The sequence below is a fragment of the Bradyrhizobium sp. WYCCWR 13022 genome (genome assembly GCF_030435535.1).
Classification (GTDB): domain Bacteria; phylum Pseudomonadota; class Alphaproteobacteria; order Rhizobiales; family Xanthobacteraceae; genus Bradyrhizobium.
This window is the reverse complement of record NZ_JAUIZJ010000023.1, coordinates 561,929-602,820: the sequence shown is the minus strand read 5'-3', so window position 1 is coordinate 602,820 and position 40,892 is coordinate 561,929. Positions and strand designations below refer to the sequence as shown.

General features: G+C 64.0%; 34 protein-coding genes and 1 pseudogene (1 of these 35 cut by a window edge). 17 read left to right on the top strand and 18 right to left on the bottom strand.

Translation table 11 applies throughout. The annotated features are described in order from the left end of the window. Positions 1-185: 185 nt before the first annotated feature. Positions 186-1,289, bottom strand: coding sequence for a citrate synthase/methylcitrate synthase (locus tag QY049_RS29875; RefSeq protein WP_258764717.1), 1,104 nt, complete (start codon positions 1,287-1,289; stop codon positions 186-188). 82 nt (positions 1,290-1,371) lie between these two features. Here QY049_RS29875 and QY049_RS29870 point away from each other — a divergent pair, with 82 nt between their 5' ends. Beyond that, on the top strand, positions 1,372-2,586 hold the full coding sequence (locus tag QY049_RS29870) for a citrate synthase family protein (RefSeq protein ID WP_194479131.1): 1,215 nt from the start codon (positions 1,372-1,374) through the stop codon (positions 2,584-2,586). 6 nt (positions 2,587-2,592) lie between these two features. Here QY049_RS29870 and QY049_RS29865 read toward each other — a convergent pair whose 3' ends face one another. Beyond that, positions 2,593-3,252 carry a DedA family protein gene (locus tag QY049_RS29865; protein ID WP_194479132.1) on the bottom strand — a complete coding sequence of 220 codons (660 nt, stop codon included), beginning with the start codon at positions 3,250-3,252 and terminating at the stop codon, positions 2,593-2,595. A 296-nt stretch (positions 3,253-3,548) separates the two neighbouring features. Here QY049_RS29865 and cobS point away from each other — a divergent pair, with 296 nt between their 5' ends. The 5 genes from cobS (at position 3,549) to QY049_RS29840 (ending at position 9,463) form a co-directional block, all read left to right on the top strand. Then, complete coding sequence (gene cobS, locus QY049_RS29860; RefSeq protein WP_028141859.1) at positions 3,549-4,547, top strand: cobaltochelatase subunit CobS; 999 nt, start codon at positions 3,549-3,551, stop codon at positions 4,545-4,547. A 54-nt stretch (positions 4,548-4,601) separates the two neighbouring features. Beyond that, on the top strand, positions 4,602-6,503 hold the full coding sequence (gene cobT / locus QY049_RS29855) for a cobaltochelatase subunit CobT (RefSeq protein WP_258764719.1): 1,902 nt from the start codon (positions 4,602-4,604) through the stop codon (positions 6,501-6,503). Beyond that, positions 6,500-7,570, top strand: coding sequence for an esterase-like activity of phytase family protein (locus QY049_RS29850; RefSeq protein ID WP_258764720.1), 1,071 nt, complete (start codon positions 6,500-6,502; stop codon positions 7,568-7,570). Before cobT ends, QY049_RS29850 begins: the two co-directional genes overlap by 4 nt. A gap of 208 nt (positions 7,571-7,778) precedes the next feature. Next, entirely contained in the window at positions 7,779-8,891 is a 1,113-nt protein-coding gene (locus QY049_RS29845; RefSeq protein WP_258764721.1) for an NADH:flavin oxidoreductase/NADH oxidase, read from the top strand. A 161-nt stretch (positions 8,892-9,052) separates the two neighbouring features. Next, positions 9,053-9,463 carry a hypothetical protein gene (locus QY049_RS29840; protein ID WP_194479136.1) on the top strand — a complete coding sequence of 137 codons (411 nt, stop codon included), beginning with the start codon at positions 9,053-9,055 and terminating at the stop codon, positions 9,461-9,463. Positions 9,464-9,721: 258 nt separating this feature from the next. Here QY049_RS29840 and QY049_RS29835 read toward each other — a convergent pair whose 3' ends face one another. The 5 genes from QY049_RS29835 to rpmB all read right to left on the bottom strand — a co-directional run bounded on the left by QY049_RS29835 (position 9,722) and on the right by rpmB (position 15,619). Beyond that, on the bottom strand, positions 9,722-9,973 hold the full coding sequence (locus QY049_RS29835; RefSeq protein WP_258764722.1) for a PilZ domain-containing protein: 252 nt from the start codon (positions 9,971-9,973) through the stop codon (positions 9,722-9,724). Positions 9,974-10,162: 189 nt separating this feature from the next. Next, a complete protein-coding gene (locus QY049_RS29830; protein WP_258764723.1) occupies positions 10,163-11,512 on the bottom strand; it encodes a DUF2235 domain-containing protein in 1,350 nt (449 codons plus the stop codon). Positions 11,513-11,587: 75 nt separating this feature from the next. Beyond that, entirely contained in the window at positions 11,588-13,876 is a 2,289-nt protein-coding gene (locus QY049_RS29825; protein ID WP_258764724.1) for a S8 family peptidase, read from the bottom strand. A 145-nt stretch (positions 13,877-14,021) separates the two neighbouring features. After that, positions 14,022-15,092: an AAA family ATPase gene (locus tag QY049_RS29820; protein ID WP_258764725.1), complete on the bottom strand. Its 1,071-nt coding sequence runs from the start codon at positions 15,090-15,092 to the stop codon at positions 14,022-14,024. Between the two features lie 221 nt (positions 15,093-15,313). Next, a complete protein-coding gene (rpmB, locus tag QY049_RS29815) occupies positions 15,314-15,619 on the bottom strand; it encodes a 50S ribosomal protein L28 (protein WP_258764727.1) in 306 nt (101 codons plus the stop codon). Between the two features lie 529 nt (positions 15,620-16,148). On the opposite strand from rpmB, the gene QY049_RS29810 reads away from it, so the two are divergent. The 5 genes and pseudogenes from QY049_RS29810 (at position 16,149) to QY049_RS29790 (ending at position 22,738) form a co-directional block, all read left to right on the top strand. Continuing rightward, a complete protein-coding gene (locus QY049_RS29810) occupies positions 16,149-16,958 on the top strand; it encodes a DUF3108 domain-containing protein (RefSeq protein WP_258767107.1) in 810 nt (269 codons plus the stop codon). 457 nt (positions 16,959-17,415) lie between these two features. Continuing rightward, positions 17,416-20,799, top strand: a complete 3,384-nt coding sequence (locus QY049_RS29805; protein WP_258764728.1) for a helicase-related protein — start codon at positions 17,416-17,418, stop codon at positions 20,797-20,799. Between the two features lie 13 nt (positions 20,800-20,812). Further along, positions 20,813-21,085: pseudogene (locus QY049_RS29800) on the top strand (RNA-binding S4 domain-containing protein); the annotation flags it as partial. A gap of 143 nt (positions 21,086-21,228) precedes the next feature. Beyond that, entirely contained in the window at positions 21,229-21,567 is a 339-nt protein-coding gene (gene fdxA / locus QY049_RS29795; protein WP_194479143.1) for a ferredoxin FdxA, read from the top strand. A gap of 349 nt (positions 21,568-21,916) precedes the next feature. Next, a complete protein-coding gene (locus tag QY049_RS29790; protein ID WP_194479144.1) occupies positions 21,917-22,738 on the top strand; it encodes a CarD family transcriptional regulator in 822 nt (273 codons plus the stop codon). Positions 22,739-22,821: 83 nt separating this feature from the next. Here QY049_RS29790 and QY049_RS29785 read toward each other — a convergent pair whose 3' ends face one another. From QY049_RS29785 to cyoA, 8 genes are all read right to left on the bottom strand, one after another. Then, entirely contained in the window at positions 22,822-24,213 is a 1,392-nt protein-coding gene (locus QY049_RS29785) for an adenylate/guanylate cyclase domain-containing protein (RefSeq protein ID WP_258767108.1), read from the bottom strand. Positions 24,214-24,350: 137 nt separating this feature from the next. Then, complete coding sequence (locus QY049_RS29780; protein WP_258764729.1) at positions 24,351-24,884, bottom strand: response regulator transcription factor; 534 nt, start codon at positions 24,882-24,884, stop codon at positions 24,351-24,353. Beyond that, on the bottom strand, positions 24,874-26,259 hold the full coding sequence (locus QY049_RS29775) for an ATP-binding protein (protein WP_194479146.1): 1,386 nt from the start codon (positions 26,257-26,259) through the stop codon (positions 24,874-24,876). The genes QY049_RS29780 and QY049_RS29775 overlap by 11 nt, the downstream gene beginning before the upstream one ends. Continuing rightward, positions 26,231-27,079 carry an SURF1 family protein gene (locus QY049_RS29770; protein ID WP_258764730.1) on the bottom strand — a complete coding sequence of 283 codons (849 nt, stop codon included), beginning with the start codon at positions 27,077-27,079 and terminating at the stop codon, positions 26,231-26,233. The genes QY049_RS29775 and QY049_RS29770 overlap by 29 nt, the downstream gene beginning before the upstream one ends. After that, on the bottom strand, positions 27,076-27,456 hold the full coding sequence (gene cyoD, locus QY049_RS29765) for a cytochrome o ubiquinol oxidase subunit IV (RefSeq protein ID WP_194479148.1): 381 nt from the start codon (positions 27,454-27,456) through the stop codon (positions 27,076-27,078). Before cyoD ends, QY049_RS29770 begins: the two co-directional genes overlap by 4 nt. Next, a complete protein-coding gene (cyoC, locus tag QY049_RS29760) occupies positions 27,453-28,082 on the bottom strand; it encodes a cytochrome o ubiquinol oxidase subunit III (protein ID WP_258764731.1) in 630 nt (209 codons plus the stop codon). The genes cyoD and cyoC overlap by 4 nt, the downstream gene beginning before the upstream one ends. Next, positions 28,083-30,080, bottom strand: a complete 1,998-nt coding sequence (cyoB, locus tag QY049_RS29755; RefSeq protein WP_194479150.1) for a cytochrome o ubiquinol oxidase subunit I — start codon at positions 30,078-30,080, stop codon at positions 28,083-28,085. A gap of 11 nt (positions 30,081-30,091) precedes the next feature. Continuing rightward, complete coding sequence (gene cyoA, locus QY049_RS29750) at positions 30,092-31,270, bottom strand: ubiquinol oxidase subunit II (protein ID WP_194479151.1); 1,179 nt, start codon at positions 31,268-31,270, stop codon at positions 30,092-30,094. Between the two features lie 182 nt (positions 31,271-31,452). Between cyoA and QY049_RS29745 the strand changes: the two genes are divergently transcribed. After that, the gene (locus tag QY049_RS29745) at positions 31,453-32,790 is read left to right on the top strand and encodes an MFS transporter (RefSeq protein WP_258764732.1); all 1,338 of its coding nucleotides are present in this window, start codon (positions 31,453-31,455) and stop codon (positions 32,788-32,790) included. A 32-nt stretch (positions 32,791-32,822) separates the two neighbouring features. On the opposite strand, the gene QY049_RS29740 is transcribed toward QY049_RS29745, so the two are convergent. Continuing rightward, positions 32,823-33,716, bottom strand: a complete 894-nt coding sequence (locus tag QY049_RS29740; RefSeq protein ID WP_301270360.1) for a LysR family transcriptional regulator — start codon at positions 33,714-33,716, stop codon at positions 32,823-32,825. A 262-nt stretch (positions 33,717-33,978) separates the two neighbouring features. Between QY049_RS29740 and QY049_RS29735 the strand changes: the two genes are divergently transcribed. The 3 genes from QY049_RS29735 to QY049_RS29725 all read left to right on the top strand — a co-directional run bounded on the left by QY049_RS29735 (position 33,979) and on the right by QY049_RS29725 (position 36,541). Then, positions 33,979-34,389 carry a TadE/TadG family type IV pilus assembly protein gene (locus tag QY049_RS29735; RefSeq protein WP_194479154.1) on the top strand — a complete coding sequence of 137 codons (411 nt, stop codon included), beginning with the start codon at positions 33,979-33,981 and terminating at the stop codon, positions 34,387-34,389. A gap of 1 nt (position 34,390) precedes the next feature. Next, a complete protein-coding gene (locus QY049_RS29730; RefSeq protein WP_258764736.1) occupies positions 34,391-36,052 on the top strand; it encodes a pilus assembly protein TadG-related protein in 1,662 nt (553 codons plus the stop codon). Between the two features lie 87 nt (positions 36,053-36,139). Further along, positions 36,140-36,541 (top strand): cytochrome c family protein, encoded by a 402-nt coding sequence (locus QY049_RS29725; RefSeq protein WP_258764737.1) that lies wholly within the window; start codon positions 36,140-36,142, stop codon positions 36,539-36,541. Between the two features lie 10 nt (positions 36,542-36,551). Here QY049_RS29725 and QY049_RS29720 read toward each other — a convergent pair whose 3' ends face one another. Both QY049_RS29720 and QY049_RS29715 read right to left on the bottom strand, forming a co-directional pair. Continuing rightward, on the bottom strand, positions 36,552-37,943 hold the full coding sequence (locus tag QY049_RS29720) for a M48 family metalloprotease (protein ID WP_246755918.1): 1,392 nt from the start codon (positions 37,941-37,943) through the stop codon (positions 36,552-36,554). Between the two features lie 134 nt (positions 37,944-38,077). After that, a complete protein-coding gene (locus QY049_RS29715; protein ID WP_258767110.1) occupies positions 38,078-38,929 on the bottom strand; it encodes a thermonuclease family protein in 852 nt (283 codons plus the stop codon). 253 nt (positions 38,930-39,182) lie between these two features. On the opposite strand from QY049_RS29715, the gene QY049_RS29710 reads away from it, so the two are divergent. Next, the gene (locus QY049_RS29710; RefSeq protein ID WP_258764738.1) at positions 39,183-40,388 is read left to right on the top strand and encodes an ABC transporter substrate-binding protein; all 1,206 of its coding nucleotides are present in this window, start codon (positions 39,183-39,185) and stop codon (positions 40,386-40,388) included. 125 nt (positions 40,389-40,513) lie between these two features. Next, positions 40,514-40,892, top strand: partial view of an enoyl-CoA hydratase gene (locus QY049_RS29705; protein WP_194479158.1) — the 5' portion only. It continues 410 nt past the right edge of the window; only the first 379 of its 789 coding nucleotides appear in the window; its start codon is at positions 40,514-40,516; its stop codon lies beyond the right edge, outside the window.

The window sequence follows — 40,892 nt, the reverse complement described above, 5'->3', positions numbered from 1 at the left end:
TGAACGAAACGAGAATTGTGTTACCCATGTCGTCGGTTTGATCTGTTACCTATGTCGCCGGTTGCTCACGCTAGCGCCGGATGAGGGGTTGCATCCGCGAATTCAGATGCGCGAGGTTCGCGCGGAGAGAACCCCTCTCCCACAAGGGGAGAGGGAAAGCGCTTCGTTCCACCCGCGCTACCTCATCACGCAACGTATGGCTTCGGCATCGCGCCCACATAGGACGAACTCGGCCGGATCAACCGGCCCGTCCGCTGCTGTTCGCGCGCGTGCGCGGTCCATCCTGCACTACGCGCCACCGCGAAGATCGGCGTGAAGGCCTGCCTTGGAATCGTCAGCGCATCGAGCAGGATCGCGGTGAAGAACTCGACATTGGTCTCCAGCGGCCGCTCTGGATTCTTTTTGCGGAGTGCTGCGCGGATATAGGCTTCGACCTCGCCGGCAAACGGCAGATCGGCGCCGTTGGACGCGAGCGCCTCGACCGCGGTCTTCAGCACATCGGCGCGCGGATCGCGCACGCGATAGACGCGGTGGCCAAAGCCCATCATCCGTTCGCCGCGCGCCAGCGCCGCATCGACCCAGGGCTGGATCCGCTCGCGCGATCCGATCGCGTCGAGCATTTCCAGCACCGGCTCCGGCGCGCCGCCATGCAGCGGACCGGTGAGCGCGCAATAGCCGGCGGTGACGGCCGCGAACAGATCGGCCTGTGTCGAGGCCACCACGCGTGCGGTGAAGGTCGAGGCGTTCATGCCGTGATCACTGGCGGTGACGAGATAGGCATCGAGCGCAGTGACCTCGCGTGCGGCCGGCGCGTGCCCATGCAGCATGCGCAGCGTATCGGCGGCGTGGCTGAGGTTCGGATCGGGTGCGACCGGATCGAGCCCTTTTGCGCGCCGGACCAGCGCGCCCGCGATAACCGGAAACGCGCCGACGATGGTCGCTTCATGCGCGAGGCCGTCCTCGGCGCGCAAGCCCGCGACCGCCGCACGAAACCCGTCGACGATCCCCATGCCTTGCGTCGTCGGCAGCAGGCCGGAAAGCCGAGCAAAGGCGCGCTCGCGCGCCGCCCCCAGGCTCGCCCGCACATTGGCTTCGCTCAGCGTGGTCTGGCTGGCGCCATTCCAGAGCCGAGCGGTGACGCCCTCGAAACTCGAGGCGGAGGCGAGCGTGCCGACATGCTCGCCGGCAATGATCAACTCGCCGCGCTCGCCATCGACATGGCTCAGCACGGTTTCGGCTGCGGGAACGCCGTCCAGCCCGATCTGGCTTTTGGTGAGGTGGATGTTCATGGCCCAAATCTCCCTTTTGCACTGCACCGTGGGAAAATCGGGCCTCTCGACAGATTGATCAATCTTGATTACATCAATCAATATGAAAAATTCTGAAGGTCTGTATCTCTCCGCCCGGGAAGCCGCGGCCGAGCTCGCGATCTCGCCGGCCACGCTCTACGCCTATGTCAGCCGCGGCCTGATCCGCTCGGAGCCGACGCCCGACTCGCGCAAGAACCGCTACCGCGCCGAGGATGTCCGCGCACTGAAGGAGCGTCGGGTGCCGTCGCCGGAGCCGCGGGGCTTGCGCAGTTTCGATGCCGATCTGCCTGTCATGGATACGGAGATCTCGACCATCACCGAGGAAGGCGCCATCTATCGCGGCGTGAACTGCGTCGATCTCGCCGAGAACGACACGCTGGAGCACACCGCAACGCTGCTCTGGGACGTCGCCGACGTCGATCCCTTCGCGCCCGACAATCAGCCGAAAATCTCCGATGAGATGCGTGCGATTGCGGAAGCTGCACGACGCGCGGCGCCGATCGATCGTGCGATCGCCGTGCTCGCGCTCGCGACGAGCGCCGATTCCCGCGCCTTCACCCGCGCGCCGGATGGCCGCGCGATGGTCGGCGCGCGCATCGTCCGGCTCCTCGTTGCCACGATGCTGAATTCCGAGCCGTCATCCGACGCCTTGCATCAGCAGATTGCGCGCGCCTGGGCTGCCGACAACAAGCATGCGGGCGATCTCATCCGCCGTGCACTGGTGCTGCTCGCCGATCACGAGCTGAACGCCTCGACCTTCACGGCGCGCTGCGCGGCTTCGACCGGGCTCAGTCTCTACGATTCCGTCATCGCCGGCCTCGCTGCGCTGAAAGGACCAAAGCATGGCGGCGCCGGCGTGCTGGCCTCGCAACTGGTCAAGACATTGGTCGATCGCGACGTCGAGCCGATGGTGCGCGAGCGCGTTGCGCTCGGCGAGCGTTTTCCGGGCTTCGGCCACGGCGTCTACAAGCGCGGCGATCCCCGTGCGCAATCGTTGCTGAATGCGCTGGCGCGCGCCGGCGCACCGCGCAAATTCACGAAAGAGGTGCCGGATCGGATTGCGGAGGCGACCGGCGAGTTCGTCAACATCGACTACGTGCTCGCCGTGCTCGTGCACGCGCTGCGCCTGCCTGCAGGCAGCGAGCTCGCGCTCTTCGCGATGGCCCGCAGCGTCGGCTGGATCGCGCATGCCAGCGAGCAATTGCAGTTCGGCAAGCTGATCCGGCCGCGGGCACGGTATGTGGGGCCGGCGCCGGGGCGGAGGGCCGGAGCCTAGCTAAATTCAGCCTCGGGGCTTGGCCGCCGCGACAACGCTGCCGTGCCTCCGGCGGATGGTCCAGATCGCCAGCCCCAGCACGATCGCGATGCCGACGACGCTGAAAATCCAGATGTGCTTGCCGATATGCTCATGGTGCGGCAGGCCGGCATATTGGTGCAGAGCCGAAACCGCCAGGACGCCCGGCAGCACATGGGCCGGCGCCCAGACCAGGATCGCCGGGATGTTCACCGCGTAGAATTTGGCCGGCGCCATGTCGAGCGCGCCGGCGGTAATCGGCACGAAGGCGCGGATCGGCGGCACGAAGCGGGCGAAGAACACGGCCCAGGTGCCGAAGCGATGGAAGAAGGCCTCGCTCTCCTCGACCACGCGCGGGTAATTCGCGAGCGGCCAGGTGTCGAGGATTTCGCGCTGCTGCCGATGCCCGACCCAGTAAGCCGATCCGTCGCCGAGCACGGCGCCGGTGACGGCCGCCAGCAGCACCCATTGCAGCTTCAACTCTCCGCCGGGAACCAGCGCGCTCAGCGCCAGGATGATGGTCGAGCCCGGGATCACCGATCCCACCACCGGCACAGCTTCGAGCAGCGCTGCCAGGAACAGGGTCAGATAAGCCAGCCACGCATGGACTGAGACGAAGGAGATCAGGGGATCAAGGAAGGACGTCACGTCGTCTCTGTCACGGGCTGGGGCATTCGGGTTCAGACCCTTACATAAGTAAGACGGGGCGAAGAAAGTGCCATTTGCTTGGGCAGGCGGCTGTCCGGCGCGAAATTTGGGCGAGATTTGCAGGGCAGCCTTCCCAAAATCGCGTTCCTTGCCTATCTAAATGAAAAGACAACGGAACTTTGATTGGCGCGCGGGCTTCTGCCGGCACGTTGTCTCTGATAGGTTCGCAGCCGCACCCAGCCGCAGCCAACGTGCAAATAACTGGTCTCGGGACCGCCCGGGGCCTCGGAGGATTGATGACGACCGCCGCCCTGTCCAAAGTTGAGGAAGTTTCCGGTTTGCCCGACATGAAGGTGTCGGTGCGCCAGGTGTTCGGGATCGACAGCGATCTCGAAGTGCCGGCCTATTCCGAAGTCGATCCTCACGTCCCTGAAGTCGATTCCGACTACCGTTTCGACCGCGCCACCACGCTTGCCATTCTCGCCGGCTTCGCCCGCAACCGCCGCGTGATGGTCACCGGCTATCACGGCACCGGCAAATCCACCCATATCGAGCAGGTCGCCGCTCGCCTGAACTGGCCCTGCGTGCGTGTCAACCTCGACAGCCACATCAGCCGTATCGACCTCGTCGGCAAGGACTCCATCGTGGTCCGCGACGGCAAGCAGGTCACCGAATTCCGTGACGGCATCCTGCCCTGGGCGCTGCAGAACAACGTCGCGCTGGTGTTCGACGAATACGACGCCGGCCGTCCGGACGTGATGTTCGTGATCCAGCGCGTGCTGGAAGTCTCCGGCCGCCTGACGCTGCTCGACCAGAACAAGGTGATCAAGCCGCATCCGGCGTTCCGCCTGTTCGCGACCGCCAACACGGTCGGCCTCGGCGATACCTCGGGCCTCTACCACGGCACCCAGCAGATCAACCAGGGCCAGATGGACCGCTGGTCGATCGTCACCACGCTGAACTATCTCAGCCACGACGAGGAAGTGGAGATCGTGCTGGCCAAGGCCAAGCACTATCGCACCCAGGAAGGCCGCGACATCGTCAACAAGATGGTGCGCCTTGCCGATCTGACCCGTAACGCCTTCGCCAATGGCGATCTGTCCACGGTGATGAGCCCGCGCACGGTGATCACCTGGGCGGAAAACGCCGACATCTTCGGCGATATCGGCTTCGCCTTCCGCGTCACCTTCCTCAACAAGTGCGACGAGCTCGAGCGTCCCCTGGTCGCCGAGTTCTACCAGCGCTGCTTCAACGCGGAGCTGCCGGAATCGGCAGTCAACGTGGCGCTGTCCTGATTTCCCTCTCGGTGTGTCGTCCCGGCCTTCGCCGGGGCGACGGATCAAGGTGACATGACCACCTCCAACTCCAAATTCCGCAACAGCAAGGAAGCCCCGACCGAGCCGTTCAAGCGCTCGGTGGCGTCCTGCCTGAAGGCGATCGCGAAGTCGCCCGAGCTCGACGTCTCCTTCGCGGCCGAGCGCCCGGGCCTCGCGCCCGGCAAGGCGCGGCTGCCCGAGCCCGCGCGCAAGATGACAAAACGCGACGCGGCGATCGTGCGCGGCCACGCGGACTCGATCGCGCTCAAGATCGCCTGTCACGACGCAAAACTGCATCGCAAGCTGATGCCCGGCAATCCGCAGGCGCGCGGCGTGTTCGAGGCGGTGGAGCAGGCGAGGGTCGAGGCGATCGGCGCGCGCCGCATGGCGGGCGTTGCGAAAAACCTCACCGCGATGCTCGACGATCACTTCCATCGCGGCAAGTTCGACGAGATCACCGACCGCGCCGACGCGCCGCTCGCCGATGCGCTGGCGATGCTGGTGCGCGAGCGCCTCACGGGCCTCGCGCCGCCCGCGGCCGCCAGGAAGATGGTCGATCTCTGGCGTCCCATTCTCGAAGACAAGATCGGCAAGCGGCTCGACCGGCTCGACGGCGTGGTCGAGGACCAGACCAGGTTCGGCGATGCCGTGCATGACCTGCTGACCGCGCTCGAGCTCGGCGACGAGCGCAACGCCGACAGCGAGGACAACGACGACAACGACGAGAACCAGGACGGCGACAACGATCAGTCCGGTGCGGAAGGCTCGCCGGATTCCGACGCCGCGCAGGAGATGAGCGCCGACCAGGCGCAGGCCTCCAGCGAGGAGATGAGCGAGAGCGCGATGGAAAGCGCGCAGGCCTCGACCTCGGACACCTTCGACGACGGCGAGCTCGGCGACGACGAGACGCCGGGCGAGGCGACGCGTCCGAACGCGCACGGCAAGAACGAGCCGCGCGGGCCGGAATATCACGCCTTCGCGCCCAAGTTCGACGAGGTCATCGCCGCCGAGGATCTCTGCGACCATGACGAGCTGGAGCGCCTGCGCGCCTATCTCGACAAGCAGCTCGCGCATCTTCAGGGCATCGTCGCGCGCCTCGCCAACCGCCTGCAGCGCCGCCTGATGGCGCAGCAGAACCGCGCCTGGGAGTTCGATCTCGAAGAGGGCATTTTGGACCCCGCGCGCCTGTCGCGCGTCGTCACCGATCCCTATCACCCGCTGTCCTTCATGCACGAGAAGGAGGCGACGTTCCGCGACACGGTGGTCACGCTGCTGCTCGACAATTCCGGCTCGATGCGCGGCCGCCCGATCACGGTCGCGGCGACCTGCGCCGACATTCTCGCCCGCACGCTGGAGCGTTGCGGCGTCAAGGTCGAGATCCTGGGCTTCACCACGCGCGCCTGGAAGGGCGGGCAATCGCGCGAGGCGTGGCTCGCCGCCGGCAAGCCGGCCAATCCCGGCCGCCTCAACGATCTCCGCCACATCATCTACAAGTCCGCCGACGCGCCCTGGCGCCGTGCGCGGAAGAACCTCGGCCTGATGATGCGCGAGGGCCTGCTGAAGGAGAACATCGACGGCGAGGCGCTCGACTGGGCGCACAAGCGCCTGCTCGGCCGGCCCGAGCAGCGCAAGATCCTGATGATGATCTCGGACGGTGCGCCGGTCGACGATTCCACGCTGTCGGTCAACCCCGGCAATTACCTCGAGCGGCATTTGCGCCACATCATCGAGGAGATCGAGACCCGTTCGCCGGTCGAACTGATCGCGATCGGCATCGGCCATGACGTGACGCGCTACTACCGCCGCGCGGTGACGATCGTGGATGCCGAGGAGCTCGGCGGCGCCATCACCGAGAAGCTCGCCGAACTCTTCAGCGAGACCAACACGGCGCCGACACAACCGGCCAATCGCCCGCGACGCAAACTGCATTCGTGAGCACGCTTCAATCCCGCCGCAGCTTCATTGGCCACGCGGCGGCGGGATTTTCCACTCTCGCTCTGCCTCGGCTCGCGCAAGCGCAGGCCGTTGCCAGGCCCGCGCAGCCCGAGCATGCCGTCACCGCGCCCGCCAGCATCGAGGTCAACGCGCGGCCAATCCCGTCCTTCGAGCCGCGCGACCGTTCGCGCGTGCGCTTCGGCTCCCTGCAATATCGCAGCGGCCTCGTCCTGACTTCGCCGCATCGCGGCTTCGGCGGCCTGTCAGGCCTGCGCTTTCTCGACGACAAGGGCGAGCGCTTCCTCGCGCTGTCCGATCAGGGCGCCTGGTTCACCGGCGCCATCCGCTATGCCGGCAGCAGGATGGTCGGGCTCGACGACGTCGAGGTCGCGCCGATGCTGAACGCCGAGGGCCGGCCGATCACCGAGAAGCGGCTCTGGTACGATACCGAGTCGCTCGCGCGCGACGGCTCGACCGTTTATGTCGGGCTCGAGCGCGTCAACCAGATCATGCGCTTCGATTTCGCCAGCGGCGGCACGCGCGCCCGCGGCGAGGTGCTGCCGACGCCATCAGGCTTGCGCAAGCTGCCCACCAACAAGGGGCTCGAGGCGCTGGTGTTCGTGCCGAAGGACATGAAGGGTCAGCCGCTCGCGGGCACGCTGATCGCGATGTCGGAAGGCGGCATCGATGCCGACGGCAACCTGATCGGCTTTTTGATCGGCGGTCCGTCGCCCGGCCAGTTCAGCGTCAGGCGCACCGACAAGCAGTTCATCAGCGATGCGGTGCTGCTGCCGTCCGGAGAGCTGCTGATCCTCGAGCGCAAATTCTCCTGGTTCACCGGCATCAACATCCGCATCCGCTCGCTGCCGTTGAAGGCGATCGCGCCGGGCGCAGTGGTCGACGGCCCCGTGCTGTTCGAGGCCGATCTCGGCCACGAGGTCGACAACATGGAAGGCATCGACGCCCATGTCACGGCGGAGGGCGAGACCGTGCTGACCATGGTGTCGGACGATAATTTCTCGCTGCTCCAGCGCACCCTGCTGTTGCAGTTCACGCTGGTGGAATAGCCTCGCTGTACCCCGCCTGATAGCGCTCTCGTGTCCCCGGCGAGCAGCACCGCTGCGCGCTGCGCTGCGTCCGGGACACGAAACCGTTGTCCAGCGGCAATGCATGGCCCCGCGCGCTGCCATGCCCGCTGCGCAACTCGCAATCCGCCATCCGCCCACTACACTCCATGCAATTGCTTCCATCCCTCCATCCCCGGATCCCCCTCGCATGAGCGCCCTGTTTTCCCCGATCAAGCTGCGCGGCCTGACGCTGAAGAACCGTCTCGTGGTGTCGCCGATGTGCCAGTATTCGGCCGAAGACGGCGTTCCCACCGACTGGCATTTCACCCACATCAACAATCTGGCGCTGTCTGGCGCGGCGATGTTCTGCATCGAGGCGACCCATGTGGAAGCGATCGGCCGCATCACGCCGGGCTGCCTCGGGCTCTACAACGACGCCTCCGAAGCCGCGCTGAAGCAGATCCTCGGCTCGGTGCGGAAACACTCGCACACGGCGATCGCGATGCAGCTCGCCCATGCGGGCCGCAAGGCGTCCAGCGCGAAGCCCTGGGACGGCGGCCAGCTCATTCCGCTGAGCGAGGGCGGCTGGCAGACGGTGGCGCCGTCGGCCGTGCCGCACAAGGAGGGCGAGGCGGCGCCGGTCGCGCTCGATGCTGCCGGCTTGAAGCGCATCCGCGAGGCCTTCGTCGACAGCGCAAAGCGCGCGGAGCGCATCGGCATCGATGCGATCGAGCTGCACGGCGCGCACGGCTATCTCATGCATCAATTCCTGTCGCCGATCTCGAACCGGCGCACCGACGAATATGGCGGCTCGCTCGAAAACCGCATGCGCTTCCCGCTCGAGATCTATGATGCGGTGCGCAGCGTGTTTCCGCACGACAAGCCGGTCGGCATGCGGGTGTCGTCGACCGATTGGGTCGAGGGCGGCTGGGATCTCGCGCAGACCATCGAGTTCGCCAGGGCGCTGAAGGCGCGCGGCGTCGACTGGATCGACGCTTCCTCCGGCGGCGTCTCGCCGCTGCAGAAGATCACGCTCGGCCCCGGCTACCAGGTCCAGTTCGCAGATGCGATCAGGCGCGAGACCGGCCTGCCGACCATCGCCGTCGGCCTGATCACGGAAGCAAGGCACGCCGAGGAGATCGTCGCCAGCGGCAAGGCCGACATGGTCGCGCTCGCCCGCGGCATGCTCTACGACCCCCGCTGGGGCTGGCACGCCGCCGCCGAACTCGGTGGCGAAGTCGAGGCGCCCCCGCAATACTGGCGCTCGCAGCCGTCCACGCAGAAGGCGCTGTTCGGCAAGACCACGTTCGGGGCGCGGTGAGCTGTCTTCGCCTCCCCGCGCGAGCGAAGCGCGTCGCGCCCCCGCGGGGAACGGGGAGAGGGAGCAACACAGAACCCGCGCATCCGTAACTCTCCTAACCTTCCACCCAGGCCAAAATGGGCCTAACCTCTGACCCATCCGCGGCATCACGGAGGTCCGCCATGCGGTTTCGTGTTCGCAAGACTGCTCACGTGTTCGAGCGATTGGGCCTCGCGATGGCGGGCGCCGCGTGCGGGCTGTTCGTCGGCGCCTATGTCGGATCGGCGATACCCGCGCTCACCACGCAGGGCTTTCTGCTGCTGATGATGCTGCTCGGCATCGTCGGCTTCTATCTCGGCATCGACACGCCGCAACTTCCCTTCGATGACGCGCACAGTCATATCGACGCCGCCGAGCTCCTGAGCTCCGCCGGCACCCTCTGCGCCACGCTCACGGCGCTCGCCTCCGTCGCCGTCATCGTGCTCCGCCTCGAGCCGCACGACGCGCTGACCTGGCTGGTGTTCCTCGGCTGGATCGGCGGCGTGGCCATGCAGATCGTCGCGGGCGCGAAGGCCAGGATGCGAAAGGCGTGAGGTTGTTATTGTTGCGAGGGATCGTGCGACACGCACGCTGCGTTCCCTCCCCCCTTGTGGGGGAGGGCTAGGGAGAGGGGTGGTCACACGGCGCGCCCTATCGACTCCAGCGCGATTCCGTTGCCGCCAATCAGCACCGTTTGCTGAGCCACCGCTCTCCCCAACCCTCCCCCACAAGGGGGGAGGGAGCCGAGCGGGGTGCTTGGCGACGTCTTCGGCTCACATCGATGCGTTTGAAAAGCAGCCTGTTCAGCGCGCCTAAAACACCACGCCCACCCGCGTGCCGCGCTTCCACGCGATGCGGCAGCGCTTCTTGGTGTTGACGTGCAGCAGCTCGAAGCGGTCGGGGATGTTCACCTGCCCGCCGAGATCGACGCAGGCGCCGCCAGGCGAATAGTCGATCAGCGTGCACGGGATCACAGGCGCGCGCGGGTCGGTGATGATCTTGGCCTGGCGGGACACCAGGCCCGCCGGCTTCACACGGGCGTACTTTCGCGGATGCTGTGGCACGTGTCCTCCTGCTCCGCTGTTCTTGCGGAGGTCTCGCCTGACATGATGCCGGCGGAGGTGATGCGATCAGGCTAAGGCCGGGCGGAGAATTTTAATGAAAAGTGGCGCCGATCGGAGAATGCGGAGGTAGCGGGGTGCTCCACCCGCTATTTCCTCCGCAACGGGATAATCCCCAAGAGGAAAGAGCCCTCACCCGCCGCGCTCTTCGAGCGCGTCGGCCTCTCCCGCAACCGGGAGAGGCGAAGCCGGATCCACCCCCGGTGCCACCGGCATCGGCACCGTCACGAACTCCTTCGGCATGTTCACCGGATGATAGTCCGGCTCCACCGCCATGCGCTTCAGCACGCTCTCATGCACGTGCGCGCCGCCGGGAATGACGCGCGGCTCGCAATCGGGGATGTAGAACCCCAGCACCACCTTCCTGTCCGGCCATTCCTTGTACTTTGCGCTCTTCGGAATGAATTCCAGCACGCGCCAGGCCGCGCTCATCGAATCGTGCAAGCTCCCCGACTTGCCGGTGTAGGCGGGCGGGACGTACTGGAACGGCGAGTTCTTGCGCTGGATGCCCCAGGCGAGCTGGTTCACGGTGCGCGGGTTGAAGTTCAGCCCGGCCTTCGCGGCCTCGTCGATCATCCAGATCAGCGGATATTTCGATTCCCCGCTCTCCGCCTCCGGATAGCCGCCGCCGACGTCGCTGTGCACGCCGGCGAACCACACCTGCATGATGTCCTGCGGCACCTTCTTCTCGTCCGGCACGTAGCGGTTGCTCCAGTACTCCTGCGGCTCCTCGTACACCTTCAGGCGGAACATGCAGCGCCGCTCGTCGATCGCGATCGCCTGGCGGAAGATGGCGACGCTGGGGTTGCGCAGCGTGAAGGCGAGCTCCTCCAGGCTTGGCAAGAACAGGCGGTCGGCGCGCGGCACGATCACGCTCGCCACCGTGTCCCACACGCCGATGAAGTGGATGGTCGGCCAGCGCGTCGAGGTGATGCGCGCGAACTGCGCGGCGAGGTCGAAGGTGCCCTGCGGTAGCGGCCCCTGGTCGTCGACATCGACATTCTGGAGGTCGGAGATATCGTTGCCGCGCCCGGTGCCGGAATATTGCTTGTAGGCGACGAGGCCCGAGCCTGCGAGGTTCGCCTGCTCCGGCGAGATCAGCCCGATCTTGTGGATGAGCCCCGCCAGCACGCGCACGGTGTAGGCGCCGCGCGAAAACCCGAACAGATAGATCTTGTCGCCGGGCGCGTAATGCTCGACCAGGAAGCAATAGGCCGAGAGCACGTTGTCATCGAGCCCGTAGCCGGTGGCGAGCCCCAGCACCAGGTTGACGTCGGCCTTGATCCGGTGCCACGTCGACGGCTTCGTCACCGTGCCGACGCCCGGATCGTAGAACACCATCTGCCGCGGCTGCGTCCTGTCGGTCTTGCGCAGGCAGCGATAGAGCTTCAGGACGTTGGAGATGTTCTCCGAGATCTCGTTGCCGGTGCCGTCGCAGCAGATGACGAGGTTCTTCGGGTCGCGGTTGGGTGCGTGGTCCACGGCGTGCGCCTCCGGGTGATGCTACCGGGGCGAGTATAGCGGATTTTAAAGTCCGTTCGGTGAAAATCGCTTTAGTTACACTTGTGCGCGAATCGGTACTCTCGGTCGCACTTGGATGCTTGTGAGAATTTCTTCATATATTTGAGCTTCTCCGGGCATCTCAATGGTGATCACCAAGCCAAATGGAATTGGTTCATCTATTGGTGTCGCTTGATCTCGCTCTCTTTGAATTTGGATCGGAATTGTCGCCCCGTTCTCCGCTTCGCCGATTTGTGAGCTAGTCCATCTTCGATGAACGACAGTTCCACTTTCAGACTGGCTATTGGACGGCTGATCTGACGTAGTGGTCACGCCGGTCAATTGCAGAGAACTTCGTTCGAGTGAATCGATCTTGAGCTTCACCGCTCGATAAGCCAAGTGTCCTGGACGGGTAGGGGTAAACCAGGCCAGTGTGGCGCGTATTTCTCTCGCAGCAGCTGAGATAGAAAGTGACTGGGGTACGCGCAGATCAAAGATTATAGACTCTTCCGGACCCAGTGTTCCTGTTGCCCACAGGGTCGCACGGTCATTCATGCATGCAACGACATTATCAGGGTCAACAAATCCGAAGCCCAAGTAGCGACTAACCTCGCGCCGCCAATGTTCATGATGAAGCGTCGATGTTGGGTCGACGACGGCACGAACAAACACTTCACTTCCGCGCCAGGAAGCAGAATGGACCAGAAACGACTTTAGAAGAACGGCGCGCTCGATTAGCGACATCGCTTGGATGAGTTGCGGGTAGGCCTCTTCGAGAGCATCGAATATCCGGTGTCCAGAGTGGGTAGCCAGAGCAGCGGCAGCGCTTGTACCGATCGTGAAGTGCGTTCCTAACGTCCCATTTTGCGACGGAGCCGCAACTCTTAACCCCCAGAAACGGCTAGGATTGGGATGTGGCGCTAGGTTCACGGGCGAAGACGCGGGCTCAATCCTAACCCTTTCTCGGCCTCCAGCAAATAAAGCCTCGGGCTTAATTGCTCGTCGTAGCCCGGGTCCAAGTCTAGAGGAGAAGTTTGGCATCTCCATACCGGCGAAAGGTATGAAGGGTGTCGCACCCCTAAAAGTCTCCCGCGAGGAGTCATAGTGCCAAGCCCCGATCGTCAGTGAATTAATGCTGTCGGCAGGAGCGAGGATTCGGCGATCGGCCTTCACAGCGTCGATGCCTGCGAGAGTAGTTTGGGTCCTTGTCTCGAGCGGAGCCGCGCTGAAGCTCGCCTCATCGGGAAAGTCCTCTAGAACAACCGCGCGGCCGCAATTTCCTGCGCTTATGATGAAGAGTATGCCGTACGCGTAGGATAGGTAATCGAGTGCACGAGCCCACGTAGATATTTTTCCAGAGAAGGGCTTGGTCGTGTCACCAAGAGATAGGTTCACGATGATCACTTCTTCCCCGCCAGCGCTTCGCATGCGTATGACAGCTTCGAAGATTACGTCGACTACAAGTCTGTTTTCGTCAAATCTCTCTACGCCAAACGCAGGCGCATACATTACGGGCCTAAAGTAGATCTGACGACTTAAGGGTGAAGGTGCATCGTTCAGGTCGCCGTGAACAACCAATGAAGCAATCGCCGTTCCGTGTACACGCTGGCCAACCGCACGAGCCTCAAGATCGTCAGGGTCATCGATTCTTAGCCGATCGGCAAGCAATGGGTGGGCTTGAACGGGAATCGCATCGAAGACGGCGGCGATCGGCCGCTCTCTAATGGGGGCAGGTCGCGCAATACCTTCTGAGATCACCTCATCAGCGACATCAATAGCAGTTCCGATGCTCTGGGGAGTGATTGCGACAATAGGATCTGCGCCGGCGAGCGATGTCGGGTCGAGCGCAGCGATACGGCGCACTTCTGTCGCAGGAACTTCAACTAGGACGGCGTGGTACGCGAATTCAGGTCGATAGGTTTGATGAACGACCGTTCCTCCGATGGTCGCAATGGATTGGCGAGCATCGCGTTCAGTCGATCGCGACGCCTCGATTGAATTTCTGAAGACTAGTTCAATCTCTAGTCTGAACAGTTCGGCATCTGGTGCCCCGTCCGCGAGATCATGGAAGTATTCTTGATTTTCACGGGAAACCCGATCGGAGGGCCCCCAAGGGCGAACAGTGCGAAGCTGTAAGAATAGGTCTCTCCAAGGCGTGAAATTTCTTGGGACGGTACCCTCGCGTACCCAAAGCTCCCAAAGTGAAACGATTTGCTGCAGTGCGCCCAATTGAGGGACAAGCAAATAGAACTCGGGGCTCGTATCGAAGTCGTCGGCCTCAAGCTCTTCTTCACCGGCAAACTCCAATCCTTCGATGCGCTGGATTGCTTTGGCGAAGTTCTGCACCGAGCCAGTGACTTCAAATACAAGAAGCCGTTCTGGGGCTAAGGAGTTCGGATCTGATCGGAGCTGAAGGATCGCGTCAGGGCGGCTAAGAATATTCTGTAGTCGAGAAAATACGGGCCCGTGGTTCTGCGCTTGTGCTTGCCGATCAAAGCGTCTTGCTTGTCCTCCTCCGCCGCCCGATCGCCGTCTTGGGACGTCTCTTGGACTGTTTAGACGCAGAAGCGGCTTCTGAGGGTCGTAAGGCATCTGGCGTAGCAATAACCCTTGATGTCCATAATTCAACTTGCTCGCGTAGAATATCCTTCAGCTCGCGATTTGCGAGTGAAAGTATGTGCCGTCGTCGAACCGTTTGGCAGAAATCCAAAGCTTCCGCGAAGCTAATGACCCCCAATTTGCTGGCTAAGGTGTTCGCCGATAGGCCGGCACTCTCTGGCCAAGTCTCAAATTGGCGGTCTAAGAAAGCTGCTAGCGCATCATGGGATGGCAAAGGCATTGCGAGGCGAAGTTCGAAGCGACGCCATACTGCTCGATCTAGCAATTCAGCGTGGTTTGTAGCGGCGACCGTTACAACGTAGCTCGGTAAACGATCAATTTGCATCAGCAAGAAGGAAACTACTCGCTTGATCTCACCGGTTTCGTGGCTATCCCCGCGCTCTTTCCCGATCGAGTCAAATTCGTCGAAGAACAGGACGCAAGGAACAGTGCGAGCGTAGTCGAATAGTCGCGCCAAACGCGTGTTAGTTTCGCCAAGGAACGAGCCAACGAGCGCATCGTATCGAACAGTGAAAAAGGGGACCGCCAAAGCCTCTGCGACAGCTTCTGCAATTGAGGTCTTGCCATTGCCCGGAGGACCAGACAGCAGCAACCGATGTCGCGGCTGCATCCCGTGAGCTCGAAGTAAGTCCGCTCGATGTTGTTCTTCGATGAGTTGCTTTACTTGTTGGGAAACGGGAAGAGGCAGGATCAATTCTTCCAGTCGCCGACGCGGGACAGTTTCGATAATGCTGTCTTTGCCGGACTGAGAATTCGCTGATGCTACGTTGGCGGGCGGTGTGATCGTGACGGCTGAAAGCGCTCTTTGCAGGCGATCGGCCAGCACATGGTGGTTCTTGCTCCGCTCTTCTGCAACGGCAGCTTCTACAGATGAACGCAAGGCTGCCCGATCGCCGGTAGCACCAGCGCGAACTATTGAAAGAAGGAGGTCACTTCGTGCCACCGATGAGCTCACAGTGAAGCTATTTGCGCAAGGCTAACACGAGCTCAGGCCAATACATAGAAGGGCTGAGCTGTGGCTCACAACTTGAAACGCAAATGGTCAAAAGTCTTCGTACAAACAAAAACGGCCGGATCTTTCGATCCGGCCGCAACGCAAAATTCTACTCGGCTAAGCCTACGCCACGCGACGCAACTTAGCCCCCGCCCAACTCTGGAATTGGATCAGCTGGCCTTCTTGACCGGCGCGTCGCCGACCTTCTTCTGGATGGCGCGCTTGAGCTCGAGGGCGCGCGGCGACAGGGCGTCGGCGTTGGCCTTGAGCAGAAAGGTGTCGAGGCCGCCATTGTGGTCGACGCTCTTCACCGCGTTGGTGGAGACGCGCAGGCGCACGTTGCGGCCCAGCGCTTCCGAGATGAAGGTCACGTTGACCAGGTTCGGCAGGAAGCGGCGCTTGGTCTTGATGTTGGAGTGGCTGACCTTGTGGCCGACGAGGGGGCCCTTGGCCGTCAGTTCGCAGCGGCGAGACATGGCAAAAATCCTTGTTTCGAACCCCCAACGATTGCGGCCGCCATTCGGGGCGCCACGGGGGCTAATTCTGTGTCCTTGCAGGGAGCGGGCGGACGTATAGGGGGTGAGGGCCGGGTAGTCAAGGATTTGGGGCGGGGTTTCATGCCACGCAACAGGTGTCATCGCCCGGCTGGACCGGGCGATCCAGTATTCCAGAGGCCGGCGTTTGAGAGCTCGGCCTCACCAGATCCGTCTCGGCGTACTGGATACCCCGCTTTCGCGGGGTATGACAGCGGAATGGGCGGACAGAGGTATCGCAGCCCGCGGGTTCGGCCAATCACCAAAACGGCAGTGTTTGAAGCGTCTTACCATCACAAAAGCGGCGCAATCGCCGATGAATAGTCCGGTGAGTTCCCTGGCTTTGGCGCCTGGATGCATTGCTTAGCGCCGCAACTGGCTTAAGTAACAACCACTCGCTTCCCGATTGGATCGTCTCGTGCACACGCTCACCCTCTTTCCGCCCCGGCTGCGCGCGGCCGGCAGGCTGGCTTTGGCCGCTATCAGCGGGCTGATGCTGGCGTGGGGGGCCGCGCCGGCCGCGGCGCAGGGCAAGCTCGAGGCGCAATACGAGGCCTCGCTATCAGGCATTCCGGTCGGCCGCGGCGCCTGGAACATCGATATCCAGGACGATGTGTTCTCGGCGGCGGCCTCCGGCGGCACCACCGGCATCCTGAAATCCTTCGCGGGCGGGTCCGGCACCGGCGCCTCGCAGGGGCGCATCGTCAACGGCGCGCTGGTCGCCTCCGCCTACCAGGCCTCCACCACCACTTCGAAGAAGACCGAAGAGATCCACATCACCCTCGACAAGGGCAATGTGAAGGAGTTCGGCATCATTCCGGAGCCGCCGGTCGACCCCGATCGCATCGTCGTCACCGATGCGCATCGCCGTGGCGTGTTCGATCCGATGACCGCCTCGCTGGTCCGCGTCCCCGGCACCGGCGATCCGCTGTCGCCGGAGGCCTGCCACGGCAGCGCGCCGGTGTTCGACGGCCGCATGCGCTACGAGCTCAGGCTCGATTTCAAGCGCATGGCGACCGTGAAGGCGGAGAAGGGCTATCATGGCCCGGTCGTGGTCTGCGCGCTCTATTTCGTGCCTGTGGCCGGCTACATCCCCGACCGCCCCGTGATCAAGTACCTCGCCGCCCAGCGCAACATCGAGATCGCGCTCGCCCCGGTCGCGGGCACCAGGATTTTGGTGCCGTTCTGGCTGAAGGTTCCGACCCCGCTCGGACCGGCGATGCTGGAAGCGACCAGCTTCATCACGACGGCGCAGCCGCCACGGGTAGCGAAGACGCAGTAGCGCTGCGCTGCGATTCCCCGTTACATCAACGGCTTACCCGCCGCCACCGCGCCATCGGCCGCAAGGCCCTTTCTACTGTGCATGGGGTTGTTTTCGCGCGATTGCGTTGGGGCGCCGCTTTGCCGTGAATCCATTTGACTCCGTCCCGATTCTGATTCGACTCCGCGCCATCCCCAACTTAAGGAATTCCGCCCCCAAATCGTCGCTTGTGCGACGGCCCAAAACTCCATCTAGTGCGCAGGAAACAAGGGCCCCGCGAGATGTTGCGTGAACGTAACGGGACTCCGGGGGGAGTCAGCGATTCGGCCGCGATTCGTTCTAGAGTCGTTCCGAAGCTTAAAGCGCGAGGGAAAAGCGTCGCAAAGTGAGACAGTTGCGCGAGTGTCGCGCGCCCGCACCCCGCCGCCCCAGATAGCACTGACATTCGCCAAAATCGCGATTACCTAATAAGCTGGACATGGCCTTTCCTCCTTCCCCCTTCGCTTCCGAGCGCGCGCCTGGCTCCGGCGTCACCGCGGTGCTCGGTCCGACCAACACCGGCAAGACCCATCTCGCCATCGAACGGATGCTCGCGCATTCCTCGGGGCTGATCGGCCTGCCGCTGCGCCTGCTCGCGCGCGAGGTCTACAACAAGATCGTCGCCCGCGTCGGGCCGGAGGCCGTCGCGCTCGTGACGGGCGAAGAGAAGATCAAGCCGAAGAACCCGCGTTACTGGGTCTCGACCGTCGAGGCGATGCCGCGCGATCTCGATGTCTCCTTCCTCGCCGTCGACGAGATCCAGATCGCCTCCGACCTCGAACGCGGCCACGTCTTCACCGACCGCATCCTCAACCGCCGCGGCCGCGACGAGACGCTGCTGCTGGGCGCGGCGACGATGCGCCCGATCATCGAGCGGCTGCTGCCGGGCGTGTCCATGATCACGCGGCCCCGCCTGTCGCAGCTCGAATTCGCCGGCGACCGCAAGATCACGCGCCAGCCGCGCCGCACCGCCATCGTCGCCTTCTCCGCCGACGAGGTCTACGCCATCGCCGAGCTGATCAAGCGCCAGCATGGCGGCGCGGCCGTGGTGCTCGGCTCGCTCTCGCCCCGCACGCGCAATGCGCAGGTCGAGATGTTCCAGAACGGCGACGTCGACTATCTCGTCGCCACCGACGCCGTCGGCATGGGCCTCAATCTCGACGTCGACCACGTCGCCTTCGCCTCCGACCGCAAGTTCGACGGCTACCAGTTCCGTCGCCTGACGCCGGCCGAGTTCGCGCAAGTCGCCGGCCGTGCCGGCCGCGCCACCCGCAACGGCACCTTCGGCACCACGGGCCGCTGCGGCCCGTTCGAGCCCGAGCTGGTGAACGCGCTCCAGAACCACGTCTTCGATCCCGTGAAGATGCTGCAATGGCGCAACTCGAAGCTGGATTTCTCCTCCCTCGGCGCGCTCCAGGTCTCGCTCAACCTCGCCCCCGGCCACGACACGCTGACGCGGGCGCCGATCGCCGAAGACATGCGCGTGCTCGACCACGCCGCCCGCGACGGCGAGGTGCGCGATATCGCGCATGGCAAGGCCGCCGTGGAGCGCCTGTGGGAAGCCTGCCAGGTCCCCGATTACCGCAAGCTCTCGCCCGCCGCCCATGCCGAGCTGGTGACGACGCTCTACGGCTTCCTGATGCAGAAGGGCTGCATCCCCGATTCCTGGTTCGCCGCCCAGGTCGACCAGGCCGACCGCGTCGACGGCGACATCGACACGCTGTCGGCCCGGATCGCGCAAATCCGCACCTGGACCTTCGTCGCCAACCGCCCGGACTGGCTGAAAGACCCCGAACGCTGGCAGGGGACCGCGCGGGAGGTCGAAAATAAATTATCGGATGCGCTCCACGAACGCTTGACTGAGCGTTTCGTTGATCGCCGGACCAGTGTATTGATGCGCCGCCTGCGGGAGAACACGAGCTTGAATACGGAAATCGGCAAGACCGGCGAAGTCATCGTCGAAGGCCATGTCATCGGCCGCCTCGATGGCTTCACCTTTGCACCGGATGCGGCGGAAGCCGGCTCCGATGCGAAAGCCTTGCAGGCTGCCGCGCAAGCGGTGCTCGCCGGCGAGATCAATGCGCGCGCCGAAAAGCTCGGCAACGCGCCGGACGACCAGTTCGTGCTGACGTCGGACGGCACCATCCGCTGGACCGGCGACGCCGTGGCGCGCCTCGTCGCCGCGGAGGAGGCGCTGCATCCGCGCATCCGCATCATCTCGGACGAGCGGCTGACCGGCGGTCCCCGCGACAAAGTGCAGGCGCGGCTCGACCTCTGGCTCAAGACCCATATCGAAAAGCTGCTCGGCCCGATGTTCGAGCTGTCGAAGGCCGAGGACGTCACGGGCATCGCCCGCGGCATCGCCTATCAGCTGGTCGAGGCGCTCGGCGTGCTCGAGCGCCCGAAGATCGCGAACGAGCTGAAGGATCTCGACCAGCCCTCGCGCGCGACGCTGCGCAAATACGGCGTCCGCTTCGGCGCTTACCACATCTATTTCCCCGGCATCCTCAAGCCCGCCGCGCGTGCGCTGGCCGCGCTCTTGTGGGCGTTGAAGCAGGACAATGTCGATCTCTCGGCATTGTCGGGTGCGCAGCATCTGGCCTCGTCCGGCCGCACCTCGTTCCCGGTCGACAAGAGCTTGCCGCGCGATGCCTATCGCGTGCTCGGCTACAAGCAGGCCGGCGAGCGCGCCGTCCGCGTCGACATTCTCGAGCGCCTTGCCGATCTGATCCGCCCGGCGCTGGCATGGCGCGAGAATTCGCCCGGCGAAAAGCCCGCCGGCGCGTTCGACGGCCGCAGCTTCGTGGTGACGCAGGCGATGACCTCGCTCACCGGCTCCGCCGGCGAGGATTTCGCCTCGGTGCTGCGCGCGCTCGGCTATCGCATGGAGAAGCGCCCGCCGCTGCCGCCGAAGCCGGCCGCGCCTGCTGCTGCGGAGGCACCTGTTGCTGCGGAGGCGCCGGCTGCTGAGGCTTCCGCCGAGACGCCTGCTGAAACGACCGACGCCGCGATCGAAGTCGCTCCGGAAGCCGTCACTGTCGAAGACGCGCCCGGCATGGAGCAGCACGACGAGCCCGCTCACGAGGAGCCGGCGCTCGAAGCCTCGCCCGAAGCACCCGTCACGCCGGAAGATGCCCCCGGCATCGCCCCTCCGGCGGAAGAGCCTGCGGCGCCCGCAGAGGCTGCAGCAGAAGCAGCTCCCGCCGAGACCGCTGCAACGGAAGCCATCGCTTCGCCCGACGCCGCTGCGCCTGCTGAAGCCGTTGCCGCGCCCGCCGAGCCCGAGCTGATCGAAGTCTGGCGTCCCGGTGGCCGTCACGAGGATCGCAAGCCGCGCCACGAGCGCCATCGTCATCAGCGCCACAACAACCAGCGTCCGCAGGCCGGCGCTCAAGCCGGCGCTGCGTCCGCTGAGGGCGAGGCCGCGCAATCGGCCGATGGCGAGAAGCGCGGGGAGCGTCATCGTCACGGCGGCCATCGTCGCGATGCCGGCAGAGATTTCCGCAAAGGCCGCGAAGGCGGCGAGGGCGGTGAGCGCCGCGACGACCGCAATCGCAGCTTCCAGGGCAAGGATCGCGACAACAAGGATCGCGATCGCAACCGCGACAACAAGAAGTTCGGCGGTGATCGTGACAAGGGCCGCGACAATCGTGGCCGCGACCGTGACAAGGGCCGCGACCGCCGGGATCGCGAGTCCGGTCCGTCGCTGCGCCCCTACGCATCGAGCGCGAACCCGCGGGAGCGTGATCGCCCCGCGGACCCGAACTCTCCGTTTGCCAAGCTCGCCGCGCTGAAGGAGCAACTCGCGGGTCGGAAGGAGTAATCCCACGACCACCGAGCGGCAGCGTCTCGATAAATGGCTGTGGCACGCGCGGGTGGTGAAGGCGCGCACCTCCGCCGCCGAGCTCGTTGTGACAGGCCATGTCCGCATCAACGGCACGCGCGAGAAATCACCCGGCCATGCGATCAAGCTCGGCGACGTCATCACCGTCGCGCTCGACCGCACCGTGCGTGTGCTGAAGGTGACCGGCTTCAACGAGCGCCGCGGCGATGCCGCCTCGGCGCGCGTGCTCTACGAGGAGCTCGGCACGAAGAGCTCGGCGACGTAAAGCGCAATTAATTGCGCTTCGTATTCATTTCTTGGTCGATCAACCACATAAAGCCGTCATGATCGGGGCTTCCCGACCTTGCAGCGCGGAGCCATCCGCGCTACGCAAGCCGCGACTTTTAAAAGAGCTTTTCGGAGCGTTGGATGACTTACGTCGTCACTGAAAACTGCATCAAGTGCAAGTACACCGACTGCGTCGAGGTCTGCCCGGTCGACTGTTTCTACGAGGGTGACAACATGCTGGTCATCCACCCGGACGAGTGCATCGATTGCGGCGTGTGCGAGCCGGAATGCCCCGCCGACGCCATCAAGCCGGACACGGAACCGGGCCTCGAAAAGTGGCTGGAAGTGAACACCCAGTACGCCAAGAGCTGGCCGAACATCACCCAGAAGAAAGAATCACCCGACGACGCGAAGGAATTCGACGGGATGGAAGGCAAGTTCGAGAAATATTTTTCTCCGAACCCCGGCTCCGGAGACTAAATTCCGGCCCAAACTTAACCCTAATACTTTCGGCAGCGCCGAAAACCAGCCCTCAAGACCCCTAAATCATTGATTTTTGCGGGAAATGTGCTATATTGAGCACATTAAGCTGAACCCCCGTCAGCCCAGTTGGCCCCGTTGGGTTCCCGTGAAACCAAATGTCGAACAGGGGCGTGGCAGTTTCCGCGCGCAGGCTGTGTCACAGAAAACGCGTAAAAAGAGTACTTCAGCGAGGGCTTCCCATAAGGAGGCCAAAAAAGTCGCCGCGGCCAGCCGTAGCGCATCCAAGGGTCGGACCGCCGCCAAGGCGCCGCCGGCTGCAAAGTCCTCGAAGAACAAAAGAAGCGCAATGCCTAACAAGACTGCCAAACCGGCCGCGAAAGCGACCGTTGCCAAGCCTGCTGCTGCCAAGGCTCCCGCTGCCAAGCCCGTTGCTCCGAAGGCTCCCGCTGCTCCGAAGGCTCCTGTTGCTGCCGCCCCCGCCAAGGCCCCCGTCGCTGCTGCCAAGCCGGCCGTGAAGGCCGCTGCGCCCGCGCCGAAGGTCGAGGAAAAGAAGGTCGTGACCCAGCGCCAGGGCTTCAAGGCCAATGAATTCGTCGTTTATCCCGCTCACGGTGTCGGCCAGATCCTGGCCATCGAGGAGCAGGAGATCGCAGGCGCGAAGCTCGAGCTGTTCGTCATCAACTTCATCAAGGACAAGATGACGCTGCGCGTTCCGACCGCCAAGGTCGCCAACGTCGGCATGCGCAAGCTGTCCGAGCCCGCCCTCGTCAAGAAGGCGCTCGAGACGCTGAAGGGCCGTGCCCGCGTCAAGCGCACCATGTGGTCCCGCCGCGCCCAGGAATACGAAGCGAAGATCAATTCGGGCGACATCGTCGCGATCGCGGAAGTCGTGCGCGACCTCTATCGCTCTGAATCGCAGCCCGAGCAGTCCTACAGCGAACGCCAGCTCTATGAAGCGGCGCTCGATCGTCTGTCCCGCGAGATCGCGGTGGTGCAGCACTCGACCGAGACCGAAGCGGTCAAGGAGATCGAGGCCCAGCTCGCCAAGAGCCCGCGCCGCGCGAACGCCAAGGCGGAAGCCACCGACGGTGAAGGCGAGGCGGATGCCGAGGCCGATACCGACGACACCGATGGCGACGACACCACCGTCGCCGACGAGGCCGCGTAAGCGCTTCGCGGCGTTGTTCGCAAACAATCGAAAGCCCGGCCGTTTGGCCGGGCTTTTTGTTCGGATACGTGTTCGAGCCTTCCCTACAGCGTCGCGCGCGGCTGGGTCCAGATCGCAATCGGCCGCTCGAGTCCGCGGATCGCTTGAGGATCCTGGGCGATCAACGATGCAAATGTTTCGGCTGCGCTGCCGAGTTCCAGCTTGGCGCGACTGACGAGATCGTTGCTTGCCACCAGCGCGCAGTCGAGCCTGCGCGTGAGCGCCTCCAGGCGGCTTGCGGCGTTGACGGTGGCGCCGATCACGGCAAATTCCAGACAGGTGTGCCCGATGTCCCCGAGCACCACCGGCCCGTAATGCAGGCCGAAACTGACGCGCATCGGCGGTTCGCCGGACGCCGTTCGCTGCGCATTCCAGCTGTCCGCCGCCGCAATCATGGCCTGGGCACAGCGCAACGCGTTGCTGGCGTCACGCTCGCCTGCGAAGGGCGTGCCGAATGTCGCCATCAATCCGTCGCCCAGATATTTGTCCAGCGTGCCGTCGTGGCGGAAAACCTCCTGCTCCATCAATGCGTGGAATTCGCGCAACGTCCGCACGACTTCCTCCGGGGTGCGCGCATCGGCAAAGGCCGTGAAGCCGACGATGTCCACGAACAGCACCGCGACGTCTTGCGTGCGCACCTGCTTCAACGGCTCGTCGTGCTTCGATAACTCAGTGACCACATTCGGTGAGAAGTAGCGCGCAAGGTTGCCGCGTTCTCGTTCCACCGAGGCGTGCCGGATCAGCAAATCATTGCTGCGGCTGGCTGCGAGCGCCAACGTCACGGCCACGATCATGAAGACGACGATTTCCTGGATTCGGATGCCGAATCCGATCGCGGTCGGCGAGATCAGCGCGAGCAGCCTGTGATCGCTGCCCACCGCGTCCGCAATGCGGGCGGTCAGCGCGGGATCGTGGTCGGGCTGCCACCACACCCAGGCCACGCCGATGATCCAGAGCGCTGCGGTCCATGTTCCGACCGCAACCACGGTCCGCCAGGAATAGGCCAGCGTGGCGCCCGACAGCAGCACGAAAAAGTAGATGAAGTTGCCAAAGTGGTACTGCATCGCCGCCGGCCAGTGCGTCGTGCCGAATGGGTTCGGGACGACGATGACGAATGTGAGCAGCGCAAGGTCGCAGAACAAAAGCGCCAGTTCCGACCGCGATACGCCGACCCGCCCAACCCTGACCTGGGCCCAGCCGATCAGTGCGAACAGGCCGAGCAGCACGACGTAGTACAACTGCTCCCAAGCCGGGTTGATGGCCAGCAGGAGACAGGCGATGACGGCCAGCGCGATATACCGCGCCCGTACCGCCAGTTGCAGGCCCTCCTTCTTGCCGGCTTCGAGTGCCGCCTGCGCAAATTGAACGGTCTCGATATCGCGCTGGTCGCGCGCGCGCGACGACGCGGCGGGCGAGTCGAGGCGCTCGACGAGCATTGTCACGGGGCGGTCTCCTCGCTTGGATCGTTGCAGCCCAGCGGCGGCCGTCAACCGCCGCATCCGGCAGTCTAGTGATGCCTGGCGGCGAGGTCATCAGCCCGGGTGAACGTTTTCCTCCCCGCGCGGCGAACCGCTCACTTCACCGGCCGCTTCTCGAGCTTCCGTGCCAGCGTGCGCCGGTGCATGCCCAGACGTCTTGCCGCTTCCGAGATGTTGAAATCCGTCTCGATCAGCGTCTGGTGGATGCGTTCCCATTCCAGCGTCTTGATCGAGGTCGGCCGCACGTCCAGCGCGACCTCGGCGTTGCCTTCGGCCTTGGTGAATGCGGCTTCGATGTCATCGGTGTTGGAAGGTTTTGCGAGGTAGTGGCAGGCCCCGAGCTTGATGGCCTCGACGGCGGTCGAGATGCTGGCAAAGCCCGTCAGCACCACGATCAGCATCTCCTCGTCGTGGCTGTGCAGCAGTTCGACGCAGGCGAGCCCAGAGGCACCGCCGAGCTTGAGGTCGACCACGGCGTAGCCGAAGGATCGGTCCTCGAGCGCCTTCCGGACATCCTCGATCGAGGCGGCGAGCACGACCTCATAGCCGCGGCGCTCGAACGAGCGCTTCAGCGTGCGCGCAAAGCCTTCGTCGTCCTCTACGACAATGAGCGAACGGTCAGGCGTCAAAACTGCCTCCGATCGCGAGTGTGGCGAGCGGCAAGGTCAGGCGTACCGTCGCGCCGCGCTTCCTGTGGTTCTCCGCGGTCACGCTGCCCCCGAGCTTGCGCACCACGTTCACCACCAGGAAAAGGCCCAGCCCGCCGCCGGCACGGCCCTTGCTCGACTGATAGGGCTTTCCGAGCTGCGCCAGCATTTCCGGCGCGAAGCCCGGGCCGCGGTCGCTGATCGAGAGCACCAGATTGTCGCCCTCGCGTTCGGCGACCAGCTCCACCCACTCGCGCGAGACTTCATAGGCATTGTCGAGCACGTTGAAGATCACCTGCTTCAGCGCGATGTCGGAGACGATCGCGACGTCCTCGCCAAACGTGTTGGTGAAATAGAGCGTGCGCGCCGAGCGGGCGTCGCGCCATTCTTCGACCAGCGCGGTGACGAAGGCCGTTACCGTCGTCGGCGATGATCCTTCGCCGCGAGCCTCGCCGGCCGACACCAGAATGCCCGTCACGATGGACTTGCAGCGTTGCAGCGAGGTTTCCATCTCCGTGAGATCCTCGGCAAGCTCCTGGTCGGCGGTAAGATCGGGCATGCGGCGCCAGTCGCTGAGGATGACCGAGAGCGAGGCGAGCGGCGTGCCGAGCTCATGCGCTGCGCCGGACGCCAGCAGGCCCATGCGGACGATATGATCCTGCTCGGCGGCGTGCTGGCGCAGCGCCGCCAGATGCGCGTCGCGCTGGCGCAAATTCCTGTTGATGCGGGTGACGAACACGACCAGCAGCACTGCGTTGAGGGCGAAGCCCAGCAACATGCCGGCGACCGTGAGCGTGTAGGTCTCGCTCAGCGGGTTAGGCGGCAGGTCGAGCGGCCGGTAGGCCATCGTCAGCCAGACGAAGCTCGCGCAGGTCAGCGCCACCAGCGACCAGGTCGAGCGGGCATCGAGCAGCACGGCGCCCAGCGTCACCTGGAGCAGGAACAACGACGTGAAGGGGTTGGTGGCGCCGCCGCTGAGATAAAGCTGCGCGGTCAGCGCCGCGACATCCAGCATCAATGCGACCAGCAGCTCGTTGTTGGTAATCGCGGCGCGATGGCGCACCCAGACCAGGCTCGAGACATTGAGAAACACCAGCGCGCCGATCACCGCTCCCATGCGGGTGAGGGGCAGGGGAATGCCGAGCCAGAAATGCACGCCGCCGATGGTCACGATCTGCCCGACCACTGCAGTCCAGCGCAGCTGGATCAGCAGCGCCATGTTCTTGCGATTGGTTTCGTCGTCGGTGGGGGCAGCGCCGATCAGCTCGCTGCGCGCGTCCGCCTGCGATTGCAGCGTGACCGCCTGCTCGCCGTAGGTGTTCCCGTCGTCAGGTCGGTTCGACGATCGTTCCAGCATCTGATCCCGTCCTGCGGGCGGAGGCATCGAAGCCGCCGGCCGCTTCGTGGACGAAGCGCGTGCGGCGGAACAGCCCGCCGCGGAATGTGACGAAAAGTCTACCGGCCAGCATGAAAGCCAGGGCAAACCACGTCAACGCGTAGATCAGGTGGTTATTGGGAAAGCGGATCACGGTCAATCCGCCGATTGGACCGTTGCCGACCTGTGATCCGGCGTCGGCATCGATGAAGAAGGGCGCGACCTTTTGGAGGTCGCGCGCGGCCGCGATCGCGGCGACGTCCCGCGAATACCAGCGGTTGTGCTGGGGCACGTTGTCCCTGAGGAAACCGCCCTTCGGCTCGGTGATGCGCAGGAGGCCGGTGACCTCGACCTGGCCGGCGGGATTGCCATCCTTGCGCGTTGACGGGTCGCGCCGCTCGGACGGCACGAAGCCGCGGTTGATGAGGACTTGCGTGCCATCAACGCGCTGGAGCGGCGTCAGCACCCAATAGCCGGGGCCTTCCTCGGTGACGGCCTGCACCAGCGTCTCGCGGTCGTGCAGGAAGCGACCGGAGACGCTGACGTGCCGATATTCGTCGCTCGCGGCGGAGACCGCAGCCCATGAAGCGGGCGCGGGGATCGGCTGCGCCGGAGCATGGACGCGCTGCTCGACGCGGTCGATGAGCGCGAGCTTCCAGGTGCGGCGCTCGACCTGCCAGACGCCAAGCGCGATCAGAACGACGAAGGCGGTGAGCGAGAGGACCGTGAGCCACAGGGACGGACGCGCGGCCCCTGCGGGGCTGCGCGGTTCGTCATCCCCAGGTCTTACGGGAATGCTCACTTCATTCCCGTCATTTCGTGCATCGGCATCATGTTGCTGTTGAGGTGGTTCATCACCCACAGCGAACCGGACAGCGCGATCACCACCATGACGATGGTGAAGATCAGCGCCATCATGCTCCAGCCATTCTCGGACTTCGGGCTCATGTGCAGGAAGTAGATCATGTGCACGACGATCTGCACGACCGCGAAGGCCATGATGACCAGCGCGGTGATCTGCTTGCTCGGCAGCGCGCCGCTCATCACCAGCCAGAACGGGATCGCTGTGAGCACCACCGAGAGCACGAAGCCGAGCATGTAGCCCGAGAACGTGCTGTGGGCGTGGCCGTCGCCGTGGTGATGGTCGTCGGCGTGAGCGGCGTGGGTGTCGGTGTTCATCGCAGAACTCCCAGGAGATAGACGAAGGTGAAGACGCCGATCCAGACAACGTCGAGGAAGTGCCAGAACATCGACAGGCACATCAGGCGACGGCGGTTGGCCTCGATCAGGCCGAAACGCCCGACCTGCACCATCAGGGTCACCAGCCAGATCAGGCCGCAGGAGACGTGCAGGCCGTGGGTTCCAACCAGTGTGAAGAAGGCTGACAGGAAGGCGCTGCGCTGAGGCGTGGCGCCTTCATGGATCATATGAGCGAACTCGGTGAGCTCGATGCCGATGAAGGCGGCGCCGAACAGGCCGGTGATCAGGAGCCACATCTGCGTCTGGGCGACCTTGTTCTGCTGCATCGTCAGTATGGCGAAGCCATAGGTGATCGAGGAGAGGAGCAGCATCGAGGTGTTCACCGCGACCAGGTCGAGGTCGAACAGGTCCTTCGGCGCGGGCCCGGCGGCGTAATTGGCGCCGAGCACGCCGAAGGCGGCGAACAGCATCGCGAAGATGAGACAGTCGCTCATCAGGTAGATCCAGAAGCCGAGCGAGGTGCTGTAGCCTTCCGGATGCGGATGCTCGTCGGCGAGGTAGAAGACCGGTTCGCCGGTCTGCGAAGGATTGACGGCGACAGTCATTTACTTGGCTCCGGCGAGCAGTTTGGTGCGCGCGTCCTCGGTCCGGATGACGTCGTCAGCCGGAATGTCGAAGTCGCGGTGATAGTTGAAGGTGTGGCCGATTCCGACGACCAGCATGGCGATGAAGCTCGCAGCCGCAAGCCACCAGATGTACCAGATCAGTCCGAATCCCATCGCGGTGGCGAGGCCGGCGAGGATGATGCCGGTGCCTGTGCTGCTCGGCATATGGATCGGCTTGAACCCGGTGAGCGGACGCTGATAGCCGCGCTTCTTCATGTCCCACCATGCGTCATTGTCGTGAACGACGGGGGTAAAGGCGAAGTTGTAATCCGGCGGCGGCGAGGAGGTGGCCCATTCCAGCGTGCGTGCGTCCCAGGGATCGCCGGTGACGTCCTTGAGCTGCTCGCGCTTGAGGAAGCTGACCGCGAACTGCATCAGCATCGAGAGAATGCCGAGGAAGACGAGGCCGGCGCCGATCGCGGCGATGATGAACCAGATCTGCAAGCTCGGATCGTCGAATACGCGCAGGCGACGGGTCACGCCCATCAGGCCGAGCACATAGAGCGGCATGAAGGCCATGTAGAAGCCGGTGACCCAGAACCAGAACGACAGCTTGCCCCAGAACGGATCGAGCCTGAAGCCGAACGCCTTCGGGAACCAGTAGTTGATGCCGGCAAATGCGCCGAACACCACGCCGCCGATGATCACGTTGTGGAAGTGCGCAATCAGGAACAGGCTGTTGTGCAGGACGAAGTCGGCCGGCGGGACCGCGAGCAGCACGCCGGTCATGCCGCCCAGCACGAAGGTCAGCATGAAGGCGATCGTCCACAGCATCGGCAGCTCGTAGCGGATACGGCCGCGATACATCGTGAACAGCCAGTTGAACATCTTCGCGCCCGTCGGGATCGAGATGATCATGGTGGTGATGCCGAAGAACGAGTTGACGCTGGCGCCCGAGCCCATCGTGAAGAAGTGGTGCAGCCAGACCAGGTACGACAGGATGGTGATGACGACCGTGGCGTAGACCATCGAGGTGTAGCCGAACAGGCGCTTGCCGGAGAAGGTCGAGGTCACTTCCGAGAAGATGCCGAAGGCGGGGAGAACCAGGATGTAGACTTCAGGGTGGCCCCAGATCCAGATCAGGTTCACGTACATCATCGGGCTGCCGCCGAAATCGTTCGTGAAGAAGTTGGTGCCGACGTAGCGATCGAGCGCGAGCAGCGCGAGCACGACGGTCAGGACCGGAAATGAGGCGACGATCAGGATGTTGGTGCACAGCGAGGTCCAGGTGAACACCGGCATCCGCATCATGGTCATGCCGGGGCATCGCAGCTTGACGATGGTACAGATCAGGTTGATGCCGGATAGCGTCGTTCCGACGCCGGCGACCTGCAATCCCCATATGTAATAGTCGACGCCGACGTCTGGACTGTAGCCGATGTTGGACAGCGGCGGATAAGCCAGCCAGCCGGTGCGGGCGAATTCGCCGATGAACAGCGAGAGCATCACCAACACCGCACCGCCGACCGTCATCCAGAAGCTGAAATTGTTCAGGAACGGGAACGACACGTCGCGGGCGCCGATCTGCAGCGGCACCACGAAGTTCATCAGGCCCGTCACCAGCGGCATCGCCACGAAGAAGATCATGATCACGCCATGGGCGGTGAAGACCTGGTCGTAGTGATGGGCGGGAAGGAAGCCTTCGGAGCCGCCGAACGCCATTGCTTGTTGCGCGCGCATCATGAGGGCATCGGCGAAGCCCCGCAGCAGCATCACGATGCCGAGGATCATGTACATGACGCCGATGCGCTTGTGGTCCACGCTGGTGAACCATTCGCGCCAGAGATACCCCCAGAGACGGAAGTAGGTCAGGCCGGCGAGCAGCGTGATGCCGCCGAGCGCGACGACCGCGAAGGTGCCGACGAGGATCGGCTCGTGCAGCGGCAGCGAATCGATACCGAGACGGCCGAAGATGAGCTTGAGGAGATCAGGAGACATGCGAGCTCTCTTTAGGAGTCTGACTTCAGGGAGTCTGACTTGGGACGTTGTCCCAGGAAGAAGGACGAGGACTTCAGCGGCGCGAAGGTCGGCCGCTTCAGGCCGGCGCCGATAAGCGGCGCGGTGTCGAGCGGCGCCTTGATCGAAGCCGTGGTTGCGCCGCCTTGCGGCGCATCCGGCGTGCAAGTGCCGGCGACGAAGCTCGGTTCGGGGCCGAAGGCGGTGCCGCGGCGGGCGTATTTGTCGTAGGAGAGCGGGAGGGTGTTGTTCAGGCCCTCGTGGCCGTTGCCGCCTTTGGCATCGATTGCCATCATCTCGCTCTGGCACATCTTCCCGGTCTCGACGCACATGTTGAGGATCAGGCGGTAGAGATCGGCATCGACGGTACCCCAGCGGCGGACCGGCTCGTTTTCGCTCGGCTTTTCGAGCTGGAGATACTCAGTGCGGCCGAGCGAACCACCGGTGGACTTGGCCTGCGCGACCCAGGCGTCGAAGCCCTTGTCGTCGAGGCCCTGGAAGTTGAAGTGCATCCCGGAGAAGCCGGCGCCGCTGTAGTTCGCGGAGAAGCCTTTGTAGGTACCGGCGTGGTTCACGACGGCGTGGAGCTTCGTTTCCATGCCCGGCATCGCGTAGATCTGGCCGGCGAGTGCGGGGATGTAGAAGGAGTTCATCACCGAAGAGGCGGTGATGCGGAAGTTGATCGGACGATCGACGGGCGCGGCCAGATCGTTGACGGTGGCGATGCCGTAGTCCGGATAGATAAAGAGCCACTTCCAGTCGAGCGCGACGACATCGACCTCGAGCGGCGCCTTGGACTGGTCGATCGCGCGATCGGCATGGATGCGGCCGAGCGTGCGATAGGGGTCGAGCAGATGCGTGCCCATCCAGGTCAGCGCGCCCAGGCAGACGATGATCAGCAACGGTGCGGACCAGATCACCAGCTCGAGCTTGGTGGAGTGATCCCAATCCGGCTCGTAGCGGGCCGAGGTGTTGGACTGGCGGTAACGCCAGGCGAACATCACCGTCAGCGCCATCACGGGGACGACGATCAGGAGCATCAGGATGGTGGAGATGATGACGAGGTCGCGTTGTTGCGCCGCGATATCGCCGGCTGGCGCCAGCACGACGTAGTTGCAGCCGCTGAGCGCGGCTGCCAGGGGTAGCAGCGCCAGGATCTTGAGACGGGACACGGGCCGAGCCTTATGAGAATGAGTTTCCTTTGCGGGGCCAATGGGTAGCTGCGGCGCAGCAATCCGGACATTGGACAATTTGTCCAATGTTGCACTGCGGGATGTTGGGCCAAACAGGACCAGATCGCCTGGCGTCCCGCCGGGGGGTCGGCTTTGGTTTTCAGGACGTTAAGGGCGCACGCATGGCGACGGCACAGACCCCCGCAATGGCGGATATCCACTCGGGCGAGCACGGCCACGACCAGGCCAGCCCCGGCGAGATCGCCATCGGCGTCATCATCGGCCGCACCTCGGAATTCTTCGACTTTTTCGTCTACGCGATCGCCTCGGTGATCGTGTTTCCCCGCCTGGTGTTCCCGTTCACGAGTGAACTGACCGGCACCCTTTATTCCTTCATGATCTTCGCACTGGCCTTCGTCGCCCGGCCGATCGGCACCGTCATTTTCATGACGGTCGACCGGGAGTACGGCAAGACGGCCAAGCTGGTTTCGGCGCTGTTCCTGCTCGGCACCGCCACGGTCGCGCTGGCGTTCCTGCCCGGCTATCACGACATCGGCGTTGCCGCGATCTGGCTGCTGGCGCTGGCGCGTCTCGCGCAGGGTCTGGCCTGGGGCGGCGCCTGGGACGGCATGGCCTCACTGCTGGCGCTGAACGCACCGGCGTCCAAGCGCGGTTGGTACGCGATGGTGCCGCAGTTAGGGGCGCCGCTCGGGCTGATCGTGGCTAGCGCGCTGTTCGCCTATTTCGCCGGCAACCTCTCGGCCGACGATTTCTTCGACTGGGGCTGGCGCTATCCGTTCTTCGTCGCCTTCGCCATCAACGTCGTGGCGCTGTTCGCTCGCCTGCGCATGGTGACGACGGAAGAATATGCCTCGCTGTTCGAGACCCGCGAGCTGCAGCCCTCGCGCATCTCCGACACGGTTGCCCGCGAAGGCCACAACATCATGCTCGGCGCGTTCGCGCCGCTTGCGAGCTTCGCGCTGTTCCACATGGTCACGGTGTTTCCGCTGTCCTGGGTGTTCCTGTTCACCCGCGAAAGCCCGGTGCGCTTCTTGATCATCGAGATCGTCGCGGCCGTCTTCGGCGTCGCCGCGATCGTGGCCTCCGGCGTAATCGCCGACCGCGTCGGTCGCAAATCGCTGCTGATGGGGTCGGCGATTGCGATCGCGATCTACAGCGGCTTTGCTCCGCAATTGCTCGACGCCGGCGCGTTCGGTGAGACCATCTACATGGTGATCGGCTTCATCCTGCTCGGCCTCTCCTTCGGTCAGTCCTCGGGCGCGATCGCCTCGAACTTCAAGCAGATGTACCGCTACACGGCATCCGCGCTGACCTCTGACATGGCCTGGCTGTTCGGCGCCGGCTTCGCGCCGCTCGTCGCGCTGCTGCTCGCCACCAATCTCGGCGTCATCGCCTCGGGTGCGTACCTGCTGTCGGGCGCGTTCTGGACCCTGCTCGCCCTCTGGCTCAGCGGCCAGCGCGAGGCGGGCGATATGGACGCGGGCGAATCGTCGACCTGACATTTCCCGGGGCGGCGCGGTCCATGCATATGCTAGCCGCGTGACGTGGCGTCCCTGGGCGGATTCTGGTCGATGTTGAGATTGGCGAGAAGCACGGACAGGCGCTTCGCGAGCTGCTTGACGTCGGAATCGTCGAGCCCCTCGCGAACGCAGACGACCGCCCGCGAGGGCGGCAGTTTTGGCAAATAGTAGTCTCTGGACCTGACGATATCAGGAGCCGCCAGCGCGCCCGGCATGGCGGACAAGCCGAGGCCCGCCCTGACGGCGCTCGTGCGCACGGAAGAATCCGAGCTTCGCAGCACGATCCGGTAGGCAATGCCGCTCCGGTCCAGCGGTCCGATCATCCAATTGTCTTCGGGCAGCGTGATGATCGGGATCGGTGCGCCGGGCCGCGCGACGAAATCCCTCGCCTTGACCCAGTTCGTCTCGAACTGAAATTCGCCGACAATCCGGTCTTCGAGCTCCTGCCCGAAGCCCTCGAGCAAGAACAGGCACGCGACATCGATGAAGCCCTCGAGGAGCCCGCGTCGAATCTCGCTGGAATGTTCGGCGAAAAGGAAGACGCCGGAGAGGTTCTCCCTGCTGAATTCGTCGAACAGCCGCTGTGCGAGCAACTGGCTGATGCCGAGCCGCCGCACGGAGGATCGGTCCGATCCTCCCAACCTGAGTATCTGGTCATTGGCATCGATGATGCGGCGCGCCTGCTGGAGCGCGAGCTTGCCGAGCTCGGTCAGAGCGGTCCCGTTCGCCGTTCGCGTGAAGAGCTCACCACCGATGAGACCTTGCAGCCGTTTGATCTGGGCGCTGATCGCGGGCTGGCTGAGATTGAGCCGGTCTGCGGCCTTGGACATGCTGCCCGTCTCGGCGATTGCCACGACGGTTCGCATGATTTCCATCGGAATGTTTTGAATCTGCTGTCGCAGCATTCGGGCTCCTTCCGACGGGCAGTATCAAGGAAACTTATCTCCCCATTCAAAAAGGCTCTTGAATCTGGAGGGAGATCCACCGGAGCTCTACGGCCCGACGCTCGAACGCGTTCGCGCTAACTGCTTTCAGTACAAAGCACGTCAAGAAAATCTATATGCCTATTTGCATGCATAGCGACGTCAACCTTTGCGTGCAGATTCATGCATACATTGTAAACGCGCCTCTCTCAAGCTCTTGTTCGGGAAAAAGAGGTAAACTCACATGCGCTTTGCGCGAGACGAGGGCGGAGCCACGGCGGTCGAATTCGCGATGATGCTACCGATCTTTCTGACGTTGATTTTCGGCATCGTGGTTTTCGGCTCCTATTTCGCGATGATCCACGGTGTTCAGCAGCTTGCGGCGGAAGCTGCCCGGACGTCCGTCGCGGGCCTCAGCGACACCGAACGCAACAGCCTCGCCCAGTCCTATGTCACGAGCAGCGTGACCGATTATCCGCTGCTCGATGCGACAAAAGTGAATGTCGTAGCGGCGCCGTCGATCTCTGATCCGAATGTCTATGTCGTGACTGTCAGTTACGACGCCTCGTCCAGCTTCATATTCACGCTTCCGTTCGTTCCCGTGTTGTCGCCATCGATCTCACGATCGGCGGTCATCCCCTACGGAGGATTCTGACATGAGGGGCTCGTCGTCGTTTCGCCGCTTCATTTCAGACCGGTCGGGCAATTTCACCATCATGGGTGCGGGATTGATGACGCTGGTCATCGGCTGTACCGCCCTTGGCGTCGATGTCGGCTCCATCTTCGCGGACAAGCGGAAGGCGCAGAGCGCCGCGGACCTCGCCGCCATCGTCGCTGCCAGCAACCTGACCAATGCCTACAATGCAGCGTCGGCGACGGTCGTGAAGAACAACTACCCGGCCGACTCGCTGGTCGGCGTGGATATCGGCACCTATACGCCCGATTCGGCCACGGCGCCGCAAGCGCGCTTCGTGACACCCGCCGCGGGACCTGCCAACGCTGCGCGCGTCACGTTGAAGACGCAGACCCCGCTCTATTTCGCGCGCTACATCACCGGCAGCAGCCGCTTCACGATCAACACCCAGGCGACGGCTTCGAGCACGGCTTTCGCCTCCTTCGCGATCGGGTCGCGCCTGGTCTCGCTCAACGGCGGTCTGCTGAACGCCATTCTCGGCGGCATGCTGGGGACCAACATTTCGCCGTCCGCGATGGACTACCAGTCGCTGATCAATGCAAGGATCGATGCGTTCGATTTTCTCTCGGCCCTGGCGACCCGCGTAAATCTCACGGGCGTAACGTATAGCGACCTGCTGACGGGCAATGCGAGACTGCCTGACGTTGTCGCCGCGGCTTTGGCGGCACAGCAGGCGACCAACGGCCCGAGCTCGGCCACTACCACGCTGTCCATGATATCCCAGGCCGTCGCGAGCCTCTCGACCAGGATCAGTCTCGGCTCCGTGATCGATCTGGGACCCTATAATGGGATGATCACCGGCCAGAAGCCCAAGGTCGGCGTCAGCGTGTCGGTCTTCAGCCTGCTTTCCGCGGTGGCGGAAGTCGCGAACGGCACACACCAGATCACGGCTCCAGTCAATTTCGGGCTGCCTGGCATCGTCGCCGCCAGCCTCGTGGTGACGGTCGGCGAACGTCCCGTCGGCTCGAGCTGGGTCGCCGTCGGCACGCAAGGTGCGAGCGTCCACACCGCCCAGACGCGGATATTGCTCACGGTTCAGATCGGCGGCAGCGGCATCGTTCCTGCGATCGCCTTGCCGCTTTATGTCGAAATCGCGCAAGGCACGGCCACGCTCAACGCCATTTCCTGCAATCATGCGAACATCGCGAACTCGACGGTGACGCTGGGCGTCACGCCGGGGCTGGTGGATGCCTGGATCGGCAATGTCTCGCTGGCTGACATGGCGAATTTCACGACCAAACCGAATCCGCCTGCGGCCGTGCTTGTCAATGTCGGCGGGTTCAACGTCGCCGGTCGCGCCCACGCGGCGATCGGGAATACGTCGCCGACCTCGGTCGACTTCACCTATGTCGATATTCAGTCGCAACTGGCGAAGACGGTCAGCACGCGCAATTTCACTTCCTCGCTGACATCGAGTTTGCTCGGCGATCTCTCGCTGAGTATCAGCGGCGTCGGCGTTCCGATCCCGGGCTTGACGTCGGCCGTCGGCGGAGTCCTGTCCGGATCGACCGGTTCGATCGATCAACTCGTCGCCTCCACCCTGTCGACGCTCGGGGTCGGCGTAGGCCAGGCCGATGTATGGGTCTCGGGCGTTCGCTGCGACGGTGCGGTGCTGGTAAATTAGGCCGTGATGATAGCTCTTGCCCTCCGCGAGCGGGAATAAGGGCAGAGGTCTGACGATCCTGTGTGCGTGTCGCAAGCAGGAGATCACATGAACGTCCGATCCAATCCCGCCCGTCGGCGAACCCCGGAACGCCTGGCGCTCGCGGCGATCGCCACGGCGCTTCTGTGCGTGGCCGGGCCAGCCGGTGCGACCGGAAACGCTGCGCGCGGCCAGGCGCTCTACAAGGGCTGCGCAGACTGTCACTCGATCAACGAGAACGGCATCGGCCCGATGCACAAGGGCGTGGTCGGGCGCAAGGCGGGCAGTGTCGCGGGTTACGACTACTCGCCCGATCTGAAGAACTCAGGCATCGTCTGGACCGAGGAAAACCTCGACAAATGGCTGACCGGGCCCCAGGCCATGGTGCCGGAGACCAAGATGTTCTTCGACGTGCCGGACGCGCAGGATCGCGCCGATATCATCGCGTATCTGAAAGAAAAGGCGCGGTAGCCGCCGCGCCTCAATCCGTGACGATCTTGACGCGGTCACGCACCTTCACCTGCGCGGTGCGATCGAGTCCGTTCAGCACGCGGAAGCGTTCGGCCGGATGATCGACGCCGGACATGCGGTGGGACAGCGATTCCACGGTGTCGCCGGGCTGCACGGTGATGACCTTGATGCGCAGCGGACGCGCGGCCTGGATCTCCTCGAGCGTCAGGCGGCGGAACGAATTGACGGTCTCGCGCGCATTGCGCTCGCTTTCGATCGACTTCTGCCGTGTGGCGAAGATGAAGCGATAGACGTCGCTGCCGAAGCGCAGCGCGTAGACCTTGAACTGCCACTGGTCGCCCTTGGCGGTGGCGGACGCAGCGGGAAAACCGTTGATGGTGATGTCCTCGGTGGACGCCTTATCGACTCCTTCCATCCAGCCGGAATTCAGGTAGTCGCCGAGCGATTGCTCGGCCGGCACACGCACTACGTCGAAACGCATCGCCTGCGAGCCGCCGTCGCGCACGCCGATCACCGCCTGCGCAGTGTTGTCGAGCGTAAAATTATCCGGAGCCTGGAAGGTGAAGCCGAGCTTTGGATGCAGGAAACGCCGGCCGCGGACGAAGCCCTCACTGGGGTCCTCGCCATAGACGATGTTGTCGATCGCGGCGAGATAGCTCTCGCGGTCGCGCTCGGCGCCTTCGGGCGCCGCATATTGCCGCGCGATGGTCTGCGCGTTCTGCACCCGTTCGGGCGTTGCCGGATGCGACGAGGTGAAATCCTGCGCGCGCGGATCGAGCGAGCCCTTGCCTGCCTTCAGCTCCGCATTGCGCTCCATCGCGGAAAGGAATCGGGCCGCACCATAGGGATCGAAATGGGCCCTGGCGGAGATACCGACGCCGATGCCATCAGCCTCGAACTCCTGATTGCGGGAGAAGCTCGCCATGGTGAGCTTGGTCTTGGCGAGCGCGAGCGCGGTGAGGTCGGGATCGTTGCTCATGTCGGTGACGACGCGCGTGACGATCGCGGCCTGGCGCGCCTGGTCCTCGCGCATCGCAGCGTGCTTGGACAGCACATGCGCCATTTCGTGGCTCAGCACCGAGGACAATTCGGAGGTGTCGCTGGCCAGCGCCAGCAGCCCGCGCGTGACATAGAGCTGGCCATTCGGCAGCGCGAAGGCGTTCACAGCACCGGAATTGAGAATGGTGACCTTGTAGCCCTGGTCCGGACGATCGGACGCGGCGACGAGCCGGTCGACGGTCTTGCTGACGAGCGATTCGAGCCGGGGGTCGTCATAGGTGCCGCCATAGCTCGCCAGGATACGCTCATGCTCCTTTTCGGTCGCTGGCGTCTGAGCAACCGCCGGCTTCGGCTTGGGCATCGCCACGGTCGGCGGGGCTGCCGCTGTCTGGAACCGGCCCATATCGCCGCAACCGGCGAGACCCGTACCCAGCAGCAGGCAAAGCGCGGCCGGCGCAGCCCGCAGGCGGCGGCCATCACCTCGTCCGTGCCGTTCTAGCACCCCATTCACGTCGCTTAACCCGTGCCTGGCCTTGCCTAAGGCCTTACCCCTGTCAGCTCGTTTGCACCCAGCAACTCGACCTGTCCCACCCGGAGCACATCGATACGCGGCCCCGTCGTCCCCTCAACCCAGCCCCGGACACGAATACGTCTATTTTCCAGGGACTTAAGCGTAATCCCGGCGTTTTGGAACGCTGGCAGCGTACGCTTTGAAATAGTCACCGCAAAGCCGTGTGTCCAGTTCCGTCCGAAGTTGAGGTAGGTCATTGCCCCAGCTTGCCGGACCGACAGGACTTTGCCCTCGACCACCATAAAGCGCCCGATCCCGGCCAAAATATCGTCCGGACTTTCCGCGTTTTTTATGGCCGACGGGTCAGCCCAGCTGCCCTTTTTTTGGCGCCGCGCCTCGGCCTCTGACGCCATCAGGGCGGCCGCGCAGTCCTTGTCCGCAACCTCGGCCGAGACGAGGGCGTCGCCCTGGCCAAGCAGCATGGCCTGCACGGACGTCTCGCTATCGCCGATGAACAGCAGCGCACCCTGGCGGCCGTAGCGGTCGGGCGTGTCGTCGGTACCGCGCAGGATGACGTCGCGACCGACCAGCAGCGAGGTCAGCGCCTGCCTTGTCGTTGCTGTCGCCTCGATGCCGACAAGACGCACTTCGCGGCCGTCGTCGAGACGCACGCTGCGTGCATCGACTACGCCTGCCACGCGGCCTTCGCCCTGTGCCTCGAACTGGCACGGCGTCGCAGACGCTGTATGACCCGCGATGAGAAGAAGTGCGACGATGAGGTGAATCCGTTGCGTCACGTGACCCGGAGAGGTTGCGTTATGCTCTAGCTTTACCCCAAGTGTAGCTGGTCGCGAAGACGCTTCCTCACACTCCGTCATTGCGAGGCGCGAAGCGACGAAGAATCCCTCCGCGGAAAGACTCTGGATTGTTTCGCTGCGCGCGTAATGATGCGGAGATATTTCTCCGCACCTTACCATTCCGTTTTGCGGAAATCGCGGACAGAACATGCGGCCTCTTCGCGCCTGCGCTTGCTGCGCTGTTGCGCATGCGGCATGATTACGGGACTAGCGAATGCCAAGAGCAATAATCAAGCCGCCATCAGAGACAGGCGATCAAGGGAGACCGTTTTCCATGAAGCATATTTTGTCGGGCATTTTTGCCGCCGCGCTTGCCCTCAGCGCGAGCGTTGCGCAGGCCCAGGACAAGCCTCCCCTCAAGATCGGCGGCATTCTCGACATGTCGAGCCTTTACGCCGACATCACCGGCCCCGGCAGCGAGACCGCGGCCAAGATGGCCGTGGAAGATTTCGGCGGCGAGGTGCTGGGTCGCAAGATCGAGGTGCTGGCGGCTGACCATCAAAACAAGGCCGACCTTGCCGCCAACATCGCCCGCGACATGCTCGATAATCAGGGCGTCGAGATGATCTACGACGTCGCGGCCTCGGCAACCGCGCTTGCCGCCGGCGAGATCGCGAAGGCGCGAGGCAAGATCATCATGTTCAATGGCCCGGGCTCGATCCGTCTCTCCAACGAGGCGTGCGGTCCCTACACCATCCACTACGTCTTCGACACCTACGGCCAGGCCAATGTGACCGGCCTTGCCGCCGTGAAGTCGGGCCTCGACACCTGGTTCTTCCTCACCGCCGACTACGCCTTCGGCCAGGATCTGGAGAAGGACACCAGTGCCGTCGTCACCAAGACGGGCGGCAAGGTGCTCGGCAGCGTACGCCATCCGCTCAACACATCGGATTTCTCGTCGTTCCTGCTGCAGGCGCAGGCGTCGAAAGCCAAGGTGATCGGGCTCGCGAATGCCGGCGGTGATACCGTCAACGCCATCAAGCAGTCGGCCGAGTTCGGTATCATGAAGGGCGGCCAGAAGGTCTCGCCACTGCTGGCCTTCGTCACCGACATCGATTCGATCGGGCTTGAGACCGCGCAGGGTCTGCTGCTGGCCGAGGCCTTTTATTGGGACATGAACGACGAGACGCGCGCCTTCTCGAAGCGCTTTCAGGAGCGCGTGAAGCGGCCGCCGACCTCGGCGCAGGCCGGCGTCTATTCCTCCGTCACGCATTATCTGAAGGCGGTGAAGGCGGCCGGCACAACCGATGCGGCTACGGTCATGAAGGTGATGAAGGAGACGCCGATCAACGATTTCTTCGCCAAGAACGGCAAGATCCGCGAGGACGGCCGCATGGTGCACGACATGTACCTGTTCGAGGTCAAGAAGCCGTCGGAGTCGAAGGGGCGCTGGGACGACTACAAGCTGCTCGCCACCGTGCCCGGCAACGAGGCGTTCCAGTCGCTGGAGCAGTCGCGCTGCCCGCTGGTGAAGAAGTGACGGCGTGACGTAAGTCACGACGTCATCCCGGGGCGCGAAGCGAACCCGGGATCTCGAGGTTCCGGGTTCGATGCTTTGCATCGCCCCGGAGCGACGGAGATGCAAAACAACAAGGGAGACGCCCCATGAACGACATGGTTCTGCAGAAGCTCGAAGGCGGGCTGCTCACCATCACCATGAACCGCCCCGAGCGAAAGAACGCGCTCAACCCCGAGATGGTCGCAGGGTTAGTCGAGGCGGCGCGCCGCGCGGCTGATGATCCCGAGGTGCGGGCGGTGCTGTTCAAGGGCGCCGGCGGCTCGTTCTGCGTCGGCGGCGACGTCAAGTCGATGGCGGCGGGACGCGCGCCGCTGCCGTTCGAGGTGAAGATGGCGAACCTGCGCCGCGGCATGGAGGTCTCGCGCATCCTGCATCAGATGCCGAAACCCGTGGTGGCGCAGCTCGACGGCGCTGCGGCCGGTGCCGGCCTTTCGATGGCACTGTCCTGCGATCTCCGCATCGCCG

Excerpts from the sequence above, each read along its gene's own strand:
- QY049_RS29745 (WP_258764732.1), top strand. The coding sequence starts at position 31,453 with ATGGCGACGGCACAGACCCCCGCAATGGCGGATATCCACTCGGGCGAG.
- cobS (WP_028141859.1), top strand. The coding sequence starts at position 3,549 with ATGACGACCGCCGCCCTGTCCAAAGTTGAGGAAGTTTCCGGTTTGCCC.
- QY049_RS29870 (WP_194479131.1), top strand. The coding sequence starts at position 1,372 with ATGAAAAATTCTGAAGGTCTGTATCTCTCCGCCCGGGAAGCCGCGGCC.
- QY049_RS29785 (WP_258767108.1), bottom strand. The coding sequence starts at position 24,213 with ATGCTCGTCGAGCGCCTCGACTCGCCCGCCGCGTCGTCGCGCGCGCGC.
- QY049_RS29775 (WP_194479146.1), bottom strand. The coding sequence starts at position 26,259 with ATGCTGGAACGATCGTCGAACCGACCTGACGACGGGAACACCTACGGC.
- QY049_RS29730 (WP_258764736.1), top strand. The coding sequence starts at position 34,391 with ATGAGGGGCTCGTCGTCGTTTCGCCGCTTCATTTCAGACCGGTCGGGC.
- QY049_RS29735 (WP_194479154.1), top strand. The coding sequence starts at position 33,979 with ATGCGCTTTGCGCGAGACGAGGGCGGAGCCACGGCGGTCGAATTCGCG.
- QY049_RS29710 (WP_258764738.1), top strand. The coding sequence starts at position 39,183 with ATGAAGCATATTTTGTCGGGCATTTTTGCCGCCGCGCTTGCCCTCAGC.
- rpmB (WP_258764727.1), bottom strand. The coding sequence starts at position 15,619 with ATGTCTCGCCGCTGCGAACTGACGGCCAAGGGCCCCCTCGTCGGCCAC.
- fdxA (WP_194479143.1), top strand. The coding sequence starts at position 21,229 with ATGACTTACGTCGTCACTGAAAACTGCATCAAGTGCAAGTACACCGAC.
- QY049_RS29790 (WP_194479144.1), top strand. The coding sequence starts at position 21,917 with ATGCCTAACAAGACTGCCAAACCGGCCGCGAAAGCGACCGTTGCCAAG.
- cyoD (WP_194479148.1), bottom strand. The coding sequence starts at position 27,456 with ATGAACACCGACACCCACGCCGCTCACGCCGACGACCATCACCACGGC.
- cobT (WP_258764719.1), top strand. The coding sequence starts at position 4,602 with ATGACCACCTCCAACTCCAAATTCCGCAACAGCAAGGAAGCCCCGACC.
- QY049_RS29845 (WP_258764721.1), top strand. The coding sequence starts at position 7,779 with ATGAGCGCCCTGTTTTCCCCGATCAAGCTGCGCGGCCTGACGCTGAAG.
- QY049_RS29805 (WP_258764728.1), top strand. The coding sequence starts at position 17,416 with ATGGCCTTTCCTCCTTCCCCCTTCGCTTCCGAGCGCGCGCCTGGCTCC.
- QY049_RS29740 (WP_301270360.1), bottom strand. The coding sequence starts at position 33,716 with ATGCTGCGACAGCAGATTCAAAACATTCCGATGGAAATCATGCGAACC.
- QY049_RS29875 (WP_258764717.1), bottom strand. The coding sequence starts at position 1,289 with ATGAACATCCACCTCACCAAAAGCCAGATCGGGCTGGACGGCGTTCCC.
- QY049_RS29725 (WP_258764737.1), top strand. The coding sequence starts at position 36,140 with ATGAACGTCCGATCCAATCCCGCCCGTCGGCGAACCCCGGAACGCCTG.
- QY049_RS29715 (WP_258767110.1), bottom strand. The coding sequence starts at position 38,929 with ATGACGGAGTGTGAGGAAGCGTCTTCGCGACCAGCTACACTTGGGGTA.
- QY049_RS29720 (WP_246755918.1), bottom strand. The coding sequence starts at position 37,943 with ATGGGCCGGTTCCAGACAGCGGCAGCCCCGCCGACCGTGGCGATGCCC.
- cyoB (WP_194479150.1), bottom strand. The coding sequence starts at position 30,080 with ATGTCTCCTGATCTCCTCAAGCTCATCTTCGGCCGTCTCGGTATCGAT.
- cyoC (WP_258764731.1), bottom strand. The coding sequence starts at position 28,082 with ATGACTGTCGCCGTCAATCCTTCGCAGACCGGCGAACCGGTCTTCTAC.
- QY049_RS29840 (WP_194479136.1), top strand. The coding sequence starts at position 9,053 with ATGCGGTTTCGTGTTCGCAAGACTGCTCACGTGTTCGAGCGATTGGGC.